We start from the raw sequence: 56874 nt of genomic DNA, 5'->3' as shown, positions 1-56874 counted from the left end.
CCGGCGCAGCGCAACAGGATGGCGCGCACGCCGTAGCCATGCAGGGATTCCAGCACGGGCGCGTCGAGCACGTCGTTGACGAAGACGCAGACGGCGTCGGCGCCTTGCGCCAGGACCACGGTTTCCTGGCTCAGCAAGGCGCTGTGGTAGACCAGTTCAATGCCGGCAGCGTCGGGCTGGGACGGCAAGGCTTCATCGAAGAAACGGCGGTCGTAGGGCTGGCTGGCAAAGAAGGCGATTTTCATGGGGAGTCCTGGAACTTGCTGGATGGCAAAACATCATCATAGCGCATGCGCCCTGCCCCACGCTGCACGCCTGGCGCCTGGCACCTGCCGCAGGCTATTTGGGTTCGCGGGGCAAGGTCAGCACATGGCGCAGGTAGGCCGTTTCCTTGGCGTGCACCGCGTGGTAGCGCTCGCGCGCGGCGCGCGTGGCCGCCTGGTGGGCCGCGATGCCGGTTTCCGTCAACTCCGCGCCGAAGTCCGCCGGCGGCTGCAGCGGGCCGCCAAACAGGCGCGCCAGGATGAAGCGGCCCACATTCTCGCGATAGTGCGACGCTTCCCAGTAATAGCGCATCTCGCGCGCGCCCGTCACTTGCGGGATCGGTTCGCTGGTGATGCTGTTGAAACCGGAAAAATCAAGCAGGCGCACGTCGCAGCCCAGGCGCCGGTGGCGTCCGACCATTTGCGCCAGGTCGCGCTGCCATGTTTCCATGGCATCCCATTTGCCGCGCCAGTACAGGGCGTCGAGCGTGAGCGCGTGCGTGGGATTGATGTACAGGCGCAAGCGCGTGCCGCCACGGCACAGTTTCCCCACGCTCGTATCGAAGGCCTGCAGGGCCGCTTCGGTCGGCCCCAGGCCGTCGCCGAATTCCTGCAGGCGCGGCGTGAAGGCGCGCGCCGTACCGACCCAGCCATGGTTGCGGGCGGTGATGCAGGACTGGTCGCGCTGGCCATGCAGGGCCAGGCTGGAGAGGCAGGCGCCGTCATAGCTGCCGCTGAGGATGCGCCAGGTGTCGCGCGTCATGTCCACTGTCAGGCCGCGCTTGATGTTGAGCAAGGCGCGCCGCGCGAAAAAGGCGGGGCCGCCGTCCGTCAAGCCCGGCTCCACGCCAGCCGAGCCCAGCTCCAGCGAAAACGAAGGAGCGTCGATGCCCCACACGAGAGTGTCGACATGGCTGACCCTGGCCGCGTGTTCGGCCAGGCGGATGGCGTCGCCGATCGAGGCGCCCGAGACGGCGCTGTTGAAGACGCTCTTGCCATCGAACAAAGTACGCATACTGCTGGCCGGCAAGCCCATTTCCGTGCGCGAATTGCCGATATACACGACGGCGGGCCGGTAGCGCGCCACGGCATACGTCTTGCCCCACACTGCGAGCTTTTCATACGTGGGACGCAGGCGCTGCACCAGGGGGCTGTCCCACTGGTGCAGCAGATACGGGTCAACGCGGTAATTGACGGCGGAAACGAGTGCCAGCGCGGCCAGGGCGCAGGCAAAGAAGATGGCGAGGTAGCGGCGGGCGGCGGTATCCATGGTCAGCACGGGAAATAGGGAAACTCGGCGACCCGCCGCATGGCGCAGCTGCCGGCGATGAACAGGGACAGGAATGGGAACGAATGAAACGGCATGACTCCTCCTTGCCTCAACGCCGGATCAGCGGCCCGTCCAGCACCCGCTGCGCATAGGCCGCCTCGCGCGCATGTTCCACGCGATAGCGGTCGCGCGCCGCGCGCGCGGCCGCATGGTGGGCGTCGACGTTGGCCTGCGTCAGCTCCACGCCGAAGTCGGCCGGCGGCGGCGTATCGCCGCCAAACAGGCGGGCCAGGATCAAGCGGCCCACATTGTCCCGGTAGTGCGACACTTCCCAGTAATAATGCATGTCGGGCTTGCCGCTGACGAGCGGGGTCGCCTCCGTCGTGATGCTGTTAAAGCCGGAAAAATCATACAGGCGCACGTCGCAGCCCTGCTGGCGGTGGCGCCCGGCGAGCTGCACCAGGCCCCGCTGCCAGGCCTGCATGGCATCCCACTTGCCGCGCCAGTGCAGCGCATACAAGGTCAGCGCGTGCGTGGGGTTGATGTACAGGCGCAGGCGCAGGCCACTGCGGCACAGCTTGCCGATGCTGGCGTCCAGCGCCAGTGTCGATGGCGGCGTCGGCCCCAGTCCATCGCCGAACTCCTGCAGCCGCACGGGAATGGCGTCCTTCGTGCCGAGCCAGTGCCGCATGCCCTTGCGGGTGCACGTCTCGTCGCGCTGTCCATACAAGGCCAGGTTGGAGCGGCAGACATCGCCAGCCTTGCCGGTGAGGATGCGCACACTGTCCTCCGTCATATCCAGGGTCAGGCCGCGCTTCAGGTTGACCAGGGCGCGCCGGGCGAAAAAGCCATGCTCGGCACCCGTCAGGCTGTCTTCCACCCGCGCCGCGCCCATGTCCAGGGAAAAAGTGGGCGCGTCGATGCCCCACACCATGGTCTCGACGCGGCTGACCCTGGCCGCATGCTCGGCCAGGCGGATGGCGTCGCCGATCGAGGCGCCCGACACGGCGCTGTTGAAGACGCTCTTGCCGCCAAACAAAGCGCGCACGCCCGTCGGCAAGCCCAGTTCCGTGCGCGAATTGCCGATGTAGATGATGGCCGGCCGGTAGCGCGCCACGGCATAGGTCTTGGCCCAGGCGCCGAGCTTTTCATTCAACTGGCGCGGACGCTGCAGCAAGGGGCTGTCCCACTGGTGCAGCAGGTAGGGGTCGACCTGGTAGTTCAGGAGCGAGACGGAACCGAGCACCAGGCAGATGCAGGCGAGGAAGCCGGTCAGGTAGCGGCGGGCGGCGGTATCCATGGTCAGAACTGGAAATAGAGAAATTCGGTGACCCGGTTCATGCCGAAGATGCAGGCGACGAACAGCGCGGCCAAACCTACGCTCCAGCGGCGCGTGGGCCGCCAGCTGAACGCCCAGCGTCCTGCCGGTTGAAAGATTCTTTCAATGGCGGGCTCGTAAAGAAAGAATATTTCTTGCGTATTCGGCGCCTTGAAAGCCAGCAGCATGGCGCCCAGCAGCACGGGCAAGCCGGGGCCGGCCAGTTCGATCCAGCGGATGCCGTCAAAGGCCGGATGCAGCCCCCATTGCGCCAGGCTGGCCGCGTTGCTGGCCAGGCCGCGCGGCAGGCTCACGCCATTGCTTCCCACCAGCGCGCCCGTGATGTCCCAGGCCGTGGCCACGTCGGGCGCGCGGAAGAAAATCCAGGCCAGCATGACGGCAAAAAAGGTCAGCAAGGTGGGCCACCAAGCGGGCCACCAGCGCGCCCGGAGCGAACCGAACGCGTGCTGCCACGCCTGCTGCAGCACCAGGTACAGGCCGTGCAAGCCGCCCCAGATGACAAAGGTCCAGCCGGCGCCATGCCACAGGCCGCCGAGCAGCATGGTCAGCATCAGGTTGCGGTAGCGCATGGCTTCGCCGCGCCGGCTGCCGCCCAGGGGAATATACAGATAGTCGCGCAGGAAGCGCGACAAGGTCATGTGCCAGCGGCGCCAGAAGTCCGCGATATTGGCCGCCTTGTACGGCGAATTGAAGTTCAGCGGCAATTTCACGCCGAACAGGCGCGACAGGCCGATGGCCATGTCCGAATAGCCGGAAAAGTCGAAATACAGCTGGAAGGTATAGGCCAGCACGCCGATCCACGCTTCGATCAGGGTCGGTTCGGCGCCGGCCGCGAACACGGGCATGGCCAGCGGCGACAGGTTGTCGGCAATCAGCACCTTTTTTGCCAGACCAATGGTAAAGATCGACAGGCCGATGGCGAAATTGGCGGCGCGCGGATGGGCGTTGGCCGGATCGGCGAACTGCGGCATCATGTCGCGGTGGTGCAGCACGGGGCCGGCGATCAGGTGCGGGAAATAGCTGACGAACAGCACATAGTGGATAAAGCGGTATTCGCGCACCTCGCCCCGGTAGCAATCGACGAGGAAGGCGATCTGCGTAAAGGTAAAGAAAGAGATGCCGATCGGCAGGATGATATCGAGGCCGGACAAAGGCAGGCTTGCAGCGCCAGCACCGGCGACAATGGCATTCACGCTGTCGATGAAGAAATTCGCATATTTGTAGTAGGCGAGCAGCCCCAGGTTCAGCGCCAGCGCCGCGACCAGCACGCGCTTGCGGGCCGCGCCCGCGCTGGCGCCGATCAGGCGGCCGGCGCCGTAATTGACGCAGATCGAGGCCAGCAGCAGCGGCAGGTAACGCACGTCCCACCAGGCATAGAAGAACAGCGAGGCGAGCGCCAGCCAAATTGCGGGCGCCAGGCGGCGCCAGCTGGCGGATGCAGCGGCGGTGGCCAGGCGGTCCAGCAAAAAATAGCCGGCCAGCACGATGGGCAGATAGCCGAACAGGAAAGCGAAGGAATTAAACAGCATGCTGCCTCCTGGCCGGCGAGGCCTGCGCCTGGTAGTAACACTCGGCAATCTGCGCCGCCACCCGTTCCCACGTAAAACGTTCCACCAGGGCTTGCACGCGGGCGCGCTCGGGCGGCAGCGCCAGCAATGCGAGGATGGCCTGGCGCTGCGCGGCGCCATCGTCCCAGGCCACCTTGCGCAGCGCGAAGACGGAATCGGGCAAGTCCAGCGCGCTTTGCGCCGTCATGACGACAGGCGTGCCGGCCGCCAGCGCTTCAAGCACGCTCAAGGGAAACACTTCGCCCTGGCTGGGCAAGGCCGCCACGGACGCCGCATGGTAGGCGCTGGCCAGCAGCGGGTCGGCGTGGTCGAGCGCACCGAGCCAGCTGACGTGCGGCAAGTCCAGCAGCAGTTGCAGATACGCCTGCTGTTCGCGCGGCGCGGCGCCGATCAACACCAGGGGCAAGCCGGCGCCCGCCAGCGCCTGGGCCAGTCCCAGCTGGTTTTTATACGGTGAGATGCTGCCCACCATCAACACGAACGGTCCGGCGATGCCCGTTTCGCGCAGGAACAGATCGCCATTGGCCGTGAAGAAATGCGGGTTGATCCCATTCGGCAGGACGCGGACGGCGTCGGCCGGCATGCCGAAACCTTGCACCATGGCGTCGCGTTCGGCCTCGCCCAGGGCGATCACCACGTCGGCCAGCTGCAAGGCGCGCCGCGTCTGCGCATAGCTCGTCTGCACCATCCACTCCGTCAGGCGTCCCGCCAGCCGGTCGGCCAGCCGCGCGCGCCAGGCGCTGGCCCGGCCCCAGCCCGGCGACAGCAGCGGCGACAGCACCACGGGCACGCCTTGCTCGCTGGCCATTTCCATGATGCGGTAAGTGCCGTTGCTCGCCGAGAACACGTGCAGCACGTCGAAATCGGCCAGCCGCTCATGGTTGGCGTCCACCAGTTGCACTTCCAGGGGCCGCGCCGGCAGCTGGGGCAGCCGGTTCAGCGCGGCAATGGTTTCGCGTACCTGGATCTGCAAGCCGCCGTCGCGCTGGAACAGCATCGGGTAGGACAAGATACCGACACGCATGGTCATCCTTTCGTGCATTTGACTGCCAGCCAACGGCCAGCCAGCTTGCGTTGCAATAACAGAAACTCGCCAGCGAGCTCATGCTTCAACAGGAACAGGCCGGCCAGCCAGCACAGCAAGGTGGCCAGCGCCGTGCCCGTCAGCGCCAGCAGCGCCGGAGTCTCCACGGGCAGCCACAGCAGCGAAGTGACGGGCGCGACGGCACTGACGCCGCAGAGCAGCAGGCTCTTGCGCAATGCCCGGGCCAGGATGCGCCAGTCCAGCGCGCTCAAGCGCCGCAGGCAGCCGTAGTTCAGCCAGCTGCGCAGCACGTTGCTGAGCACCACGGCCCAAGCCACCACCACCAGGCCGAACGGCGCCGCCACCAGCAGAAGCGCCACTTTGATAACGCCCGCGCAGGCATCGAGCCGCACCTGCGCATGCAGCTGGCCCGTCGCCACGAACAGGTAGCGGGCCATGCTGAACATGCTATACACGGCCGAGGACAGGCACATGATGCGGATCAAGGGCACACAGGCCAGCCATTGCGAACCGTACAACACCTTGACCAGCGGCAAAGCCATACAGGCGAGGAAGAGAAAAAACGGCCAGGCCAGCGCCGTCATGTAGCTGATCGTGCGCAGATACACGAGTTCCGCCCCGCCCTGTCCCCCTTGGCCACTCCCCTCCCGCGCGCGGGCCGCGAACAGGGGAAACACGACGGGCGAAATCGCGCTGGTGATCGCCTGGTTGAAGATATTGAGCACGCTTTGCGCCTTGCCGAACAGGGCCAGGCTTTCAATGCCGATCAGCTTGCCGATGACGAGGTCCGGCGCCGCCACGCCCGCCTCGTCGACGAGGCCGCCCCCCGTCGCATACGCGCCAAAGCGGGCGATATCGCCTATGCCGCGCCGTCCCGGCAGCCACGGCAGCTCTGCGGGCCGCAGCAGCAGGCTCACCAGCAGCGAAGCGCAGGAGCCGGCCAGCGCCGCCCACACCATGCTCATGTAACTGTAGCCCTGCAGCGCCAGCAGCACGGCCACCAGCAGGTTGACGACACTATTGGCCGCGTTGATGGCGTAGATGGCGCGAAAGCGCAGTTGCCGGCGCAATATAGGCAAGGTCAAGGCGCTGAACGGTATCAGGAGGAAATTGATCGCCAGCAAGCGCAGCACGAGGGTCAGCCGGGGTTCGCCATAGAAATGCGCGAGCGGCGCGCTGGCCAGCAGCACCAGGCCCGCCAGCAGCCAGGCGACGAGCAGGCTGGTGGCCAGCGCGGCCCGCAATTTCACCGTGTCGAGCTGCTTTTCCTGGATCAGGTATTGCCCCACGCCAAAATCGCGCACCACTTGCGCCAAGGCCACCAGCACGGCGCCCAGCGAATACACGCCCACTTCGGCCGGCGGCAGCAGGCGCGACAGCACCATGGTGGCGACAATGCCCAGCAGCAGCACCGTGTACTTTTCGGCGAACGAGAAAAAGAACGAATGGCGGGTGGCGCTCATGCGGGCCGCCCGCGCCTACACCAGGCCCGCATAGAAATGGCGCAGCTGGCGTTCCAGGCGCGGCATCGAATAGCGCTGCACGGTCTCCTCGCGGGCCAGCCGTCCCATGCGGGCGCGCCGGGGCGCATCGAGCAACAGCGTTGCTACGGCCGCGCAGGCGGCGTGCTCATCGTCCAGCGGCAGCAGCAAGCCGCCGGCGCTGTCGTGCAGGATATCGTGGGTGCCCGGCACATCCGTGCCCACGGCCGGCACGCCGCAGGCCATCGCTTCGATGGTGGCGATGCCGAAACCCTCGTTTTTGCTCAGCAGCACATGCAGGTCGAAGGCCGGCATCAGCAATTCGACGCGCTGCTGGAAACCGGCAAACACGACGCGCTCCTGCAAGCCCGATTGCCGCACCTGCAACCGCAGCATGGCTTCCAGCGGCCCCGTGCCCACCAGCACCAAATATAAGTTGGGAAATTGCGCGGCCAGCCTGGCGAACAGGGCCAGCAGCGCTTGCGGGCGTTTCTGTGCGGAGAGTCTCGCCACGCAACCGAGCACGAGCGCGTCCGGCGGCAGCCCAAGTTGCTGCCGCGCCAGCATCCGGCGTTCGGGCGAAACGACAAAAGTGTCCGTATCGACGCCGTTGGGAATGACGGCCAGCCGCGTCTGCGGCGCCAGCATGTCGCGGTACAGGTCGAGGAAATGCCGCATGGCCGACGGCGACACGGCATACACGCCCTTGACGCTGCGGAACGCTTCCTGCAGCCGGGGCCGCTGCCAGTCGCTGAAAGCTTCCAGGGGAAACGCATTGTGCACGCTGATCACGGCCGGCAAGCGGCATTGCCGGGCCAGCCACAGGATGGAAGCGCCATAGCTGGTCCAGCAAAACGCCACGTGGACGAGATCGGGCCGCAGCCGCCGCAGCCGCCACGCGCCCGTCAGCCTGGCGCGCAGCCAATTCCAGCGGCGCCAGGCCCAGTGTTCGAGAAACAAGGGCGGTTCATACACTTGCACCTGCAGATGCCGCGCGCGCAAGCCGTGTGCCCAGGCAGTAAAACCGGGAAAGCGCCGCAGGGCCAGCACGCTGTCATAGCCGTTCGCGCCCAGCATGCTCGCCTCTTGCGCCATGCGCAGCTCCATGCCGCCCAGCTCGCCCGAATAACTGCTGATGACGACGCGCGGCAGGCGTTTGCGCCGTCCCCGCCACGCTTCATGGAAGAAACCGCGCAGCCAGGCCCGTTCCCACTGGCGCAGGAACAGCTCGGCGTGGTCGCGCCGCAGCCAGGCCCGCACGGCGCTGAGGGAGTCGCGCACGTATCTGCGCAGCATCCAGCGGGGCACGCCCAGCAACTCCACGCTGGGCGCGAGTGTCGCCAGCCGGCATTGGCCCCGGCCAAACAGCATGGCGCGGCGCAATATCCAGGCGCGCTGCACTTGCGGGGCGCGGATGATGTGCGCCACCCTCGCCCGCGGACAGAACCAGGATGGGTTGCCGGCCGCATGCATCTCCAGGTTGAGCCGGGTTTCGCTGCCCATGGCGTAGTTGGCGCCCTGCGGGCCGATGCTTTCGTCATAGCGGGCGCCCGCCTCGAAGATGCGGCGGCGTATCGCCATGTTGGCGCCCCATACGAGGCCCGGATACACGGGCGCGTCGCGCAGGTCGGGGCTGGTAATGCCCCACGTCAAGCCGACAGGGGTCAGGCGCAGCAGCCAGTCCTCCGGCTGTTCCCGCCAGGCGGGCACGATGGCGCCGCCGAACAGGGCGTAGCCAGGATGGCTACGCGCGCTGTCCTGCAGGCGGCACAGCCAGTCGGATGCGGGCATGGCGTCATCGTCGCCAAAGACGAACAGCTCGCCGCCGTCGCCGCCCTGGCGCAAGGCATATTCGACGGCGCCGTTCAGGGCCGGACTGCGTCCCCGTCGCGCCACGTAGACATAGCTCAAGGGCAAGCGCCCGCGGAAGGCGGCGATCACCTGGGCCGTGGCGTCGGTGCTGCCATTGTCGGCGATTACCAGGCGCCAGCCGCCCACGGGCGCGCGCAGTCCCATGTAGGCGCGCAATACCTGGGGCAAGGTGCCGGCGCCATTATAGGTCGCCATGAGAACGGTCAACAAGGACATGCCTCCTTGGTCTTACCATGACAAAACTGATTGGCAGTTTCAACAACGCCGAGCGGTATTGATCCAGTGTACTGAGCCTGCCCGCCAGCCCGTTGACAGGCATCAAGACCTTGCCAACCCAGGCAACACCAGGAGCGTCCCCCTTCATGCGCGACATACTGATCACAATCATCATCCTGGGTTCGCTGCCCTTCATCCTGAAGGCGCCGGCCATCGGCGGCCTGATGTGGGTCTGGGTCAGCGTCATGAACCCGCACACGCAGGGCTGGGGTTTCGCCACCCACATGCCGTTCGCCTTCATCATCGCCATCGCCACCCTGGTCAGCCTCGTGATGACGCGCGAGCCGAAAAACCTGCCCCTGACGCCCATCAGCGTGCTGCTGCTGCTGTTCGTCGCGTGGATGAACCTGACGGCGCCGTTCGCCTTGCTGCCCGAGTCGTCGTGGGTGCAGTGGAACAAGGTCATGAAGATCATGCTGATGAGCTTTGTGGTGATGATGGTGATACGCACGCGGCAGGACATCGTGCGCCTGGTCTGGGTGCTGGTGGTTTCGATCGGCTACTACGGCGTGAAAGGCGGCATCTTCACCATCCGCAGCGGCGGCACGGAGCGGGTCTGGGGGCCGGAAGAAACGTTTATTGGCGATAACAATGCGCTGGCCCTGGCCCTGATCATCACCATCCCCCTCATGTATTATCTGCAGCAAAACACGGACAAGCGCTGGCATCGCCACGGCCTGTCGGCGGCCATGCTGCTGTCCGCGCTATCCGCGCTGGGTTCGTATTCGCGCGGCGCGCTGCTGGCCATCGCCGCCATGGGCCTGTTCATGTGGCTGAAAAGCGAGCGCAAGATGGTGCTGGGCGCGCTGCTCGGCACGGTCACGCCGCTGTTGCTGGCCTTCATGCCCGAGCGCTGGGCCGAACGCATGGACACCATCAACACGTATCAGGACGATGTGTCCGCCATGGGCCGCCTGAATGCCTGGCGCATGGCCTGGAACCTGGCGCGCGACCGTTTTCTCGGCGGCGGCTTCGACGTCTCCGACGCCGCCATCTTTGCCCGCTATGCGCCCATTCCCACGGATGTGCATGCGGCGCACAGCATCTATTTCCAGGCGCTGGGCGAACACGGCTTCGTCGGCCTCTTCATTTACCTGGCGCTGGGCATCGCCACCTGGCGCACGGCGGCCGCCATCATCCGCCGCACGCGGGGCAAGCCGGAATTGCGCTGGGCGCACGGCCTGGCCACCATGAGCCAAGCCAGCCTGATCGGCTTTGCCGTGGGGGGCGCCTTCCTCAGCCTGCTGTACTTCGACATGCCGTATTACCTGATGGCCGCCCTGATCGCCACGCGCATCATCGTCGAACAGCAGGCGCCGGCCCTTGCATCCCGCCCGGCTAAGGCGCGGGCAACGGTGGCGGAGCAGCCATGACGGCGACGCTGTCCATCCTGATCTACCACCGCGTGCTGGCGCGGCCCGATCCGCTGTTTCCCGGCGAAGTGGATGCGGCCCTGTTCCAGCGCCAGCTGCGCCTGTTGCAACGTTTCTATACGCCGCTGCCGCTCAGCGATGCCGTGCGGCGCTTGCAGGATGGCCGCCTGCCGCCCCGCGCCGCCTGCATCACTTTTGACGATGGCTATGCGGACAATGCGCAAGTGGCCCTGCCATTGCTGCTGCGCCATGGCTTGCACGCCACATTCTTTATCGCCACGGGCTATCTGGACGGCGGACAGATGTGGAACGATACGGTGGTCGAGGCCGTGCGCCAGGCGGCCGGCCCCATGCTGGACTTGCGCGTACACGGCCTGGGAACGTTCCCCGTCGCCAGCCTGGCACAGCGGCAGGCGGCCGTCGCCACCTTGCTGGGCCAGCTCAAATACCAGCCATTTGCCCGGCGCCAGCAGCTGGCCATACAGATCCGCCGCCAGGCGGGCGCCACGGCGGGCCCGGCGGCGATGCTGAGCACGGCGCAGCTGCGCCAGCTGCAGGCGGGCGGCATGGAACTGGGCGCGCACACGGCCAGCCATCCGATCCTGTCCACCTTGGCGGAGCGGGCGGCGCAGCGCGACATCGCCCATGGCAAGCAGCAGCTGGAAGCGCTGATCCAGGCGCCCGTCTCCCTGTTTGCCTATCCGAATGGCAAGGCCGGACGCGACTACGGCGCGCCGCACGTCGCCATGGTCAAAGACCTCGGTTTCAAGGCGGCCGTCGCCACGGACTGGGGCGTGGCGCGCCCCGGCGCGGGACTCGACCTGCTGCAGTTGCCCCGCTTTACGCCGTGGGATCGAGGACGCCTGGCGTTTCTGTGGCGCATGCGGCAAAACCGCCGCCAAGCGCACCCAGCGCGCCCGGATGCTGGCTGAGCCACTGTTCCAGCATCAGCAGCAGCCACACCATGGTGCCGTGATAGGCAGGGTGTTCCGCCAGCAAGCGCCCTTGCAGATCGTCGATGAAGGCGGGCCGCACGATGCCGCGCCCGCGCAGCTGCGTCAGATTGTCGAAGGCAAACTCGCGCAGCGGCACGTGGCTGTGCAGCCACTGGCCGAAAGGCAAGCCGAAGCCGTGCTTTTTCTTGCGCACGATGGCCGGCGGCAGGATTTCCGCCAGCGCCCGCTTGAAGAAAGGCCGCAGGCGCATGCCGTCGAGCTTATCTTGCGGCGCCAGGCGTGCAGCGAACGCCACCATCGCATCGTGCAGGAAGGGAAACGCCGCTTCCACGCCGGCCAGTTCGCACGCCTTGCGCACCTTGAACAGGTCGTTGTCGGCCAAGGTAAACCGCATGTCCAGCGCCAGCAATTCATTGATCTGGCTCAAGCCCTGGCCTTGGCGTTCCCAATACGCGCCATTCACGCAGCCAGGCGCCATGCCCGGGTCGATGGTGTCGATAAAACCCGCTTCCAGCACCGTGCGGTAGCCATGGCGCAGCAGCAGGTTGTAGCTGTCGAGGCGGGCCGGCAGCGGCAGGCTGGCCTGCTCGATGTAGCGGCGCGCCTTGTCGCCCAGCCGCCACGGTTTGCCCGCGCGCTCGCGGAACAGCAGCGGCTCGATGATGGCCTGGCGCAACATGACGGGCAAGCGCTCGTACTGCGACAGCAAGGCCTGGTGCGCATAGCGCTCATTGCCGCCAAACAATTCATCGCCGCCGTCGCCGCCCAGCAGGCGCGTCACGCCATCCTCGCGCGCCATCTGCGCGCAATAGTAGGCGGGAATGGCCGAGGCATTGCCGAAAGGCTGGTCGAAAATGGCCGCCATGGCGGGAATCGCGGCCAGCACGTCGTTTGGCGTCACGTAGCGTTCGTGGTGGATGCTGCCCGCATGGCTGGCGGCCAGGCGCGCATACGCCATTTCATCATAGCCGGGCGCGTCAAAACCGATGGAATACGTGCGCGCGGGCCGGCCCGTCACCTGGCCCATGATGGTGGCCAGGGTGGAACTGTCCGTGCCGCCGCTGAGAAACGCGCCCGTGTCCGCCCCATCCGCACCCAGGCCGCTTTCCACGGCCTGGCGCAACAGGCGCAGGAATTCCTGCTTGTTGCTGGCAAAGCTGGCCCGCGTGCGCGTGCGTGCAGCCGGCTCCTGGAAGGCCAGTTGCCAGTAGCTGCCCTTGCATTGCTTGCCACCCCGCACATGCAGGTATTCACCGGGCAACAAGCGCTGCTGGCCAAGATAGGCCGTGGCCGGGCCAGGCACCATGTGGAAGAACAAATAGTGATACAGGGCTTGCGGATCGAGCGCCCCCCGCACGGACGGATGGGCCAGCAAGGCGTCATGCGAGGAAGCAAAGAACAAGCCTTGCGCATTGTTCGCGTAGCTGAGCGGGTGCATGCCGGCACGGTCCACGGCCAGCAGGGCCGAGCCGGAAAAGGCGTCGAGAATGGCCAGCGCAAATGGCCCCGACAGGCTGGCGCAAGCCGCCACGCCCCGGCTCAGCCACAGGGAAGCGAGGCGGCATGCCACGTCGTCCGCCGAGCCGTCGAGTTCGGGCCGGCCCCAGATGGCCACCTGCAAGCCATCTTGCTGGTACACATGACGACTGCCGTCGATGGCGGCCACGGCCACCCCGCCCACTTCGCTCAAGCTGGCGGCCAAGGGCGCGCTATCGAAGCGCGACAAGGGCGCCGCCATGCTGGCCAAGGCGGCCTGGGCTGCGCCATCGGCTGCGCTGCCGCCGGCATCCCCCCCGCCCGCCATCGCCAACCAACCGCACAGGCCGCTCATACGAGTACCTCGGCCGGCAGCGGATGGCCGAGAAAGGCCGTCGGACTGGCCGTCAAGCCATACGCGCCCGACTGGAACACCACCACCAGGTCGCCCTCTTCGGCGCGCGCCATCTCCATCTGGTCGGCCAGCAAGTCCAGCGGCGTGCACAACGGTCCCACGACGGACGCCACTTCGCGCGCCCCGCCCTGCAGCCGGTTGCCGATGGCGACCGGATAATTCTTGCGGATCAACTGGCCAAAATTGCCCGAGGCCGCCAAATGATGGTGCAAGCCGCCATCCGTCACCAGAAACACTTGTCCATGCGACACCTTGCGTTCGATCACCTTGCACACGTACACGCCCGCCTCGGCCACCAGATAGCGGCCCAGCTCCAGGTTCAAGCGCGCGCCCGGTGCCGCCTGGGCCAGGATGGCGAGCTGCCGCTGCAAGCCTGCGGCGACGGGCGCCAGGTCGAGCGCCTGGTCGCCGGGAAAATACGGTACGCCAAAGCCGCCGCCGATATTCAGGGTGCGCAAGGGCGATGGCGCGCTGTCGGCCAGTTGCAGGGCCAGTTGCACGCTCAGGGCCTGCGCTTCGGCCAGGGCAGTCGCCGACAGGCTTTGCGACCCCGCATACAGGTGAAAGCCGTGAAAATCCAGCCCCAGCTGGCCGATGCGGCCCAGCAATGCCGGCACCAGGGCCGCATCGACGCCAAACGGCTGCGCGCCGCCGCCCATGCGCATGCCCGTGCGGCGCAAGGCGAAATCGGGATTCACACGCACGGCCACCCTGGCCGTCACGCCCAGCCGTTCACTGGCCAGCGCCACCCTTTCCAGCTGGGCGCCAGACTCCACGTTGATCAGCACGCCAGCCGCCACGGCCCGCGCCAGTTCGCCATCGCTCTTGCCCGGTCCCGCAAAACTGATGCGCTCGGCCGGCATGGGCGTATCGAGCGCCGTGGCCAGTTCCCCGCCCGAGGCCACGTCGATGCCATCGACCAAGCCCGCCAGCCACTGCACCACGGCAGGCATGGGGTTGGCCTTCATGGCGTAATGCACGTGCACGCCAGTGGGCAAGGCGGCGCGCAGTTCCGCCACGCGGCGCGTGATGTGCGCCCGGTCATAGGCATAGAACGGCGTGCTGCCTACCCGCTGGGCCAGCCGGCGCAGGGGCATGCCGCCGACCAGCAGCATGTCGTTTTCCACGGCAAACTGGCGCAGCGGTGGGTGCGGCGGCAATTCCGTATTGTTCGAGTGGATCAAGTCCTTCATGCGGCATCTCCTGTTTGGACCGCATACGCGCGTGCCAGTTCCCTGGCCAGCAAGGGACGGTCGATCTTGCCGTTCGGATTGCGCGGCAGCACGCCGTTGCGGATTTCCACCCACAACGGCACCATATAGCTGGGCAAGCGGGCGCGGCAGGCGGCCAGCACGCTGTCGCGCAGCAATTCCACACCGGGCGCGGGCGTGACGAGCAAGGCGATGGCCTGGCCCAGCACGGCGTGGGGCAAGCCCAGCGCGGCCGCTTCGCCCACCAGCCCGCTTGCATACGCCACTTCCTCGATCTCGGCCGGGCTGACCCGGTAGCCGGACGTCTTGATCATGTCGTCGCTGCGGCCCACGAAATACAGATAGCCATCCGCATCGCGGCGCACCGTGTCGCCCGACCAGACGGCCAGTTCCGGCAGCACCAGGCCGCTGGCCTGCGGCGGCAGCGGTTTGAAGCGCTCGGCCGTGCGCGCCGCATCGTTCCAGTAGCCGAGCGCCACCAGCGCGCCGCGGTGCACGAGCTCGCCCGGCTCGTCCGCGTCGCACACGCTGCCATCCGGACGCAGCACCAGCACTTCCGCGTTGGGAATCGCTTGCCCGATGGAATCGGGGCGCCGCTCCAGCTGTTCCGGCGCCAAATAGGTCGAGCGGAACGCTTCCGTCAAGCCATACATCAGGTAGACCTGCGTGCGCGGCAACGACTGGCGCAGCTTGTCGAGCGTGGAGCGTTGCATCACGCCGCCCGAATTGGTGATGTAGCGCAAGGGCGTGGACAATGGCCAGCTCAGCTGCGACAGCTGCACCCACAGGGGCGGCACGGCGGCCAGGCCCGTGATGGCTTCCTGCTCCACGGCTTCGACGATATCGCGCAGCAGCAGATAATTCATCAGTACGGCGCAGGCGCCGCTGGCAAACGCCGTCGTCAGCTGGCTCAGGCCATAATCAAAACTGAGCGGCAGGACGCACAGGATGCGGTCCTCCGGCGCGTTGCGCAAATAGCCCGACACGCTGAGCGCGCCCGCCAGCATGTTGCGGTGCGACAGCACCACGCCTTTCGGCCGCCCCGTGCTGCCGGAGGTATATAAAATGGCGGCCATATCGATGTCGATCGCCGCATGCGGCTTGGGTACGGGCGCACCAAAGGCGGGCACATTGGCGGGCACCGCAGTCCACGGCAGCACGCGGACCTTGTCAAGGCGGGACTCCGCATGCCCTTCACCCGTCAGCAGCACCGTCCGCAAGTCCGGACAGGCAGCCAGCGCCGGACCCAGCTGCGCCAGGCGTTCGCGCGACGTGACGAGGATGGTCACATTGCAATCGGCCAGGATGTAGGCCACCTGGTCCGGCTTGAGCAGCGGATTGACGGGCACGAACACGCCGCCGGCGGCAGCCGTACCGAACATGGCGCTGACGTTTTCCGGGCGTTTTTCCAGGTACACGGCCACGCGCGCGCCACGCTGCAAGCCCAGGGTCAGCAGGGTGCCGGCCGCCTCGCGCACGGACTGCGCCAGCGCGGCATAGCCTATTTCCTCGCCCTGCCACGACAGGGCCGGCGCGTGGGGTGCGCGCTGCGCCGTTTCGAAGATCAGATCGTGTATCAGTGTCGCCATCGTTTCGCCCTCTGCTCGGCATGCCAGGTCATGCATCCCCTATGATTGGGACAAACGGGCGCGGCAGTGTTGATTTTTATCAAGTAAGCGCCTCTCGCGGCGGCCGGCCGCCGATCCGGCGCAATGCTTGAGGCCGCGCAACATCGGCCCCGGGCCGCTGCGCTCTAATGGACAGCGTTGGCTGCATAGCCGCCCCCCTCCTCGACCGCCATGGCCCTGTCCCCGGAATTTCCTTTGCTGCAACGGCTAGCCGACAGCCTTCGCCAGCTGGGCTGGCGCGACAGCGCCTGGCTGGCCGTGGCCCGGCTGCTGGCCCGCATGCCGGGCGGGCGCTGCGCGCTATATCGTTATCAATTCGTCGCGCAAGCCGTGGCGCCCGGTTCGCTGTGCCGCGGGCGCGGCCAGTCGATCACGGTGACGCCCTGCCTGGCGGAAGCGGACTTGCCCCCCGGTCCCGAGCGCCGGCCCGGCGCGCTGGGCGAACGCTATCGCCAGGGTGCGCAATGCCTGGTGGCGCGGAACAAGACCGGCATGGCCGGCTGGATCTGGCTGCTGCGCCACGGCTGCCAGGAAGACGAGGTGCGCGCCCGCTATGCACTGGCGTCGCAGCAGTCGTCCTGGGACCTGGACGTGTGGGTGCATCCGGAACAACGGGGCGGCCTGGTCTTCGCGCGCCTGTGGGAAGAAGCCAACGCCGTGCTGTACGCGCAGGGCGTGCGCTGGTCGTGCAGCCGCATTTCGCGCTTCAACCGCGCCTCGCTGGGCGCCCATGCGCGCCTGGGCACGCACGCGCTGGGCACGGCCACGTTTATCCGCTGCGGCCGCTGGCAAGCCATGGCCGCCAGCCTGCCGCCTTACCTGCACCTGTCGCGCCGCCCCGGCGATATCCCCTGCCTGGCCTTCGATACGTCGTCCCTGCCGCACTACCCTTCCCTGGAGCTGACATGCCGCATCTTGAAGCAGTAAAGCACATCCTCGACACCACCCTGGGCTTGAACGGGCGCGTGCTGGAGGCCCACACGCCGCTCCTGGGCAGCGTGCCGGAACTCGACTCGATGGCCGTGATCGGCGTGATCGCCGCGCTGGAAGACCATTTCGGCATCAGCGTCGCCGACGACGACATCCATGCGCGCCACTTTGCCACCGTGGGCACCCTGCACGATTTCGTGTTTGCAAAGCTGCGACCATGAACCGCGCCGCCCTCGATGCGCTGCCGCTGCTGCCCTTCTTCCTGCCCGCCAGCGGCGGCCAGCGCTACTGCCTGCTGCACCTGCCGCCGCCGGGCCAGGCCGCGCGCGGCGGCATCCTCTACGTCCATCCATTCGCCGAAGAGCTCAATAAAAGCCGCCACGTGGCCGCCGCGCAGGCGCGCGCCTTTGCCGCCGCCGGCTACAGCGTGCTGCAGATCGACCTGTTTGGCTGCGGCGACAGCAGCGGCGACTTTGGCGAAGCGCGCTGGGACATCTGGCACAACGACCTGCACCTGGCTTGCGCGTGGATGGCGCAGCGGGTCGACGGCCCCTTGACCGTGTGGGGCTTGCGCCTGGGCGCCCTGCTGGCCCTCGATTTCGCCAGCCGCCCGCCGCTGCCCCTGGCGCGCTTGCTGCTGTGGCAACCGGAACTCGACGGGCGGCGCAGCATCGACCGCTTCCTGCGCCTGCGCCTGGCGACCCGCATGCTGGCCGGGACTACACAGGAAGCGCCCGGCCAGGCGCGCGCCGCACTGGCGGAAAGTGAACCTGTGGAAGTGGCCGGCTACCTGCTGGCGCCCGAACTGGCGCAGGCCATCGACGGTGTCAACGCGTCGACGCTGCTGCCTTGCGTGCCCGTCTATTGGCTCGATTACCACGCGGCGGACCAAACGGGCCCGTGGTCGCCGCCGCTGCTGGCCCGGCAATGGCGCGAACGCGGCGCCGCCGTGCATGTGGCCAGCTTCGATGACGGCCCGTTCTGGCACAGCGGTGAACTGCTGGCATGTCCGCAACTGCTGTACGCCACGCGGAAACTGTGCCGCGACTGGCTCGACGAGGAAAGGCCCCCGCCATGAAGCGCGACGACGGCCTGCAGCACCCCGCGGCGCACGCCGTGCGCGAGCTGGCCCTGCGCTTTCGCAGCACAGCTGAAGACAGCGAGGCGCAGGCGCGCCTGGCCGGCATCCTCAGCCTGCCCGACGTGCCGGGCCGGCGCGGCGTATTGATCGTCACGGGCGGACCGCAGTACCGCGCCGGCAGCCACCGCCAGTTCGTCTTGCTGGCCCGCGCCCTGGCTGCGCAAGGCTGGCCCGTGCTGCGTTTCGACTTGCGCGGCATGGGCGACAGCGAGGGCAGCGCGCGCGATTACCGCGCCGCCGGTCCCGACATCGCGGGCGCGCTGGCGCAATTCTTCGATGCCGTGCCGGCCTTGCGCGAAGTGGCGCTGTGGGGCTTGTGCGACGGCGCCACGGCCGCCGCCTGCCATGCGCCGCATGACGCGCGCGTCAAAGCGCTGATCCTGCTCAACCCGTGGGTGCGCAGCAGCGCCGGCCTGGCGCGCGCCACCCTGCGCCACTATTATCTGCCACGCCTGCTGCAAGGCGGTTTCTGGCGCAAGCTGGCCAGCGGCGGATTGCGACTGGGCGCCAGCCTGGCCTCGCTGCGGCAGGTGGCGGCCGCCACGCAAGAACCGGCAACGCCGGAAGACGACGCGCCCGCGCCAGCCCTGCTGCGGGCGCTGGCGCAATTCCAGGGCAAGGTGCTGCTGGTCCTCAGCGGCGACGACCTGGGCGCGCGCGAGTGGCAAGCCCTGCTCGATGGCGATCCTGCCTGGCGCGCCGTGGCCGCCCGCCCGCAATGGACGCAGGCGCAGGTCGATGGCGCCAACCATACGTTCGCCAGCGCCGCCTGGCGCGGCGAAGTGGAGCAGCTGTGCGCGCGGTGGCTGCGGTCATGGTAAGGACCTCGCCGAACGCGGCCCGACCGAACGCGGGCCGACCAAAACGGGTGCTGATGGTCGCCTACCATTTTCCGCCGCTGGCCGGCGGCAGCGGCATCCTGCGCACCCTGGGCTTTGCCCGACATTTGCCCGACTGCGGCTGGCAGCCGCTCGTGCTCAGTCCCGCGCCGTTCGCATATGCGCAGCGGGGCGATACGCAGCTGGCGCAGATCGGCGCGCAAGCCACCGTGCGGCGCACCCTGGCGCTGGACGCGGCGCGCCACCTGGCCATCGCCGGGCGCTACCCGCGCTGCCTGGCGCTGCCCGACCGCTGGAGTTCCTGGTGGCTGAGCGCCGTGCCGGCCGGCCTGCGCATGATCCGGCAATACCGCCCCGACGCCATCTGGTCGACGTATCCGATCGCCACGGCGCACCTGATCGCGCTGACCCTGCAAAAACTCAGCGGCCTGCCATGGGTCGCCGACCAGCGCGACCCCATGCTCGATGACAGCGACCCGCTGGCGCCGTATCCGCCCGAGCCGCGCCTGCACCGCATGCATGCGTGGATCGAACAGCGCATCGCGGCGCGCAGCGCGGCCATCGTCTGCACCACGCCGGGCGCCATCGCGGCGCACCAGCGGCGCCTGGCGCAGGTGGGGCGCGAACGCTTCCGCCTGATCGAAAATGGCCACGACGATGACGAGGGCGCCGCGCCGCAGGACGGGCCGCGCGGCCAGCGCAGCCGCTTCCTGCTGCTGCACAGCGGCGTGATCTACCCGTCCGAGCGCGATCCGCAAGCGCTGTTCGAAGCCCTGGCGCGGCTGCGGCGCGACGGCGTGCTGCATGCCCGCAATTTCCAGCTGGTGCTGCGCGCCACGGGCCACGATGCGTGGCTGGCGCGATTGCTGGTGAAATACGGCATCCTCGACCTGGTGCGCCTGGAACCCTTGCAGCCGCACGGCGCGGCGCTGCAGGAAATGCAGGCCGCGGACGGCTTGCTGCTGCTGCAGGCGGCCAACTGCAACGGACAGATTCCCGCCAAGCTGTACGAATACCTGCGCTGCCGCCGGCCCATCCTCGCGCTGACCGACCTGGCGGGCGACAGCGCGGCCAAGCTGCGCCACTGCGGCATCGACACCATCGGCCAGCTGGCGTCGAGCAGCGACTGCGCGCGCGCCCTGCTGCGCTTCCTGGAACTGGCGCGCCAGGGGCGCGCACCGCTGGCCAGCCCCGCCGCCATCGCCCTGCAATCGCGGCAAGCCCGCAGCAACGCCCTGGCCGATTTGCTGGACCAGGTCAGTCACAGGAGCCCGACATGAAGCATCCCTTGTTAGCCTGCGCCCTCGCCGCCTGCTGCGCCGGCGCCAGCGCCGCCGATTGCCCGCCCTACGTCAAGCATACGCCGGGCGGCGACTATACGAGCGCGCAAGACCGCGAGGGCCTGTCCGTGGTCGAAAAGTTCCATTTTTCGCGGGCAGTGGAAACGCTCGCGCAGGGCCTGACGGGCAGCCTGGGCGCCGACATCAGCTACACATTGGAGCACTTCCCGAATCACCACCGGGCGCTGGCCTCGATGGCCAAGCTGGGCTTGCGCCTGAAAAGCGCGCAGCCGCCCGGCGCCCGCTACACGGTCAGCTGCTATTTTGAGCGGGCGATCGCCTTCGCGCCGCACGACGTGACGGCGCGCATGGTGTATGGCAGCTATTTGCTCTCCACGGGCCAGGACGCGACGGCGCTGGAACAGCTGGACGCGGCCAGCCGCCTGGCGCCCGAGCAGGCCACCATCCAGTACAACCTGGGCCTGATGTATGTGAAGAAGAAGGAATACGAGAAGGCCAGCGTGCACGCGCAAAAAGCCTATGCGCTGGGGTTTCCCCTGCCGGGGCTGAAGAACAAGCTGAAGGCGGCGGGCAAGTGGCGTGAGCCGCCGCCGGCCGTCATGGAAGCGAAGGAAACACCGCAAGAACCGGCCGTGCCGCCCGTCGAACAGCCTAGCGGGGAATGACGGCCGGCCGCCTGGCCACGCTCAGATGTCCCGTCGGCGACACGGCCAGCGCGGCGGCCAGGTCGCGCCGCGATCGGGCCTTGTCTTCGGCCTCGCTGATGTACGCCAGTTCGGCCGGCTGCAGCACGGTGACGGTGAGCAGCATCACGTCGCCATATGGCGTGGCGAAGGATGGGGGAATGGTGGCCACGCCCTGGGCCAGCAGCACAGCCACCTGTTCGTTTTCGTCTTCCAGTCCCTCCGGTGCCTGCTGCAAGTCCAGCGCCATCGACACGCTGCCATGGCGCTGCACCAGCAAATCGATGGAGCCATGGTCGGCCACGTTCTGGCTGACCTGGTAAATGACGTCGAAGAGCCAGGAATGCGCCACTTCCTTGCCGTCGAAGGCGGACAGCGGCGCCTCGATGCACACTTCCAGCAGATGGCCGCGCGGGACGAACACGTCGTCGTCATCCTCGAACGGATCGCTCAAGCCATCGCTGGCGATGAGGATGGAATCACTCCGTCGGATCACCCTCCAGGCCTGGCGCAACGATGGCCAGCGCGGGCCGCCCATGAAGGCCGGGTTGACCAGCGGCGCCAGCACGTCGGCGTCCATGGCGCCCAGGGTGGCATAAAAGGCGTCGCGCGCGGCGCAGGCCGTGGCCAGCATCTGCGCGCCCGCCTCCTTGCCGACGACGGCGTCGTCAGGTTGCGGTACTTGGGGGATAGCGTTTTCAGGCATGAGAATACTCTTTGAATTAGTCGGCGGGAGGAAAGTCGTCGTAGGAACGGGGCAAATAGCCCCAGATGCGCGCCACCCGGTCGCGCACTTCGAAATCGAAGCCGATGCGTTCCAGTTCCGGCACGATCCACACGCCGTGGTCGATGATCTTCTTGGGCAGCAGCATGGCCACGTGTTCTTCCGAATACAGGCTGATGTCCAGCCACTCCACGCCCATGAACGGGAACGGCGGGTGGTAATCCCATTCAGTATCCCAGCGCGACACATAGCCGGTGACGGAGCCGTAACGGTACGACGGCGCCCAATCGGGCTGCCCGCGCATGAAGGCCAGCAGTTCGTTCCACTTGCAGTCGTTGGCGGCGCCGGCCAGGTTGCGCCGCGCGATGTGGCCGCGCAGCTTGCGCTTGACGTCGTCGCCGCCGGCGTCGGCCTGCGGCAGGCTGGCCTCTGCCATCAGCGGGCGACCGGTTTCACTTTGGAAGCGGCCAGCACGGCGCGCGCGCGGGCCGTATCGATATCGTCGGCCGTGGCCAGCGCCACGCCCATGCGGCGGCGGGCGAACGATTCCGGCTTGCCGAACAGGCGCAAGTCCGCGCCCGGCACGCTCAAGGCATCGGCCACGCCTTCGAAGGCGATGCCTTTCGCTTCCAGCTGGCCATAGATGACGGCCGAGGCGCCAGGCGAGCGCAGCGCCACATTGACGGGCAAGCCGAGGATGGCTTTCGCGTGCAGCTCGAATTCGCTCTGCACCTGGCTGGCCATGGTAACCATGCCCGTGTCGTGCGGACGGGGGCTCACTTCCGAGAACCACACCATGTCGTCCTTGACGAACAGCTCCACGCCGAACAGGCCCAGGCCGCCCAGGTTGTCCGTCACCTTGCGGGCGATGTCGCGCGAACGCTCGAGGGCCAGCGGCGCCATGCGCGCCGGCTGCCACGATTCCACGTAGTCGCCATGCACCTGCAAATGGCCGATCGGCTCGCAGAACTGCGTCTCGACCTGTCCCGAAGCGCCGACGGCGCGCACCGTCAGCAGGGTGATCTCGTAATCGAAGTCGATGAAACCCTCGACGATGACACGGCCCGTATCGACACGGCTGCCGCTGGCCGCATACGCCCATGCCGTTTCCACGTCTTGCGCGCTATCGAGCTTGGACTGGCCCTTGCCCGACGAGGACATCACGGGTTTCACGACGCATGGGAAGCCGATTTCCTGGCAAGCGGCCTGCAACTCCTGCAGGCTGCTGGCGAAGCGGTACGGCGACGTCGCCACGCCCAGGGTTTCCGCCGCCAGGGTGCGGATGCCTTCGCGGTTCATCGTCAGCACTGCCGCCCGGGCATTCGGGATGCACGTGATTTGCCCCGCTGCTTCCAGCGCCGCCAGGGTGTCGGTGGCGATGGCTTCGATTTCCGGCACGATCAAGTCCGGCTTTTCCAGGGCTATCAGGGCTGCCAGCGCCACGCCGTCGCTCATGTCGATCACGTGCGAGCGGTGCGCCACCGGATGGCCCGGCGCGTTCGGATAGCGGTCGACGGCGATCACTTCCACGCCCAGTCGCTGCAGTGAAATGATCACTTCCTTGCCCAGTTCGCCGGAACCCAGCAGCATGACCTTGATGGCGGTGGAAGACAGGGGCGTGCCGAAGGTGCGGGGCGCGATGGTGCTGCTGGTGCTTGTGGTCATGGCAGGGTCTGTAAGCGGATGGAAAGATGGCTGGGACTATAGCAAATGCCGGCCATCTTGGACAGGGCGCGCCGCTGGCGTGCGCCCCGCTCCACCCGCCCGATCGGCCAGACTAGCCCGCGTAGGCCCGCTTGATCTCGTCAATGTTGATCTTTTTCATGCCCATCATGGCTTTCATCACGCGCTGGGCCTTGACGGGATCGGGGTCCGTCAACAGCTTGATCATGATGGTGGGCACGATTTGCCAGGACACGCCGAACTGGTCCTTGAGCCAGCTGCACTGCTGGGCTTCCGGCGGCCCGCCTTCGGACAGCTGGTTCCAGTAGTGGTCGACCTCGTCCTGGGTCTCGCAATTGACCTGGAACGAGATCGCTTCGGAAAACTGGAACAGGGGGCCGCCGTTCAGGCCCGTGAACGTCTGGCCGTCGAGTTCGAACGCCACCGTCAGCACGCTGCCAGGCTCCTGGCCGTGGACTTCCCTGCCCTCCTCGCCATAGCGCAGGATCTGGCCGATCTTCGAATTGGGGAAAATCCCCGTATAAAACAGGGCCGCCGCCTCGGCGTGGCCGTTGAACCATAAACACGGGGTAATCTTTTGTATGCTGTGCATGATGTCTCCCTTGGTCGATCGCAACACCTCCCCGCGCGGGAAGGCCAGCCTCCAATATAGTCATTATTGCGCCGTCGAGGCGCGCTGTTTGCCGCCGCTTTTAACGCCACCGTCCGGGATATCGTCCCGCCCCAGCACGCCGGCGCTGGCCAGAAGGCGCAGCCGGGCCGAACGCCATTCCGCCTGGCAACGGATGCGCTCCTGCTGCGCCTCGAGCAGCGCCGACTGGGTATTCAGCATTTCCAGGATATCCGCCGCGCCCAGGCCGAACTTGCGCTGCACGCTGGCCAGGGCATCGCGCGCCGCGTCCAGCCACGCCTGCGAGGCGGCCAGGTTGGACAGCGCCGTGCTGGCCTCCGCATGCGTTTTCACGAGTGCCATCAGGGTCTGCTGCCGCACTTCCTCGGCCTCGGCTTCCCTTTGTCCGGCCTGCGCCAATGCGCCGCGCACCTTGTATTGGCGCGCAAAACCGTCGAACAGGGGGATGTTCAATGAGATGCCCACCAGGGTTTCGCGCGTGGAAGCGGCGGACAAGCCCTGGTTGGGCCGGCCGTTCTGGTAGAGATTGGCCGTCAGGTCGATGCTGGGACGGCCCTCCGACCGGGTCACGTCCACCCTTTCGCGCGCCGCCGCCAGCTGCGCCTGCGCGGCCAGGATGGCCGGATGTTGCGCCTGGGCCAGCGCCAGCCAGGCTTGCAACTCATCTTGCATACCCTCGCGCAAGCCCGCCGCCGCGCCATCCGCATCGTCGTCCAGGATCACGCCAGCATCGGCCGGCAAGCCCAGGGTATATACCAGCACGGCGCGGGCCTTCTGGAACTCGCCGTCGGCGCGGCTGGCGCCCAGGGACGCCTTGGCCAGGGCGCTCGTCGCCTGCAGTGTGTCGCTGTGAGAGCCGAGTCCCCGCTGCGCGCGGCGCTGCGTGGCCAGCACCGTTTCATTGGCCAGCGCCTGGTATTCCTGCCGCATCCGCACGCTGGCACGCGCCGTCTGCGCCTCGAAATACGCGCTGACGGTGGCCGCCAGGGTCTTTTGCAGCACGGCGTCGCGGTTCGCCAGGGCCGCGTCAAGCAAGGCCTGTGCCGAACGCTGGCCCGCCGCGCGCCCGCCAAAGTCGAACAGGCGCCAGGACAGATTCAGCGAGGCCGTATTGCTGTTCAAGCTGCCGGAAGCAGTGCTGGAGCCCGGATAGGCCGTGCGGTCGTGCACCCGGCTCGCGCCCGCATTCAGGGTCGGCAGATAGGCGGCTTTGGCCTCGCCCAGCCCGGCCGCCTGCAGCCGGATGCCGGCCCAGGCGCCGTGCACTTGCGCGTTATGGCACAGGGCCAGGTCGACGGCCGCCGGCAGGGTCAAAGGCACGGTCAGCAGCACACCAGCATCATGCGTGGATGGGCATGGCGCGGCGTCCAGGGGCTGGGCCCCGACTGGCGCGGCGGCCACGCACAGGCACAGGCCAGCGGCGAGCCAGGCGGCGCGGCATCTAGCGTTCATGCAGCGCCTCCTTCTGGTGCTGCACCAGCGGCGAGAGCACGTATTCGATCACCCTTCTCGTCCCCGTGCGGATTTCCGCTCGCACCGCCATGCCGGCCGACAGCGGCACCAATCTGCCGTCGATGACCATGGCCGGCTGCTGCAGCGTGATTTTCACGGCATACACTAGACCCTTTTTCTCGTCTTCGATGGCGTCGCGCGAGACGCTGCGGACGACGGCGGGCACGGTGCCGTACTTTGTGTAGTCGAAGGCGTCGACCTTGACGGCCACCACCTGCCCTTCCTGGACGAAGCCGACGTCGCGGTTTTCCAGCACGGCGTCGATTTCCAGCCTGCCCTGGCGTGGCACGATCTGCATCAGCGCCTGCGCGGCCGGCACCACGCCGCCCACCGTATGCAGCTTCAGCTGCTGCACCGTGCCGTCGACGGGCGCCGTCAGGCGCAGCAGGCTGCCGCGGGCGCCGGCGCGGCGCGCATCCTGGCCGCTGGCCGCCGCCACTCTGGCCCCTTCCGTCAGCGCGTCGTAGGCGTCCTTGCGCGTCTGCGCCACCAGGGCCGCGCGCTCGCTGCGGGCCGACGCCAGCTGGCCAGCCAGGTCGATGCGCGCCTGCTCCTTTTCCAGCCACGCGTGTTCGGCCACGTCGCGCGTGGCCAGCAGGGCCCGGTAATCGCCGGCGCGCCGCGCCGCCAGCGGCAGCGCCTGGGCATAGCGGGCGATTTCCCCGTCGAGATGCGCCAGCCTGGCGCGGAAACTCGCGTACTGGCCATCGAGGTGGCCCTGCGCTTCCTCGCGCTGGGCGGCGGAAACGCCATCGGGCGCCGCCAGCTTTGGCGTATTCAAGGTGTCGATGGCGGCGATCAGCGCGCGCGAACGGGCCATCTGCAGCGCGGCCGCCACCGCGTCGCCGGCGGCCTTGTCGCGCTCGGCGTCCGGACCGCGGCTGTCGAGCTCCACCAGCAGCTGGCCCGCCTGCACGGCCTGCCCCTCGCGCACATGCAGGGCGCGCACGGCCGCCACGTCGACCGAGGCGATGGTCTTGGTGTTGCCTGACGGAATGATCTTGCCGGCCGCATTGACGATGATGTCGACCTGGCCAAAGACAGCCCACAGCACCACGCAGCCGACCAGCAGCATCAGCACCCTGGCCGTCAGGCGCAACGATGGCGACACGGGCCGCTCCTGCAGCGCCAGCGCGGCCGGCAGGAAGGCCGCCTCGTCTTCGCTGAGCACGGGACCGCGCAGTGCGGCGCGGTCGCGCCAGCTATGCCGCAGCACCTGGCCGTAGCGTTTGAACAGCTCGCCATACGCGGCCAGACGGTGGCCGGCGCTCATGCAGCGCTCCCGCTCGTGCCCTGCTGCAGACTGTACAGATGGGCGTAGATGCCGCCCGGGTTCGCCAGCAGCGCCGCATGCGTGCCCAGTTCGGCCACTTGCCCCCGCTCCATGACCACGATGCGGTTCGCTTCGCGCACGGCCGACAGGCGGTGGGCGATGATCAGCACGGTGCGACCCGCGCAAATGCCGCGCATATTGTCCTGGATGATTTTTTCCGATTCATAGTCGAGCGCGCTTGTCGCTTCATCGAAAATCAGGATGCGCGGATTGCCGATCAGGGCGCGGGCGATGGCGATGCGCTGGCGCTGGCCGCCCGACAAGCCCGTGCCATGCTCGCCCACCATGGTGTCGTAGCCTTCTGGCAACTCGCAAATGAAATCGTGGGCACCGGCCAGTTTCGCCACGGCGATAACGGCATCGATGGGCAGCGCCGGGTCGCTCAGGGCGATGTTGTCGCGCACGGAGCGGTTAAAGAGGATGTTTTCCTGCAGCACCACGCCGATCTGGCGCCGCAGCGAGGCCGTGTCGATGACGGCGATATCCTGCCCGTCGATCAGTACCTTGCCCCGCTCGGGAATATACAGGCGCTGCGCCAGCCGCGTCAGGGTGCTCTTGCCGGAACCGGAACGCCCGACGATGCCGATCACTTCGCCAGGTGCAATGGCAATCGACACATTGCGCAGCACCTCGGCCGCATCGGGCCGGTAGCGGAAGCCCACTTGCTGGAAATCGATGGCGCCGGCGATGCGCGGCAGGCGCGCCTTCTGGCTGCCTGCTTCCGTGCGGGCGTTGAGGATATCGCCCAGCCGGCTCATGGAAATGCCCACTTGCTGGAAATCGTTCCACAGCTGCGCCAGGCGCAGGATGGGCGAGGCCACCTGCCCTGCCAGCATGTTGAAGGCGACCAGTTCGCCCACCGTCATCTTGCCGTCGATGACGAGCGTGGCGCCCCACCACATGATGGCCGCCGTCACCAGCTTGCTGACCAGGGTGACGCCGCCGCTGGCCAGCATGCCGATGTTATTCGCCGACAAGCCCGCCGAGACATAGCCGGCCAGCTGCTTTTCCCATTGCTGCTGCCAGCGCGGTTCCACGGCCATGGCCTTGAGCGTATCGACGCCGCTGATGGTTTCAACCAGGAAGGACTGGTTTTCCGCACTGCGGTTGAATTTCTCGTTCAGGCGGCCCCGCAGCACGGACGTGAGCAGCATCGACAGGGCCGCGTAGACGGGAATGGAAACGAGCACGACCACGCTCAGCGCGACGCTGTACCACAGCATGGCGGTGATGAAGATGAAGGAAAACAGCAAGTCCAGCACCAGGGTCATCGCGTTGCCGGTAAGAAAAGAACGGATGTTTTCCAGTTCATGGATGCGCGCCACGGAATCGCCCACGCGGCGCGCCTGGAAGTAGGCGATCGGCAAGGCCAGCAAGTGGCGGAACAGGCGCGCGCCCAGTTCCACGTCGATCTTGCTGCTGGTGCGCGCGAAGACATAGGTACGGATGAGACTGAGCACGGCCTCGAAGACGATGGCGCAGACCAGGCCGATGGCCACCACGTTCAAGGTCTGCATGGCGTGGTTGACCAGCACCTTGTCCATCACCACCTGGAAAAACAGGGGCGTGGCCAGGCCGATCAGTTGCAGCACGAAGGAAATCAGCAGCACTTCGCCCAGCAACCTGCGGTATTTGACGATGGCGGGGATGAACCAGCTGAAGTCGAAGCGGGCCGTTTCGCCCGCAAAGCTGGCCTTGCTGGTGAAAAAGATCAGTTCCCCCGTCCAGGCGGCAAGGAACGCTTCGCGGCCAAGGATTTGCGGCGGCTGGCCCGGATGCTGGATCAGCACCTTGCTCACGCCGTCATCGCCCGTGTCGACCTTGCCAAGGATAAAAAAACGGCCATCGGTATCGATGGCGATGGCCGGCAGCGGCGATTGCGCCAGCCGTGTCGGCGCCTGGCGCACCAGCTTGGCCGTCAAGCCCAGCTGTTTCGCGGCCAGCAGGACGGTTTGCCGCGTGAACACGGCCTGGCCGAAGGCATGCTTGAGCTGGGCGCCGTCGGCGGCGATGCCGTGCAGGCTGGCCATCAGCAGCAGCGACAGCAAGCCCGTGTCGGGCGCAGGTTGTATGGGAGGCGGATCGTTGCGGTAGGAGAGGACTGTCATCGGGCAATATCGGAGATTCAATGGCGCAGCCAGGCCGTGGCGGGTCACCCCGGTCCGGCTGCGTGATGGTGAAGCTAACTAGCTAGCAACGCGGGCGATCAATGCGCTGCCGCCAGCTGGATCTGCGCCGACCCAGCGCCTGGCGCCGACCAGGGCGCCGATGCGGCCGCCGGCACGGCAAAGCCGGCCATGGCTTGCACCAGCTGCGCCGGATCCGCTGGCCAACCGCCGAAGCCGCCCTGGCTGGCGCCAGCCGCTGGTGGCGCTGCGCGCCAGTTCTGCGCCAGCACCGGCGCCAGGATGGCGGCCGTACCGGCCGGCAAGGTCAGCTGGCCCGCTGGCGGCGGCGTCAAGCCCGCCATCGCCTGCACGAGGTTTTGCACATCGCTGCCCAGCAAGACTTTGCCATCGGCCATGCGGAATTCCTCGATGCGCACGGGCGTGTCCGCGTACCAGTTATTGACGGTAATCTTGTCCGTGGTACCGATGGTGCTCACTTCCAGGTTTGCACCCGCCTGGCGGAACCACAGCTGCTCGGCGCTGACGCCGGCCAGGAAGGAAACGACATCGTGGCTGTCCGCCTCCACGCCCTCGGCGATGATGTCGGCGCCGTCGCCGCGGGCGAAGAGATAGGTATCGTTGCCCTGCGCGCCAGCCAGGGTATCGTCGCCCTTGCCGCCATGGAACGTGTCGTTGCCGAGGCCACCGAAGAGAATATTCTTGACCTCATTGCCGGTCAGCACGTCATCGAACTTGCTGCCGATGACAATGTTGAAATTGGCCAGCACGTCGGCGCCCGGACGCCCAATCATGGGGCCGCCGACCGGTGCGAAGGTGGCCGTCACGCCTGCCGTGGCGCTGGCGTAGTTGAGCGTGTTGCCGGTCCCGCCGCCGTCGAGCACGTTGCCGCCAGGCGTATCGACATAAAAGACATTGTTGTTGTAGGCGCTGCCCGTTACCGTCAGGCCCGAGCCGATGAGGCGCACATTCTCGACGTTGTCGGCCACCTTGTAGTCAACGCTGGTGTACACCGTATCGCTGCCGCCGTTGCCCCGTTCGACGATGAAATCGCCCCCGTGGTTGACGTAATAGGTGTCGTCGCCGCCCAGGCCTTCCAGCAGGTCGGCGCCGGCGCTGCCGTTGATGACATCGGCGCCCGCCGTGCCGACAAAGTGCTGCCCCGTGGGCTGCGTGGGACCGTTGAAATGCCAGGCCTGGGCCAGCACGGGCGCCAGGGCGGCGGCCGTGCCGGCCGGCAGGGTCAGCTGGCCCAGCGGCGGCGGCGTCAATCCCGCCATTGCCTGCACCAGCAGCTGCACGTCGGCACCGCGCATGACGTGGCCGGCGGCCGTGCGGAATTCCTCGATGTTCGGCTTGGCAATGCTCCAGCCGCGGATGGTGATCTTGTCCGTGGTGCCGATGGTGCTCACTTCCAGGTCCGCGCCCACCTGGCGGAACCACAGCTGGTCGATATTGACGCCAGCCAGGAAGGCGATGCTGTCGTATTTCGCATCGGCGGAAGGCTCGCCGATGATGTCGGCGCCGTCGCCACGCGCAAAGACATAGGTATCGTCACCCAGCCCGCCGACGAGGAAGTCGTCGCCCTTGCCGCCTTGCAAGGTATCGTTGCCGAGGCCGCCGGACAGGGTGTTGGCCAGTTCGTTGCCTGTCAACACGTCGTCATAAGCGCTGCCAGTCACGCTGGAAATATTGACCAGCACATCGCTGCCCGGGCGCGTCACGGGGGTGCCGCTGATGGAGGCGATGGCCGCCGTGGCGCCCGCCCTGGAACCCGCATAGGTGGCTGAATTGTTGCTGCCGATGCCTTGCACCAGGTGGCCGCCGGCTACATCGATGTGGAAGACGTTGCCGCTGCCATTGCCCCTTACGACCAGGCCGGCCGCGCTCAGATGCAGCTCTTCGACGTTGGCGCCCATGGTGTAGCTGACCGTCGTGTAGACGGTGTCGCGGCCGCCGCCAGGCTGTTCAATCACCACGTCGCTGCCATGGTTGACGTAATAAATGTCGTCGCCGGCCCCGCCGACCATCACGTCGGCACCCGCCGTGCCCTTGATGATGTCAGGGTTCACCGTGCCTGCTCCCTCGGTGCGCCAGTTCTGCGCCAGTGCCGGGGCCAGGATGCCGGCGATGTTCGGTGGCAGGGTCAGCTGGCCGGCCGGCGGCGGCGCCAGGCCCGCCATCGCCTGCACCAGGTTTTGCACGTCGCTGCCCAGCAGCACGCGGCCGTCGGCCGTGCGGAATTCCTGGATGCGGGGAACGATGCCCGCGCTGAACCAGCCATTGATGGTGATCTTGTCGGTCGTGCCGATGGTGCTCACTTCCAGGTTCACGCCCACCTGGCGGAACCACAGCTGGTCGGCGCTGACGCCGGCCAGGAAGGAAACGACATTGTGGCCGCCGCCCTCGACCACCTCGGCGATGATATCGGCGCCGTCACCGCGGGCAAAAATATAGGTGTCGTCGCCCACCGCGCCGAGCAGCGTATCGTCGCCCTTGCCACCCCGCAAGGTGTCGTTGCCGATGCCGCCAACCAGGAGGTTCTTGAGTTCATTGCCGGTCAGGACGTCGTCGAACTTGCTGCCCACGATGCTGGCGAAATTGACCAGCACATCGCTGCCCGGCGCTGCCGCCACCGGACCACTCGCCCCTGACAGGGTGGCCGTCACGCCCGCGCTGGAGCCAAGGTAATTGACCGAGTTGCCCGTGCCGCCACCGTCGAGCACATTCCCGCCGGCCACGCTGACATGAAAGATATTGTTGGTGTTGGCGCTCCCCGTCACCGTCAGGCCGCTGGCGGCGAGGCGCACGTTCTCGACGTTGTCGGCCACCGTGTAGTTGACGCTGGTATACACGGTATCGGTGCCGCCATTGGCCAGCTCGACGATCACGTCGCCGCTGTCGTTGACATAATACGTATCGTCGCCGGCCAGGCCTTCGAGCACGTCGGCGCCCGTGGTGCCGTTGAGCACATCGGCATCCGGCGTGCCGGTGAAGCGCTGCAGCGCCACGGCGGCGGCACTGTTCAGATATGCCTCGATGGCGGAAATGCCATCGTCAGCGGAGGTGGAAGTTTGCGATGCAAATTTTTCAGTCATGTTGCAGTTTCCTGTCGTTAAACGTCAAAACCAAGATTGAATATGTCGGCGCAAGCTGACATGCAAGGCAAAAGTCCCGGCCGCATCCACTTGCAGTTCAGCATGCACCTTCAACGGTCCGGCACTTTCGGTGCATGGACGGCGCGCGGTTGGTGGTCGCCACGCATGCACCCCCTACTGACGTTCAAGGGGGCGGAGCACTGTTGTTTGTCATGCAAATGTCACACTGCATGGAGGAGAGAAAAGGAAAAGCGGAATGGCGGAGTGGCGGAAAGGAGGAAAAAGCGCGCGGCTGGCGCAGGGCAGCACAATTTCTTTCACTGCTGCAGCCATTGTGCGAGAATGCCCCTCCCCCTTGGATGGATGGTGCGCATGATAAGCAAACTCGCCGCAAGCATCACTGTAATGACACTCGTGCTGGCAGCTTGCAAGCCTGCGGCCACGGCACCCGCGCATGACATTCCTGCGGCCATGCGCCAGACCGCGACCACCCTGCTGCAGTCAAAATTCCTGCACGCGACCTCGATTGCCGTCGTTTATCGGGGCAAGGAATTCATTCTGCATCAAGGCGAGCTGGAGACCGGCAAAGGCAATCCGCCGAACGATGCTACGCTGTATGAAATCGGCTCAATCAGCAAGACTTTTGCTGGCCTGCTGCTGGCAAACGCCGTGCTGGATGGGAAGGCGGCGCTCGACGATCCCATACAAAAGTACCTGCCGGCTGCCTACCCGAACTTGCAGTCGTACGGACAGCCAGTTCGCTTGCGCCATTTGATCACGCACACCAGCACCATGCCGGGCATGCTGCCATTGCAGGTGAACACCATATTGAAGGATTTCACCGCACACGCCACGCCGGCAAGGCTCAATGCAGCCTACGCCAGCTACGGCCAGCAGCAATTCTGGCAGGACTTGCACACGGTCAGCATCCAGGGTCCGCTTGGCAAGGACTACGCCTATTCAAGCGCCGGTACCGAACTCATTGCGCACACGCTTGAAACAATCTACGGACTGCCCTACGAAGTCCTGCTCACGCAATTCGTCGCGCGCGCAGCCGGCATGCACGATACCAGGCTGAGACTCACAGCCACGGATGCCGGCCGGCTGGCGCCCGGCTACCACAGCGACAATCCCGTCATGACGACACCGATGCCGCAACTGCCTTGGGGCGCAGCCGGCAACCTGAAGTCGAGCATGCCGGATATGACGAAATACCTGCGCCTGCAATTGGGTGCCGATCCCGCGGTCGTCGAATCGCACAAGCCGCTGGTACGCTTTCAGGACGACTTCAGCATTGGCTATTTCTGGAATATCGGCAGCAATCGCCAGTTGGGCACGCATTATGTACACCATGGCGGCGTGCCGCGTGCGCAAAGCTACGCCTACGTCATTCCAAAATACCAGCTCGGGGTCTTCATCATCACCAACCAGAGCGGCGACGCGACTGCCGGCGCCATGGAAGGTGCGCTGGCGCATCTTTTCGACACCGTCGAATCCATGGAAAGCGCGCGGTAGGCCGCCAACAATACCAACGGCGCCGAAGTTTGAGGGGGATCGCGCTTATTTGCCTGGCGCCGCGGCCTGCAAGGCGCGCAAGGTGGCCATGCGGCCAGTCCATGCTGCGAGCGCTTCATCCAGCGCCAGGCCCGGCCGGCTGGCGGTAAAATCGGCCCAGGCTGGCGCATGGCGCGCCGCCTCATCCCGGCCCTGCTGGCCATCCAGGTAGGCAATGGCCGCCATGGCTTGCTCCTGATCAAAGTGCAGCTGCGGCTGGCGCAAATAATGTTCAAGATAGCGGTGCAGATAGTCGCGGCTGCCGGGCGTGTCGAAGGCGGCCAGCGCCAGACAATATGCGCTGCCCGCGTAGCAGACTTCACTGGCCAGCAGCAGGCCGCCCAGCTGGTCCGTGAAGCCGGGACGATGCATCAATGCGGCCAGATAGGCGCCCGCCGTGCGGCTGCGCCAGTCGAATTGCCCCAGCAGGCGGGCGATGACGGTATCGTCGGCCTGCGCCAGCCGGGCCAGGCACGCCTGCGCCTGGGGCTGGTGCAAGCCCATATACAATGGCCGTACCCAGCCGTCGCGCAGGGCCGCCGTCAGCGGTTCCTGCGGGGTCAGCTGCGGCATGGGAAACGGATGCGCGTGGCGCACGGTGGCGCCAGCCACATGCAACTGCAAGGGCGTCAGGGAAACATCCTGCGTCATGGCAAAGCTCCAAAAGTTTGATCCTGTAACTGCTCCACCAGGAAATCGATGAAGACGCGCAAGCGCGGCGGCAGGTGGCGGCTGGCCGGCCACAGCAGCCAGAATGCCGTGCGCGCCTGCGTATGCTCGTCCAGCAGCGAGACCAGTTGCCCCGCCGCCAGTTCGCGCTGCACGGCAAATGCGGGCAGGTAGGCGATGCCCTGCCCCTGCACGGCCAGGAAGACGCGCATTTCCAGGCTGTTGCAGACCATGCCGGGCACCGGCTGGCTTGCCTCGTCCATCAGCGGCCACTGTTCCAGGCGGCCCGTGGCGGGAAAGCGGTAGTCCAGGCGCGCGTGCCGCAGCAGCCCGGCGCCATCGGCGGGCCGGCCATGGCGCGCCAGGTAGGCGGGCGACGCCACCAGCAGGCGGCGGAATGTACATAGTTTGCGCCGCATCAAGCCCGAATCGGCCAGCTCGCCCGTGCGCACGGCCGCGTCAAAACCATCGCTGACGATATTGACCATGGCGTCGGAAAAATCGAGGTCGAGGTCGATGGCCGGGTAGGCTTGCATGAAGGCGCCGATGGCCGGCTCGAACAGGCCGCTGTAGCGTGGCAGGCTGATGCGAAGGCGACCGCTCGGCGCGCCGCCCGATTCGCCCAGCTCACGCTCGGCCGCTTCCACCTCGGCCAGGATGCGCTTGCAGCGCTGCAGGAATTTCTCCCCTTCCGCCGTCAGCGCCAGATGCCGCGTGCTGCGCTGGAACAGGCGCGCGCCCAGCCGCGCCTCCATGCGCGCCACGCTCTTGCCCACGGCCGACGAAGATAGCCCCAGCAGCCGACCCGTGGCTGAAAAACTGCCGCTGTCGGCTACCTGCACGAACATGGCGATGCCGCCCAAGCCATCCATTCATCCCCCATTCAAGACATTTGTGTCCGCTATGTTGATCAGTTTAGCCCATTTTTCTTTAATGATGGGCGCGCCATACTCGCCCCTCTTTCTTTCCTATCCGACGTCCATGCCCCATTCCTCACGTCTTTCACTCCCGCTGCAAGTGCTGGCCGCTTGCCTGACGGGCTTGCTGATTCCCCTGTGTTTCACGGGTCCGGCAGTGGCCCTGCCCGCCCTCGGCGCCGAATTGCACGGCAGCGCCGCCGCCCTGAACTGGGTCATCAATGCATATATCCTCAGCTATGGCAGCGCCATGATGGTGGCCGGCAGCCTGACGGACGTGCTGGGACGGCGCCGCGTCTGGCTGGCGGGGCTGGCGCTGTTTTGCGTGGCGACCCTGGCCATTGCCCACGCGCCATCGGTGGCATGGATCGCCGCGCTGCGCTTCGTGCAAGGCCTCGGCGGCGCGGCCGCATTCGCCGCCGCCATGTCTTCGCTGGCGCCCCTGTTCCACGGCGCGGCGCGCAGCCGCGTGATGAGCGTGCTGGGCACGACATTCGGCCTGGGCCTGGCCTTCGGTCCGCTGGCGGCCGGCGCCATGCTGGCACTGGCCCGCTGGCCCGCCATCTTTTACGCCACGGCCGCGCTGGGTGCCATCGGCATGCTGCTGGTATGGAGCAGCGTGCCGGCCGATCCGGCGCGCGGCAAGGGCCGGCTGGACTGGCCCGGCGCCCTCAGCTTCACCGCCGCGCTGGGCCTGTTGACCCTGGGCATGCTGCTGGCGCCCGAACACGGCTGGCGCAACGGCGCCGTGCTGCTGTCCGTCGCCTCGTCCATGCTGTTGTTTCTCGCCTTTGGCGCGATCGAGCGCAGGACGGCGCGGCCCATGCTGGATTTGTCGCTGTTCCGCCAGCGCCGCTTTGTCGCCGTGCAAGTACTGGCCGCTTCGCCCGCCTTCCTGTTCATCGTGCTGATCGTCATGCTGCCGGGGCGCTTCATCGGCATCGACAACATGTCCGCGCTGGCCGCAGGCCGTTTGATGATCGCCCTGGCCGCGCCATTGCTGCTCGTGCCCATGCTGGCGGCGCTGCTGTCGCGCTGGGTGGGGACCGGCGCCCTGTGCGCGGCGGGATTGCTGCTGGCCGCGGCGGGCCTGGCCTGGCTGGCGCAGGTGCTGGGCGGCGGTGACGCTGGCACCTTGGCCGGCCCCCTGCTGCTGATCGGCGTGGGCATCGGCTTGCCGTGGGGCTTGATGGATGGCATGGCCCTGAGCGTGGTGGAAACGGAGCGGGCCGGCATGGCGACGGGGATCTTCAATACCGTGCGCATCAGCGCCGATGGCGTGGCGCTGGCCCTGGCGGGCGCCGTGCTGGCCGGCCTGATCGGTGCTGCGCTGGCGCGGCAACTGCCGGCAGGCCTGCCCGTGCTGGCCGCCGCCAGCCGCGCCGCGCTCGGCGATCTCCAACAGGCGACACAGCTGCTGGGCGGCCAGGAAACGCTGCTGCGCGCCAGCTATGACGCCGCCTTCCGTCAGCTGCTGAACGGCCTGGCGGTACTGGCAGTGGCGCTGGCGGCGCTGGTGCCGTATTTGCTCAGGAAGGAAGAAAAGCGCCTAACAAAACCGTAGCGAGCGGAAGGTAGAGGTGGTCGAGAAGCGTAACCGTACTTGAGTACGGGGGCGCCGAGCCGGTGAGCATCGCAGGCCGCCTATACCGACGCGCAGTAGGTTTTGGAAGGTGCTTTAGGCGTCGAGGCCGTAAAACACGGCCACCAGGATGGCGATATTGTTGCAGGCGCGCGCAAACGTCGTTGTCGCGTAGGCAACGGCGACACTGGGGCCGCGGTAGCGCAGGTAGACAAAGCTGAACATGGCGCCCGACCCCAGCGCGACGATGGCATGCAGCAAGCCGCCGCTGATGAAATGCACAATGGCCCACAGGATGGTGCCGATAAAAATACTCAGCTGGCGGCTGGCGCCCAGGCGCCGGAGGATTTCCAGCGGCAGCAGCTGGCCAAGGAAGGTTTCCAGGATGGGTGAATAGATGACGACCCAGAACACCAGCAGGGGCAGCGACATTTCGCGCTTGAACTTGGACAGCCCCGTGTGTGCGCCCCAGTATTCGGGCGGCAACAGCCATTTGGTCACAAACAGGATGGTAAAACACAGCATGCAGGTGAGCAAACCCCAGCCGAGGCCGGCAAGGGCCAGCTGCAGCACGGGCGGCGCCGGTTTGTCGTCGTCCGGGCTGGATAGATCATGGCTGCGGCGCACTTGCATGAGAAGTCCTGGCGTTGATCCAGCTCTCATTGTAGCGCGGAATACGACTATTGGCGCATGGCGCGCCGTGCTGCCGCGCTCTCGGCATCAAGCCGCCAGGCGCAGCGGTCCGTTGGCCGGCTTGGCCAGTTTGAAGATGCCCACTTCCTGTTCCAGCTGCGCCGCCTGCTGCTGCAATTCCTGTGCGGCGGCCGCCGCCTGCTCGACCAGGGCCGCGTTTTGCTGGGTCACGCGGTCCATGTCGACGATGGCGCGGTTGACTTGCTCGATGCCGGCGCCCTGCTCCTGCGTGGCGTGGCTGATCTCGGCCATGATGCCCGTCACCCTGCCGATGCCGGCCACCACGTCGTGCATGGTGACGCCGGCCTGCTCGACGAGCAACGTTCCGGTACCCACCTTGCTGACGGAATCGTCGATCAGGGCCTTAATTTCGCGCGCGGCGGCGCTAGAGCGTTGCGCCAGGCTGCGCACTTCCGTGGCGACGACGGCAAAACCGCGTCCCTGCTCGCCGGCGCGCGCCGCTTCCACTGCCGCGTTCAAGGCCAGGATATTCGTCTGGAAGGCGATGCCGTCGATCACGCCGATGATGTCGACGATCTTGTTCGACGAGGCATTGATCAGGCCCATCGTATGCACCACTTCGGCCACCGCCTTGCCGCCCTGCTCCGACACCTTCGACGCTTCGCGCGCCAGGCGGTTCGCCTGCTGGGCGTTGTCCGCATTCTGGCGCACGGTGGAAATCAGTTCCTCCATCGATGACGCCACTTCTTCCAGCGAGCCGGCCTGCTGCTCCGTGCGCTGCGACAGGTCGCGGTTGCCCGTAGCGATCTCGGTCGAGGCCATGGCGATGCTTTCCGTGCCGTGGCGCACCTTGCCGACGATGGCGGCCAGGTTGTCGCGCATGGTCTTGATGGCAAACAGCAGGCTGCTGTCGTCGCCGTGGCGCGTGTGCACGTCGATGGCCAGTTCACCGAGCGCGATGCGCCCGGCAATCGAGGCCGCATACGCCGGTTCGCCGCCCAGCTGGCGCAGCAGGCCGCGCGTGATGACGGTGGCCACGGCAATGCAAATGAGCACGCTGAGCGCGGCCAGCACGCCGATCCAGCGCAGCGACTGGCCGTAGATGGCGCGCGCGGCCACGCTGGCCTGCTCCGATTCGCGCTGCACGTTTTTCAGCACCGTATCGATATCGGCGACGATCTGGCGCCGCAAAGGGCTGCACTCCTCGACGAGGAAGGTGCCATACTGCTCCATCTGTCCCGTGGCGCGGAACTGGCGCGGACGCTGCAATTCCCGCGCCATGGTTTTGAGGCCCGTGCTGACCTTCTCGAATTGCGCATCGCCAGCGAACTGCGGCGCGAGGCGGGCCAGCGCTTCCAGGTACAGCGCCTTCTGGCTGTCGAGGATGGCCAGCTCTTTTTCGGCGGCCGCCTGGTCATGGAAGATATACGCATTGCGGGCAGCCAGGCCCGTCTGGTCGAGCGCTTCGCGCGCCACGTACAGGGGTTCGAGTTTTTCCAGTTGTACTTTTTCTTGCGCGTCCATGGCGCCGGAGATGGCGGCTATGCGCAGCAGTGCGAAGGCAGCCAGCACCAGCATGAGTAGCACCAGCAGCCCGAAGCCTGCGCTCAGGCGCGCGCCTATCGTCAAACGATTGAATGACATCATTGTTGTTATTGCCCTGTAATAAAGTTGATTGTTGCTGGTTATCTAAAAACCAGCGATCTGCTCGCCGTCGTGTTGCCGTTCCTGCATGGCGCAGGATGGGTCTCTAACTGGCGTTTTTTGGGCAGTCAGCTTCTAATTTCGGGCAATGCAGGCGCGCGGGACATACCCTCACGCCCTACAACAGCACACTGAATTATAAGCGAACAGCGTTATTTATGATTCCACGCGCTCGCTTTTAATGCCTTGACGCAAGTCAAGATGGGACGTATCAGCCCGCGCCCGGGGCGTCGATGACGGCCATGGTGATGCGCGAAATGCAGCACAGTTTGCCGTCATCATCGGTGATGCGGATTTCCCAGACCTGGCTGGTGCGGCCCCGGTGGATGGGCGTGGCGCGGCCCGTCACATGGCCGCCGCGCACGCCGCGCACGTGGTTGGCATTGATTTCCTGGCCCACGCTCACCTGCCGGCTGGAATCGAGGCAGGCATTCGCGGCCATGCTGCCCAGGGTTTCGGCCAGCAGCACGGAAGCGCCGCCATGCAGCAGCTTGAATGGCTGCATGGTGCGGTGGTCGACGGGCATGGTCGCTTCGATCCAGTCGGGGCCGAAGGCCGTGAATGCGATGCCCAGGTGGCGCATGGCCGTGCCCTCGCTGGCGGCGTTGAGGGCGGCCAGGTCGAGCGGTGCGTGCCAGATTTCCATTGTTACCTCGTGTCAGTGTGGAGAACAGCCATTGTAGGACAGAGCTCTCCCATGCGCCGCTTCATCTTTCCTTCACCGTGGCCCGGGGTGGCGATGGCATTAACTGGTTATAATTGCCCCATTCTTAAAAAACGAGGTTGTGTATGAAGTGGGCCTTGCTGGGCATTTTTGTGTTTTCCGTTTTACATATTCATTTTCGTGGCAAGGTGCGCCTGCCGTTTCGCCGCCAGATCTTCGATCATTCCTCGTTCATGGCGCCGCTGAACCTGTTCATGCACACCTTTTCCAAGGTGCCGGCCACGCCATACCTTTCCGTCGATCAATTCCCGGAACTGGCGCCGCTGCAGCAGAACTGGCAAGTCATCCGCGATGAAGCGCTGCGCATGCAGGAAATGAAAAAGATCAAGGCCGCGGAAAAGAACAATGACGTGGGTTTCAATTCCTTCTTCAAGTATGGCTGGAAGCGTTTCTACCTGAAATGGTATGACGCGAACCACCCGTCGGCGCAACAGATGTGCCCGCAAACCTATGCGCTGCTGCAATCGATTCCCTCGATCAAGGCGGCCATGTTCGCGGAACTGCCGCAAGGCGGCAAGCTCAACCCGCACCGCGACCCGTTCGCCGGCTCCCTGCGCTACCACCTGGGCTTGCAGACGCCGAACGACGACCGCTGCTTCATCGACGTCGATGGCGAACGCCACAGCTGGCGAGACGGCCAGGCCGTGATGTTCGATGAAACGTATATCCACTGGGCCCGCAACGACGCCGACAGCGACCGCATCATCCTGTTCTGCGACATCGAGCGCCCGATGCGCTACCGCTGGGCGCAAGGCTTGAACCGCTGGCTGGGCCGCACCCTGATGACGGCCGCCGCCTCGCCGAACGAACTGGGCGACCAGGTAGGCGGCGTGAGCAAGCTGTTCCAGATTTCCTGGACCATGGGCCAGTACCGCCGCCGCTTCAAGGCGTGGAACAAGACGGCCTACCAGGTCACCCGCGTGGCGCTGGTGGTCGGCATCATCGCGCTGATCTATTTCATTTAAGCACTGGCTTCACCAAAAAAAACCGCCTTCGGGCGGTTTTTGCATTTCCGGCCGCCTGGAAAAATGCATAGCCTGCTATGTTCATCAAAATTATGATAGCATGCTATATTCTTTTCACCGGGGATGTTCGTGATCGACTTCCAGAAAGAGCAGTCCGCAGGCCACATGACCAGCCGGGCTGCACGCCTGTTTGCCAGGGTCATCGAGCGCAAGCTCAAGCTGATCGGCATGGCGCCGGGCCAGTTGCCCGTGTTTTACGAACTGGCAAATGGCGCGCAGCTGACGCAGAAAGCACTGACCGTCGCTGCTGCCGTCGAGCAGCCGACCATGGCGGCCACGCTGGCGCGCATGGAACGGGACGGCCTGGTCAGCCGCCAACCCGATCCCAGCGATGGACGCAGCAGCCTATTCGGCCTTACCCCGGCCGCATTACAGCAGTCGCCCCTGATCAAGGAAGCGATTCATGCCAGCAACCGCGAAGCCCTCGCCGGTTTCAGCGCCGAGGAAGAACACGCCTTGCTGGACATGCTCAGCCGCATCATCGCCAATCTCGACAGCAAATCCACCACGCCAAACCCGGGCTGAGCATCCCGCCAGCGGGCGGACGCCCACCCCTCGTCCAACGGGGGAACCGAGTCTTGGTTATTCAGCATCACCTGGCGGCGCCTGGCCGCCCGGTCAACAATAAAAGGAATCATCGTGAACCCTTCCAGTTCATCCACACCCGCAACGCGGGGTCAAGCAGCGTCGCCGCTGCGCTACCTGCCAGCCGTGCTGCTCATCTTGTCCGGCCTCTTCCTCGCCATCGGCGGAGCCTACCTCGCGTACCTGGGCGGCAGCTGGTTTTACCTGCCGATGGGCATTGCCACGTTCGCCTCTGGCATACTCGTCTGGCGGAGCAAGCCGGCCGGCGCCCTGCTGTTCGGTGCCGCCTTTATCGTTGCCCTGATCTGGGCCCCCATCGACGCGGGCTGGAACTTCTGGCCCCTGGTGTCGCGCCTGTTCGTCTTCGGCGTGCTGGCATGCCTGGTAGCCCTCGCCTATCCCGGCTTGCGCCGCGCCACCGGCGTGCCGGCTGGCAAAGGCGCCTTCGCGCTGGCCGGCCTGATCGCCGTCTGCCTGGCCGTCACGGGCGTCAATTTCTTCTTGCCCAAGTCCGTCATCGAAGCCGATGTCGTGGCGGGCGTGACGCCGGTCGCTCCCGGCGCGCAGCAGAAAAACTGGCTGCACTGGGGTAACACCACGGCCGGCAACCGCTTCGCCGCGCTGGACCAGATCAACAAGGGCAACGTCGGCCAGCTGAAACTGGCCTGGACGGCGCACACGGGCGACATCCCGCAAAGCAATGGTTCTGGCGCGGAAGACCAGAACACGCCGCTGCAAGTGGGCGATACCCTGTACGTCTGCACGGCCTACGGCAAGGTCGTGGCGCTGGACGCCGATACAGGCGCCGAGCGCTGGAAATACGACCCGCAAGGTTCCGCGCCAAACTGGCAGCGCTGCCGCGGCCTGGGCTACCATGAAGCGCCCGCCGCGCAGCCGCTGCCGGCCAGCGCTTCCAGCGACGCCGCCCCGGCCGCCTGCCGCAAGCGCATCTTGCTGCCGACCATCGATGCGCGCCTGATCGCGCTCGACGCGGCTACCGGTGAGCCTTGCGCCGATTTTGGCGAACACGGCATCGTCGACTTGAAGGTGGGCATGGGTGAAGTCAAGCCCGGCTACTACCAGCAAACATCGACGCCGCTGATCGCGGGCGACCTGGTCGTCGTCGGCGGCCGCGTGGCCGACAATTTCTCCACCGGCGAGCCGCCCGGCGTGGTACGCGCGTTTGACGTGCGCAGCGGCGAACTGGCGTGGGCCTGGGACCCGGGCAACCCTGCCATCACGAAACTGCCGCCGCAAGGCCAGACCTACACGCGCGGCACGCCGAACGTCTGGTCGGCCATGTCGTATGACGCCCAGCTGGACACCATCTACCTGCCGACCGGCAATGCCACCCCCGACTTCTTCGGCGGTACGCGCACGGCGCTGGACGACAAGTACAGCTCGTCCATCGTTGCCGTCAACGCGAAAACGGGCAAGGTGCGCTGGACCTTCCAGACCACCCACCACGACCTGTGGGACTTCGACTTGCCGGCCCAGCCGCTGCTGTACGATATTCCCGACGGCAAAGGCGGCACCCTGCCCGCGCTGGCGCAAGTGACGAAACAAGGCGAAATCTTCCTCCTCAACCGCGTGACGGGCGAGCCCATCGCGGCCGTGGAAGAGCGTCCTGTACCGCAAGGCAAGGTGCCTGGCGAGCGCTATTCGCCCACGCAGCCGTTTTCCGTCGGCATGCCGTCGATCGGCAACGCCACCTTGCACGAGTCCGACATGTGGGGCGGCACCGTGTTTGACCAGTTGCTGTGCCGCATCGAATTCAAGGGCATGCGCCACGAAGGCGTCTACACGCCGCCAGGCCTCGACCGTTCGCTGCAGTTCCCAGGCTCGCTGGGCGGCATGAACTGGGGCAGCGTCTCCGTCGACCCTACCACCAACTACATGTTTGTCAACGACATGCGTTTGGGCCTGGCCAACTACATGATCCCGCGCGCCGCCATTCCGAAGGGTGCCAGCGGCATCGAGATGGGCGTCGTGCCGCAGGAAGGCACGCCGTTCGGCGCCATGCGCGAACGTTTCCTGTCGAAAGCGGGCATTCCCTGCCAGAAGCCGCCGTTCGGCACCATGTCGGCCATCGACCTGAAAACCCGCAAGCTCGTGTGGCAGGTACCGGTCGGCACGGTGCAGGATACGGGTCCGATGGGCATCCGCATGAAAATGCCGATTCCCATCGGCATGCCGACCCTGGGCGCGTCGATGTCGACGCAATCCGGCTTGCTGTTCTTTGCCGGCACGCAGGATTTCTACCTGCGCGCCTTTGACAGCGCCACCGGCAAGGAAATCTGGAAACAGCGCCTGCCCGTGGGCAGCCAGTCCGGCCCGATGACGTATGTCTCGCCGAAAACGGGCAAGCAATACATCGTCGTCAGCGCCGGCGGCGCGCGCCAGTCGCCGGACCGTGGCGACTACGTGCTGGCATACGCCTTGCCTGACAAGAAGTAAGCGGCAATACAGTGCACACACAAAACCGCCTTCGGGCGGTTTTTTCATGCCTTGCTGCATGGTGTGCCAACTGCCGCCGCGCTTGCGGTACGATGGCGCCTCTATCAGACAGTCACCGCGCATGCGGGAAAGCAAACATGAAGGAACGCGACCATCAATACGATATCCAGATTGCCGAAGACGCATGGATCGAGCACATCGACCTCGGGGAGCGCTATGCGCAAGCCGTCGGCATCGACGAGCACCTGGAGGGGCTTTGGCCGCTGATCTGCCGCCTGGAAACCTATTGCGCCGCCGGCTGTTGCGGCATCGATGCCTTCGATTTCACGCGTGCAGGCATCGCCGCGGCGCTGCTTGAGCTTGACCGCGCGCAACTGCATGCCGCCTGCGCACAAGCCCGCGGTGCCGTGGCAGCGGCCGCCAGCGACGTCTTCATGAGCAACACGATGAATCACATTGCCGATAAACGCGTGTTCCTGCAATTGATCGAGCATCTCGCTCGCTGCATTACGGGGCCTCAAACCGGCCAGCCGGCAAGCCAGCCGCGCTGACATCGGCGATAATACGGGCTCACACCACTCTCTTCTTTTATTTATGCGCGACATCATTGCCGGATTTCTACGTTTCCAGAAGGAAGTCTTTCCTGAACGCCGAGAGTTGTTCAAGACACTGGCCACGGGACAGACGCCCAAGGCCCTGTTCATTTCCTGTTCCGACAGCCGCATGGTGCCGGAACTGGTGACGCAGCGCGAACCTGGCGAACTGTTCGTGATTCGCAACGCGGGCAACATCGTGCCCTCGTTTGGCCCGGAACCGGGCGGCGTGAGCGCGTCCGTCGAATTTGCCGTTGCGGCCCTGAATGTGACGGACATCGTCATTTGCGGCCATTCCGATTGCGGCGCGATGAAGGCCATCGCCACCTGCACCTGTCTCGATCACATGCCGGCGGTCAAGAACTGGCTGCGGCACGCGGATGCGGCACGCATGATCAATGAATCGATCGAGCATGCCACGGAACAGGACCGCATCGACGGCATGGTACGGGCCAATGTCGTGGCGCAACTCAACAACATTCGCACGCACCCCTCGGTAGCGCTGGGCATCACGCAAAAGCGCCTGACCCTGCATGGCTGGGTGTATGACATCGAAAATGGCTCACTGGACGCGCTCGACGAGGCTACCGGCCAGTTTGTCCCGCTGGCGGAACATCCGGCATCGAAGATGTAAGCGCAGAAAGCCCCCGTTCAGGCGCAACATTGCGCTTGACCTTATCAAGGCGGGAAGGTTCAAGGTAGCGGTATTCAAGCGACATCAAGGAGAATCCCGCATGCCAAAAATTACCGTCCTGCCCCATCCCGAGCTGGCCCCCGACGGCGCCGTGTTTGACGCGCCGCAGAACATGAGCATTTGCGACGCATTGCTGCTCAACAAGATCGACATGGAACACGCGTGCGGCCAGGTCGGCGCCTGTTCCACCTGCCACGTGGTCGTGGTGCAGGGTTTCGATACGCTCAACGAACTGGGCGACAATGAGGAAGACATGCTCGACCAGGCCTGGGGTTTGCAGCCCCATTCGCGCCTGTCCTGCCAGGCCCGCCTCGCCCAGGAAGACCTGACGGTGGAGCTGCCCAGGTACACGCTCAACCACGCCAAGGAATAGTCCGCGGCGCGGTTGCCCAACTGCCCTACCTGCTTACCACATGATCACGCGCTGCTCGGGCGGCAGGTACATCGGGTCGCCTGGCTTGATGCCGAACGCTTCATAGAAACCGGGCTGGTTCTTGACCGTGCCCTTGGCGCGGAATTCGCCCGGCGAATGGGGGTCGCTCTTGATCTGCGCGATGGCCGCTTCGGGACGCAATTTCGCGCGCCATTTCTGCGCAAAGCCGATGTACAGGCGCTGCTCGCCCGTCAAGCCATCGATGACTGGCGAAGGCTTGCCGTTCAAAGAACGCTGGTACGCCTTGTAGGTGATCGACAGGCCGGAATTGTCGCCGATGTTTTCGCCCAGGGTCAGTTCGCCATTGATGTGGTAGCCAGGCACGGGGCTGTAGGCGCCATATTGCTTGACGAGGCCGGCGGCCAGGGCCTTGAACGCCGTGCGGTCCTCTGCCGTCCACCAGTTGCGCAGACGGCCCTTGGCGTCGTACTGGCTGCCGGAATCGTCGAAGGCATGGCTGATTTCATGGCCGAAGGTGATGCCCAGCAAGCCGTAGTTGACGGCATCTTCCGCTTTCACGTTGAAGAATGGCGGCTGCAAAATGGCGGCCGGAATCGTGATGGCGTTGAGCGAAGGGCTGTAGCTGGCGTTCACGGTTTGCGGCGTCATCGACCATTCGTCGCGGTCGACCGGTTTGCCCAGCTTGGCCAGGTTTTGCTGGCGGCTCCAGGCGCGCGCGGCGCGCACGTTGGCGATCAGGTCGTTTGGCTGCGTCTGCATGCTGCTGTAGTCGCGCCAGGTATCGGGATACGCGATCTTCGGCTTCAAGGCTGCCAGCTTGAGCTGGGCTTCCTTCTTGGTTTCCGGGCCCATCCAGTCGAGCTGCTCGATGCCATCCTTGAACGAGGCGACGAAATTGTCGAACATGGCCATGACGCGGGGCCGGGTTTCCGGCGGCAGATACATTTCCACGTAACGCTTGCCGACGGCGTCGCTGATCGCGCCATCCGTGAAGCGCAGCGCCAGTTGCCACTGCGGTTCGCTTTGCGGCACGCCGCGCAGCACCGTGCCGTCGAAGGCGAAACGCTCCTTGACCGTGGCGCTGTCCAGGAAGGAGGCATAGCTTTCGATGATGCGCCAGTTCAGATAGCTCTTCCAGGATTCCAGCGGCACGGCGGCCACGGTCTCGGAAAAGCCTGTCATGAAGCTGGGCTGGCGCACCACGGCCGAGGAGGCCTTCGGCGCCAGGCCGGCGGCAGTAAAGTAGGCGTTCCAGTCGAAGGCCGGCGCCAGTGCCGCGAATTTGTCGAAATCGACGCGGTTGTACGATTTGACGGGGTCGCGCATCTGCACGCGCGTCCACTGCACGGCCGCCAGGCGCGTTTCGAGGTCGAGGATTTGCGCCGCGTGTGCGGCAGCGGCCTTGTCGCCGCTCATGGCCAGCATGGTTTCGATATGCTTGAGGTATTTGGCGCGCACGGCTTGCAGCTTGGCGTCGTCCTCCTTCAGGTAGTAATCGCGGTCAGGCAAGCCCAGGCCGGACTGGCTGATGTTGACCGTGTAGCGCTCGGGGTCTTGCGCATCGGGTGCCACATAGGCGGAAAACGGCGTGGCAACGCCATTGCCTTGCAGGTAGGCCAGCAGCGCCGGCAAGTCTTTCTTGTCCTTGACGGCGGCGACGCGGGCCAGTTCGGCGCGCAGGGGCTTGAAACCGGCCGCATTGCGCGCCTTGTCGTTCATGAAGCTCGTGTACAGGTCGGCGATCTTGTGCGCTTCGCTGCCGGGCTTGCCGGGGTTCTTGACGGTGGCATCGATCAGGCCGCGCAACTGGCCCTGGGCGATTTCACGCAATTCGATATACGTGCCCCAAACGGATTTGTCGGCCGGGATTTCCGTAGTGCGCGTCCAGACGCCGTTGACGTAGCCGTAGAAATCATCCCTGGGGCTGACCGCAGGGTCCAGGGTTTTCAGGTCGATGCCGGAGACGGGCGCGGCGGCGGTAGTGCCTTGCTGGGCGTACAGCGCGGGCGAGGAGAAGGCGAACAAGGCGCAGCAGGCGGCGCTGATGAGTGAGCGTTTCACGAAGATTCCTTTAATTGTTTTAACTTCATGTTGGGGAACATGCTGTGTCCAGGCATGAGAGGCAGGATTATAGTCGGCCTGCTTGCGGGGCAACAATGGCGGTTGAACAACTCCTGTGATCCGATGTTCGCTGAAGCACGCCTCAAGCCCGCGCCGATGATCAGCAAATGTTACCATCTAGCAATAGCCATACCTGTCGCTCGCCACATCTTTTTGCCTGGCTCTTTAACTGGAGAAGTTTGATGCAGGAATTCAGATTCAATATTTTCGGCACGCTGATTGGCGTCCGGGAGAGTCAGGGCGCCTGGCGCGCCTGCTATCTCGGTGCGGAAGGCAAGCGCCGGCCGGCCGATTTCATCATTCCGGACGATATTCAAGCCGATGCGCTGTGCGAATACCTGGCCGACCTGTTCCATGAAGAGGCGACGCCGCGCAATAACACGGCCACGCAAATCGGCGCGCCCGCGTTCGAGGCCTAGCCTACTTCACCGGCTCGAACGTCACGGTCAGCCCATTGCCCGTGGTCCGGATCTGCGTGGGCACGAATTGCACCCCCGCATAGCGCAATTCGTCGGGTTTGAAGGTATAGATCGGCGTTTCGTGCATGAGCTGGTCGGCCACCAAGCTGGCCACCTTGGCGAACTGGCGCTGCTGCGACTCGTCCATGCCATCGATGGCGACCTTGTCCACGCTCGCTTCGCTCAGGTAGACGGCGTTGCGCTGGGCGTCGAGCACGAGGCGGCCCGACATGGCCAGGCTGCCGCGCCAGCTCTGGCGGATAAAGGGCGGCAAGACGCTGGCGTCCACGCTGAGGGCGACTCGTTCGCGCTCGGGCTGCAACGACAATTGCGGGTGGGTCAGCTTGACATCCAGCACGGACAGCACGCGCTTGTCGATGGGAAAGCGGCGCTCCAGGCCTTGCTGCATCTTGCTCAGCGACACATTCACGTCGCGCGGGCCGATCAGGGTGGAACACGAGGCCAGCACGGCGCAGGCAAAGGCAGCGATGGCGGCGGTTTTCAGCAAGGGACGCAGGGCGGTCACATTCATGGATAGTCTCGGTGGAAAGATCGCGCCATCTTACACATGGACCCGCTTCAACACAAACGGCGCCCGGCTTGCGGCGGGCGCCGTTTTTTTTACGTCAACGTCTTATTAATGTACGAACAGGGCGATCAGTATGACGATGGGCAATGGAATGCCCAGCAGCAGCAAGAGGATGGAACGCATGGCAGTCTCCTAGATTAAATCGGTGAATTAAATGGTCACATGGCGCAGCACGCGCTCATGGTCGCGCTGGCGGCCGCCAAACGTTGCCGCCAGGCTGGCCACGAAAGCGCCCAGCAACAAGGCGACGAACATCCACAGCGCCGTGTGGGCACCGGCCTTGCGGGCCGTTTCAGCCGCTTGCTGAGCGGCGGCCTTGGCATCGGCGGCAGCCTTGGCGGCGCGGGCGTAGACGGCGTCGACGCGCGCTTCCGCTTCCGCCTGCGTCAAGCCCGTACGGCTGGCCACGACCTGGCCCAGGTAGGCGCGGTCATCTGCAGCCAGGCTGCCCGTGGTCAGGCCGGTGGCGAAGATCTTGCCGATTTCCACGCGCTGCTCGGCGGTGCTGGCATTGGCCGCGGGCGCCGCCAGGGTGCCGGTGGCGGTGGCAGTGGTAGCCGGTGCAGCAGGCGCGGCGCGCAGCAGCATGTCCGAGAAATAGTCGAGCGGATTGGCGCCGCTGCCCTCGCCTTGCTTGGCGCTTGCAGCGCCAGCAGCACCTGCGCCCGCTGCCGCTGCGGGGGCTATGGCAGCCGCCACGCCGCTGCCCGCGTCGATGGCGCCGCTCAGCACGGCGCGCGTGCCGCCGGCCAGCACAGCCACGGTGATCAGGGTGGCCACGGCCCAGGCCAGCAAGCCGTGCGCCGTATCGCGGAAATGCACCTCATCCGTGTGGATGGAACTCCATTTCACGCGCAGCCGGCCCGCCATGTAGCCGCCGATGCCGGACGCGGCCAGTTGCATGAAGGCCAGCCAGGCGATGGTCGACACGCCGATGGCCGTCGCGTTGAACGACCACGGCGACACGGACGACAGGCCCAGGCCCACGCCGAGGATCAGCAAAATGAAGGACAAGGCGGCCGCGGCGGCTGCACCCGCCAGCACGGCACCCCAGGATACGCCCGGATTGTTCAGGTCCGACACGGACAATTGTGTAGCTTGCATGGAATACTCCCTTGGTTGTTGATTTTTTAAGCCGCTCAGGCGGCGACGCCCGTCAGCTGTTCCTTGCGCGCGGCCATTTCCTTGCCCAGCGCGTCGAGGTCGACGGCCGTATGGCGCACTTTGGGAAACATGTCGCCCTCTTCTTCCTTGACGTGGTGCTCGATCTGCTCCGACAGCACCTTGACCTTGGCGTCGTACAGGTCGTCGGCGGGATCCATCGCGGTAATTTGCGCGATGAGCTCCTTGGCGCTCGCATGCTCGACGACGGCTTCATCCATCAGGTCGCCGTCATGGATCGGGCGGCGCACGGCCGGGTAGAAGATTTCTTCTTCCAGCTGCGTGTGCACGGTCAATTCCTGGCAGATCTGGTCGGCCAGTTTTTTCTTGGTGGCAAAGGAGCGGTCGCTCAGGTTCTCATACTGCGCAAACAGGGCCTTGACGGCCTTGTGGTCCTTCATCAATAAATTGATCGCGTTCATAACCCCTCCTTGTTGTTGATGAGGCTAGGATGCGCCGTGACGGCGCCAGCGTATGTGCGACGCCATACACAATCTTGATATTCAATTCATATCAGTATCCCGCGGCTACTTGATGCCGTGATGGCCCATCAAGTCATACAGGGTGGGCCGGCTCACGCCCAGCAGTTCGGCCGCCTTGGCGATATTGCCGTCGGCGCGGGCCAGCGCGCGCACCATGACCTTGTACTCGGCCGCTTCGCGGGCCTGACGCAGATTGATGGATTCATCGGCGGGAGCGGCCTGGGCGCTGGCGGGCAAGCCCAGGTCGTCGACCGCGATCTGCGGCCCGTCGCTCATGATGACGGCCCGCTTGATGCAGTTTTCCACTTCGCGCACATTGCCGGGCCAGCCATACGCCTCGATGAGCTGCAGCGCGCCGGCGCTGAAATGCAGGTTGCTGCGGCCTTCGCTGGCGCAGAACTTGTTCTTGAAATGCTGCGCCAGCAAGGTGCAATCGCCGGTCCGCTCGCGCAGCGGCGGGATGCGCAGGACGATTTCGCTGAGTCGGTAAAACAGATCTTCGCGGAAACGCCCCTGTTCCGCCAGCACTTTCAGATCCTGGTGCGTGGCGCAGACGATGCGCACGTCGATGGCGATCTCGGCACGGCCGCCCACCCTTTCGATCACTCTTTCCTGCAAGAAGCGCAGCAATTTCGCCTGCAGCGCCATCGGCATGTCGCCAATTTCGTCGAGAAAGAAGGTGCCGCCATGGGCCAGTTCGATCTTGCCCAGGGTTTGCCGGGCCGCGCCCGTAAACGCGCCCCGCTCATAGCCGAACAGCTCGCTTTCCAGCAAGTTTTCCGGGATGGCCGCGCAATTGATGGCCACGAAACGTTGCGTATGGCGGCTCGACAGCGCATGCAAGCCCCGCGCAATCAGCTCCTTGCCGCTGCCCGAGTCGCCCAGCAGCATCACGCTGGCCGACGAGGGCGCCACTTTTTCCACGCTGCGGCACAGTTTCAGCATGCCCGGGTCGCGGCTGACGATGCCGGCCAGCGGAGAATCCGCCTGCGTCTGCAGCATGCGGCGGTTTTCCTGCTGCATCGCGTGCAGATAAAACGCGCGGGCGATGACCAGGCCCAGCATGTCGGCCTCGAACGGTTTCTGGTGGAAATCGTAGGCGCCCAGCGCGATGGCTTTCAAGGCATGCGCGCGCTCCTGGTTGCCCGACAGGATGATGACTTTCGTGTCCGGCGCCAGCGCGAGGATTTGCTGCAAGGTGGCGAGGCCTTCCGTGGCACCGTCCGGATCGGGCGGCAAGCCCAGGTCCATCGTCACGACGGCCGGCTGGTGGCGCCGCACCAGCGCCAGCGCCGCCTCGCGCTCGCCCGCCAGCAAGACATCGTAGCCGTCAAAACTCCAGTGCAGCTGCTTTTGCAGGCCGGGATCGTCTTCGATGACCAGCAGTTTTTGCTTGCCCATGGCACCCCACTCCTTTGCTATGCCGCATGCAGCGGCAGGATCACGCGAAACGTCGTGCCCACCTGCGGCTCGCTGCGCACTTCCAGGCTGCCGCCCACTTCGCGCAGGTATTCGCGGCTTTCGAACACGCCGATGCCCATGCCCGCCGTCTTGGTCGTGTCGAACGGTTTGAACAGGCGCTCGCGGATGAATTGCTCGCTCATGCCCTGCCCCGTATCGTCGAGCTCGACAACGGCCGTGTGCTGTACGCGCCGCAGCCGCACGGCCACCTTGCCATCGCTGGCCGTCGCCTCGATGGCGTTCTGGATCAAATGTCCCAGCACCCGCTCCAGCCGGGCGCGGTTGGCCAGCACCGTCAGTTCGCCATCGACGATTTCCAGCCGGGGCGCCGGCGCCAGGCTGGCCTTGGCCGCCACGGCCTGGCGCAGCAAGCCGTCGAGCTGCAGCGGCGCGGGTGCTTCCGGCGCCTCGCCGCGCGCCAGTTTTTGCAGCAAGGTCTTCATTTTCTGCACGGAATGGTCGAGGGTGCCCAGCATGTCTTCCTGGAAGGCGGGATTGGCGCGGTGCTTTTCCGCATTGCTCAGTAGCAGCGACAACTGGAACACCAAATTCTTGAGATCGTGCACGATGAAAGTGGACATGCGGTTGAACGAGTCGAACTGGCGCGCCACCGTCAGGGTATCGAGCGACTCGCGGTGCGCCAGGTAGCTGGCGGCCTGGCTGCCGGCAATTTTCAGCACGTCGCGGATTTCCCAGTTCAAGCCGATGCGCGTGCGGGGCCGCGCCAGTGCGACAAAGGCGAACAGCTGGCCATGCAGCATCAAGGGCACCAGCAGCCACACGTCGGGCAGCGCCAGCAGCGCGGGCGGCAAGCGCAAGCCGCCGTACTGGCGCGGATTTTGCTGGCAATCGGGCACGTCGATCACCCAGAGTCTTGCCTCCAGAAACTGGCACAGGGGACCGGACGCCGGCTCGCTCCACGTGCCCGGCGGCCAGTTCCAGCTGGCGGCCGGGGCAAATTGCCCTTGTTCGCGCAGGATCCACAGTGCGCCGGCGCGGCTTTCCACCAGCTGCGCCATGGCCTGTATCGTGCGTTCGCCCAGCGCCGGGCCATCCTCGGACAGCGCGCGCGTAAATCGCAGCCATTCCTCACGGTAATCGAAGATGGCATTGTAAAAATGTTTATTGATCGTCACCTTGAGCTTGGCGCGCAGGCTGCCGGAAAACAGCACGCCCGCCAGCAGCAGGGCCGCGCCGCCCAGGTAAGCCATCTGCATCAGGGAACCCCAGGTGCCGCCGAAATAGCGCAAGTAATAGGCGCTGGCCGCCATGGCCAGCAGGTAGATGGCCGAGCCCAGCAAGGCAGCCGAACGGTACAGCATCTGGCGCGAGACGGACAGGCCCAGTGCCCAGCCCGGATTGCGCGCGGCAGAGACGGCCAGCAGCGGCGCGCACAGGGCGTCGACGATGCCGCGCGCCGCCCAGATATCATCGTTGACCGTGCGAAACAGCAAGGCGTCGCTGTACAGATAGAAATCGTAGGCGAACAGCCCGCCCACGCCCAGGCAGGCAAACTTGATGCCCCAGCGCTTCAACGGTGGCGTGTTGCGGTACCACTGTTCCACCAGCAACATGCCCAGCACGGCCAGCAGCAAACGGCAGACACTGGCAATGATGCGCGCAGGCAATGGCAAGGCCAGCCAGGATGAAGCCAGGGAGAACAGCCAGGGCGCCAGCGCCGTGAGGGCGATGCCGGCCAGCACGAGGCGCAGGCGGGGCCGCGACGGTTCGATCAGCAGCAGCAAAAACACCAGCCAGGCCAGGGTGCGCAGCAGTTCCAGCGCGTCGCCGGCCAAGGCGGTGCGCTGTCCCAGCAGCACCAGCACCACCGCGCCCGTGGCCCAGCCGCCCGTCGCCAGGCAAGCGACCAGCAAGGCGCGCACATTCTGCCGCGCGCGCCAGTTGCTGATGAGCAGCAGCGCCAGCACGAAGAAAGCCAGCGACGCCAGGCCATGGCTGAGGGCCGCCGCGTCGGCCGCTGCCAGCCAGTCCGACTGCGCCCGTATCATCGGCTGCCTTTGCCAAACAGCACTACCTGCACCGTGTCGAGCAGGATCAGCAAGTCGAGGAACAGGCTATTGTTCTTCACATAATACAAGTCGTATTGCAGTTTGTTCACCGCATCGTCGACGGAAGCGCCATATTGATAGCGCACCTGCGCCAGCCCCGTGATGCCTGGCTTGATGCTGTGACGAATGTTGTAGTACGGCACCTGCTCCTTCAGTTGCTCGACAAAGTAGGCGCGCTCTGGGCGCGGTCCCACGAAACTCATCTCGCCGCGAAACACATTGAGCATTTGCGGCAGCTCGTCGATCCGCAGCTTGCGGATCAGCTTGCCCACACGCGTGATGCGCGCATCGTTGTCCAGCGCCCAGATGGGCTTGCCATCGCGCTCCGCGTCGCAGCGCATGCTGCGAAATTTCAGCACATTGAAGGGCAAGCCGTCACGCCCTACCCGCTCTTGCTGGTAAAACACGGGGCCGCCATCTTCCAGGCGGATGCACAGGGCCGTCGCCAGCATCACGGGCAGCGCGGCCAGGCAGATGCCCCCGCTGGCAGCCAGGTCGAACAAGCGCTTCGAAGCGGCGCGGAAAAAGCTCTGGTCGAATCCGCCGCCATAGATCAGATAGCTCGGTTGCAGGGAATCGATGCGGATCTGGCACGCTTCGCGCTCGAAAAACGTGGCAGCATCGATCACCTTGACGCCGCCCAGCGCGCATTCCAGCAGTTGCTTGGCAGGAAACGCCCCATTGCGCCGGTCGCTGACGGATACGACGATCTCATGCGCGTCATGGCGCTGGGCCATGGCCAGCAGCGACGGTTCGGCCGGCAGCAAGGCCGAGGCCGGTACGCAGCAGCGCTCGCCCGCCACATCGATGCAGCCGACCACCGTAAACTGGTGGAAACCGATCTTGCTCGCCGCCAGCTCCATGCATTCGCGCGCCAGCGCCCCGCCGCCCACCAGGATCAGCCGGCCTTCCATCAGCGCCGATTGCGAGGATTTGAACACCACCAGGCGCGCCAGCAGCACGCCGATGGCGCCCAGGCCGAAGATCAGCACGCTGCCGCGTCCGAAATGCAAGGAAGGAATAAAACGGATCAGCACGCTCAGCACGGCAAAACCCAAGGCGAACGACGGCAGGATGCGCAATAAGGTGTTGCGGATATCTTCGCGCGAGCGGTGCTGGTACATGCCCAGCGCGCTCATGCTGAAAACGATGACCAGGGCAAAGATCGAGGAAGACAGGTAAACCTCGCTCACCCGCAGCACGCGGCTGCCATCCGCCAGCCACAGCAGCGACGTCAGGGTGGCCGACAGCAGCAGGATCATGATTTCCAGCAACAGCAAGATAAACGCTGTTTTCGAGACGTAATGGCTGAAGATGCGGATCATGGGGCCTCCTGCGGCAAAGGCAGCACGCCGCGCACAGGGCGGCTTGCCACCGGTCTTGCCATCATGGCGAACTGTTCCACGAAGACATTGATACGCCACAAGCTACGGTCCCAGCTATCTTTCACTGGCAGAATTTATCTCAACACATTACCGATTGATGTGAAATGGACTATAGTATGCTTCCCCTGAAAAAAGATAAATGTCATGAAATTTGATGTAGCGATTGTCGGCAGTGGCCTGGCGGGTTTATCGGTTGCACTGCATTTAGCTGAGACGCGCACCGTCGCGATCATTTCCAAACGCGCGCTGCTCGATGGCGCCAGCAACTGGGCGCAAGGCGGGATCGCGGCCGTGCTGGACTCGGGCGACAGCCACCAGCAGCACATCGAAGACACCCTGATCGCCGGCGGCGGCCTGTGCGACGAGAGCGCCACGCGCTACATCGTCGAGCACGGCCGCGAAGCCATCGAATGGCTGATCGAGCAAGGCGTGCCGTTTACGCGCGACGCCACGGCCGAGCTGGGTTTCCACCTGACCCGCGAAGGCGGACACAGCCAGCGCCGCATCATCCACGCGGCCGACGCCACCGGGCATGCCGTGCAAGTAACCCTGGAAGAAAAGGTGCGCGCCCACCCGAACATCAGCCTGTTCGAACACCATTGCGCGATCGACCTGATCACCTCCGACAAGCTGGGCATGAAGCCCACGCAGCGCAATGCCCAGCCCCATTGCCATGGCCTGTACGTGCAGGATGAGCAAACGGGTAAAGTGCTGACGTTTGCCGCCGAGCACACCGTGCTGGCCACGGGCGGCGCCGGCAAGGTGTATTTATATACAACGAATCCCGACACGGCCAGCGGCGACGGCATCGCCATGGCCTGGCGCGCCGGCTGCCGCGTGTCAAACATGGAATTCATCCAGTTCCACCCCACGTGCTTGTACCACCCGTACGCGAAATCGTTTTTGATCACCGAAGCCATCCGTGGCGAAGGCGGCTTGCTGAAACTGCCGCCCGAAGCGGGCGCTGCAGCCGGCCAGCGCTTCATGCTGGCCCACGACGAACGGGCCGAACTGGCGCCGCGCGACGTGGTGGCGCGCGCCATCGACTTCGAGATCAAGAAACGGGGCCTCGATTACGTGCACCTGGACATCAGCCACAAGCCGGCCGAATTCCTCATCGAACACTTCCCCACCATCTACGCGCGCTGCCTGGAACTGGGCATCGACATCACCAAGCAGCCTATCCCCATCGTGCCCGCCGCCCACTATACGTGCGGCGGCGTCGTGACGGATCTGGCGGGCCGGGCCGACTTGCCGGGCCTGTATGCGGTCGGCGAGACAGCCTGCACGGGCTTGCATGGGGCGAACCGCCTGGCGTCGAATTCCTTGCTGGAATGCATCGTCATCGGCCGCGCCTGCGCGCAGGATATCGAAAGCAAGGAAAAGCTGGGCACGCCATACCTGCCCGACTGGGATGAAAGC

Annotated in this window: 48 protein-coding genes (2 of these 48 cut by a window edge); 18 read left to right on the top strand and 30 right to left on the bottom strand. The window is 65.7% G+C overall.

Annotated features, from left to right (window positions below; genetic code table 11):
- From CSQ92_RS06505 to CSQ92_RS06475, 7 genes are all read right to left on the bottom strand, one after another.
- On the bottom strand, positions 1–245 hold the 5' end (the start) of the coding sequence (locus CSQ92_RS06505) for a 2-hydroxyacid dehydrogenase (RefSeq protein WP_099393587.1). Its footprint begins 760 nt before the window's first position; the window shows 245 of its 1005 coding nt (coding positions 1–245); its start codon is at positions 243–245; its stop codon lies beyond the left edge, outside the window.
- A gap of 94 nt (positions 246–339) precedes the next feature.
- Positions 340–1533, bottom strand: a complete 1194-nt coding sequence (locus tag CSQ92_RS06500) for a hypothetical protein (protein WP_099394602.1) — start codon at positions 1531–1533, stop codon at positions 340–342.
- 109 nt (positions 1534–1642) lie between these two features.
- Positions 1643–2833, bottom strand: a complete 1191-nt coding sequence (locus CSQ92_RS06495) for a hypothetical protein (protein WP_099393586.1) — start codon at positions 2831–2833, stop codon at positions 1643–1645.
- A 2-nt stretch (positions 2834–2835) separates the two neighbouring features.
- The gene (locus CSQ92_RS06490; protein ID WP_099393585.1) at positions 2836–4401 is read right to left on the bottom strand and encodes an MBOAT family O-acyltransferase; all 1566 of its coding nucleotides are present in this window, start codon (positions 4399–4401) and stop codon (positions 2836–2838) included.
- The gene (locus tag CSQ92_RS06485) at positions 4391–5464 is read right to left on the bottom strand and encodes a glycosyltransferase family 4 protein (RefSeq protein ID WP_257219136.1); all 1074 of its coding nucleotides are present in this window, start codon (positions 5462–5464) and stop codon (positions 4391–4393) included. Before CSQ92_RS06485 ends, CSQ92_RS06490 begins: the two co-directional genes overlap by 11 nt.
- 2 nt (positions 5465–5466) lie before the next feature.
- Entirely contained in the window at positions 5467–6948 is a 1482-nt protein-coding gene (locus CSQ92_RS06480) for a lipopolysaccharide biosynthesis protein (RefSeq protein ID WP_099393583.1), read from the bottom strand.
- 15 nt (positions 6949–6963) lie between these two features.
- Positions 6964–9048, bottom strand: a complete 2085-nt coding sequence (locus CSQ92_RS06475; protein WP_257219135.1) for a glycosyltransferase — start codon at positions 9046–9048, stop codon at positions 6964–6966.
- A 152-nt stretch (positions 9049–9200) separates the two neighbouring features.
- On the opposite strand from CSQ92_RS06475, the gene CSQ92_RS06470 reads away from it, so the two are divergent.
- Both CSQ92_RS06470 and CSQ92_RS06465 read left to right on the top strand, forming a co-directional pair.
- Positions 9201–10487 carry a putative O-glycosylation ligase, exosortase A system-associated gene (locus tag CSQ92_RS06470; RefSeq protein ID WP_099393581.1) on the top strand — a complete coding sequence of 429 codons (1287 nt, stop codon included), beginning with the start codon at positions 9201–9203 and terminating at the stop codon, positions 10485–10487.
- Complete coding sequence (locus CSQ92_RS06465; RefSeq protein WP_099393580.1) at positions 10484–11419, top strand: polysaccharide deacetylase family protein; 936 nt, start codon at positions 10484–10486, stop codon at positions 11417–11419. The genes CSQ92_RS06470 and CSQ92_RS06465 overlap by 4 nt, the downstream gene beginning before the upstream one ends.
- On the opposite strand, the gene CSQ92_RS06460 is transcribed toward CSQ92_RS06465, so the two are convergent.
- The 3 genes from CSQ92_RS06460 to CSQ92_RS06450 are packed head-to-tail and all read right to left on the bottom strand — an operon-like array spanning position 11328 to position 16134.
- A complete protein-coding gene (locus CSQ92_RS06460) occupies positions 11328–13274 on the bottom strand; it encodes an asparagine synthetase B family protein (protein WP_099393579.1) in 1947 nt (648 codons plus the stop codon). The genes CSQ92_RS06465 and CSQ92_RS06460 overlap by 92 nt on opposite strands.
- Positions 13271–14527: a pyridoxal-dependent decarboxylase, exosortase A system-associated gene (locus CSQ92_RS06455; protein WP_099393578.1), complete on the bottom strand. Its 1257-nt coding sequence runs from the start codon at positions 14525–14527 to the stop codon at positions 13271–13273. Before CSQ92_RS06455 ends, CSQ92_RS06460 begins: the two co-directional genes overlap by 4 nt.
- Complete coding sequence (locus CSQ92_RS06450; protein WP_099393577.1) at positions 14524–16134, bottom strand: acyl-CoA ligase (AMP-forming), exosortase A system-associated; 1611 nt, start codon at positions 16132–16134, stop codon at positions 14524–14526. Before CSQ92_RS06450 ends, CSQ92_RS06455 begins: the two co-directional genes overlap by 4 nt.
- A gap of 210 nt (positions 16135–16344) precedes the next feature.
- Here CSQ92_RS06450 and CSQ92_RS06445 point away from each other — a divergent pair, with 210 nt between their 5' ends.
- The 6 genes from CSQ92_RS06445 to CSQ92_RS06420 are packed head-to-tail and all read left to right on the top strand — an operon-like array spanning position 16345 to position 21049.
- Positions 16345–17100 carry a hypothetical protein gene (locus CSQ92_RS06445; RefSeq protein ID WP_099387701.1) on the top strand — a complete coding sequence of 252 codons (756 nt, stop codon included), beginning with the start codon at positions 16345–16347 and terminating at the stop codon, positions 17098–17100.
- On the top strand, positions 17079–17324 hold the full coding sequence (locus tag CSQ92_RS06440; RefSeq protein ID WP_070254372.1) for an acyl carrier protein: 246 nt from the start codon (positions 17079–17081) through the stop codon (positions 17322–17324). The genes CSQ92_RS06445 and CSQ92_RS06440 overlap by 22 nt, the downstream gene beginning before the upstream one ends.
- Positions 17321–18181, top strand: a complete 861-nt coding sequence (locus CSQ92_RS06435; protein WP_092604829.1) for a hydrolase 2, exosortase A system-associated — start codon at positions 17321–17323, stop codon at positions 18179–18181. The genes CSQ92_RS06440 and CSQ92_RS06435 overlap by 4 nt, the downstream gene beginning before the upstream one ends.
- Positions 18178–19065, top strand: a complete 888-nt coding sequence (locus CSQ92_RS06430; protein ID WP_099393576.1) for a hydrolase 1, exosortase A system-associated — start codon at positions 18178–18180, stop codon at positions 19063–19065. The genes CSQ92_RS06435 and CSQ92_RS06430 overlap by 4 nt, the downstream gene beginning before the upstream one ends.
- A 53-nt stretch (positions 19066–19118) precedes the next feature.
- On the top strand, positions 19119–20363 hold the full coding sequence (locus CSQ92_RS06425) for a glycosyltransferase (RefSeq protein ID WP_099393575.1): 1245 nt from the start codon (positions 19119–19121) through the stop codon (positions 20361–20363).
- Positions 20360–21049 (top strand): ABC transporter permease, encoded by a 690-nt coding sequence (locus CSQ92_RS06420; RefSeq protein ID WP_180276952.1) that lies wholly within the window; start codon positions 20360–20362, stop codon positions 21047–21049. Before CSQ92_RS06425 ends, CSQ92_RS06420 begins: the two co-directional genes overlap by 4 nt.
- Here the strand turns inward: CSQ92_RS06420 and CSQ92_RS06415 are convergent.
- The 8 genes from CSQ92_RS06415 to CSQ92_RS06380 all read right to left on the bottom strand — a co-directional run bounded on the left by CSQ92_RS06415 (position 21036) and on the right by CSQ92_RS06380 (position 32174).
- The gene (locus tag CSQ92_RS06415) at positions 21036–21773 is read right to left on the bottom strand and encodes a hypothetical protein (RefSeq protein WP_099393574.1); all 738 of its coding nucleotides are present in this window, start codon (positions 21771–21773) and stop codon (positions 21036–21038) included. The genes CSQ92_RS06420 and CSQ92_RS06415 overlap by 14 nt on opposite strands.
- A 16-nt stretch (positions 21774–21789) precedes the next feature.
- The gene (locus CSQ92_RS06410) at positions 21790–22227 is read right to left on the bottom strand and encodes a DUF6678 family protein (RefSeq protein ID WP_099393573.1); all 438 of its coding nucleotides are present in this window, start codon (positions 22225–22227) and stop codon (positions 21790–21792) included.
- Entirely contained in the window at positions 22227–23456 is a 1230-nt protein-coding gene (gene purT / locus CSQ92_RS06405) for a formate-dependent phosphoribosylglycinamide formyltransferase (RefSeq protein ID WP_071653317.1), read from the bottom strand. Before purT ends, CSQ92_RS06410 begins: the two co-directional genes overlap by 1 nt.
- Before the next feature lie 112 nt (positions 23457–23568).
- Positions 23569–24066 carry a VOC family protein gene (locus CSQ92_RS06400; RefSeq protein ID WP_099393572.1) on the bottom strand — a complete coding sequence of 166 codons (498 nt, stop codon included), beginning with the start codon at positions 24064–24066 and terminating at the stop codon, positions 23569–23571.
- Between the two features lie 63 nt (positions 24067–24129).
- Positions 24130–25557 (bottom strand): TolC family protein, encoded by a 1428-nt coding sequence (locus CSQ92_RS06395; RefSeq protein ID WP_099393571.1) that lies wholly within the window; start codon positions 25555–25557, stop codon positions 24130–24132.
- Positions 25547–26890, bottom strand: coding sequence for an HlyD family type I secretion periplasmic adaptor subunit (locus CSQ92_RS06390; protein WP_099393570.1), 1344 nt, complete (start codon positions 26888–26890; stop codon positions 25547–25549). Before CSQ92_RS06390 ends, CSQ92_RS06395 begins: the two co-directional genes overlap by 11 nt.
- Positions 26887–29058 carry a type I secretion system permease/ATPase gene (locus CSQ92_RS06385; RefSeq protein WP_099393569.1) on the bottom strand — a complete coding sequence of 724 codons (2172 nt, stop codon included), beginning with the start codon at positions 29056–29058 and terminating at the stop codon, positions 26887–26889. Before CSQ92_RS06385 ends, CSQ92_RS06390 begins: the two co-directional genes overlap by 4 nt.
- Positions 29059–29156: 98 nt before the next feature.
- Entirely contained in the window at positions 29157–32174 is a 3018-nt protein-coding gene (locus CSQ92_RS06380) for a calcium-binding protein (RefSeq protein WP_099393568.1), read from the bottom strand.
- A gap of 372 nt (positions 32175–32546) precedes the next feature.
- Between CSQ92_RS06380 and CSQ92_RS06375 the strand changes: the two genes are divergently transcribed.
- Positions 32547–33689: a serine hydrolase domain-containing protein gene (locus CSQ92_RS06375; RefSeq protein ID WP_218964040.1), complete on the top strand. Its 1143-nt coding sequence runs from the start codon at positions 32547–32549 to the stop codon at positions 33687–33689.
- A gap of 45 nt (positions 33690–33734) precedes the next feature.
- Here the strand turns inward: CSQ92_RS06375 and CSQ92_RS06370 are convergent, their stop codons facing one another.
- A complete protein-coding gene (locus CSQ92_RS06370) occupies positions 33735–34379 on the bottom strand; it encodes a DUF6000 family protein (protein ID WP_099393566.1) in 645 nt (214 codons plus the stop codon).
- Complete coding sequence (locus CSQ92_RS06365) at positions 34376–35269, bottom strand: LysR family transcriptional regulator (protein ID WP_099393565.1); 894 nt, start codon at positions 35267–35269, stop codon at positions 34376–34378. Before CSQ92_RS06365 ends, CSQ92_RS06370 begins: the two co-directional genes overlap by 4 nt.
- A gap of 109 nt (positions 35270–35378) precedes the next feature.
- On the opposite strand from CSQ92_RS06365, the gene CSQ92_RS06360 reads away from it, so the two are divergent.
- Positions 35379–36878 (top strand): MFS transporter, encoded by a 1500-nt coding sequence (locus tag CSQ92_RS06360; protein ID WP_099393564.1) that lies wholly within the window; start codon positions 35379–35381, stop codon positions 36876–36878.
- A gap of 114 nt (positions 36879–36992) precedes the next feature.
- Here CSQ92_RS06360 and CSQ92_RS06355 read toward each other — a convergent pair whose 3' ends face one another.
- The 3 genes from CSQ92_RS06355 to CSQ92_RS06345 form a co-directional block, all read right to left on the bottom strand.
- Positions 36993–37529: a CPBP family intramembrane metalloprotease gene (locus CSQ92_RS06355; RefSeq protein WP_099393563.1), complete on the bottom strand. Its 537-nt coding sequence runs from the start codon at positions 37527–37529 to the stop codon at positions 36993–36995.
- 87 nt (positions 37530–37616) lie between these two features.
- The gene (locus CSQ92_RS06350; RefSeq protein WP_099393562.1) at positions 37617–39197 is read right to left on the bottom strand and encodes a methyl-accepting chemotaxis protein; all 1581 of its coding nucleotides are present in this window, start codon (positions 39195–39197) and stop codon (positions 37617–37619) included.
- A gap of 268 nt (positions 39198–39465) precedes the next feature.
- Positions 39466–39900, bottom strand: coding sequence for a hotdog fold thioesterase (locus CSQ92_RS06345; RefSeq protein WP_099393561.1), 435 nt, complete (start codon positions 39898–39900; stop codon positions 39466–39468).
- Positions 39901–40043: 143 nt separating this feature from the next.
- Between CSQ92_RS06345 and lpxO the strand changes: the two genes are divergently transcribed.
- From lpxO to fdx, 6 genes are all read left to right on the top strand, one after another.
- Positions 40044–40943: a lipid A hydroxylase LpxO gene (lpxO, locus tag CSQ92_RS06340; RefSeq protein ID WP_099393560.1), complete on the top strand. Its 900-nt coding sequence runs from the start codon at positions 40044–40046 to the stop codon at positions 40941–40943.
- A gap of 165 nt (positions 40944–41108) precedes the next feature.
- Positions 41109–41528, top strand: a complete 420-nt coding sequence (locus tag CSQ92_RS06335; protein ID WP_205412602.1) for a MarR family winged helix-turn-helix transcriptional regulator — start codon at positions 41109–41111, stop codon at positions 41526–41528.
- 186 nt (positions 41529–41714) lie between these two features.
- Positions 41715–44045, top strand: coding sequence for a glucose/quinate/shikimate family membrane-bound PQQ-dependent dehydrogenase (locus tag CSQ92_RS06330; protein ID WP_257219238.1), 2331 nt, complete (start codon positions 41715–41717; stop codon positions 44043–44045).
- Between the two features lie 137 nt (positions 44046–44182).
- The gene (locus tag CSQ92_RS06325) at positions 44183–44596 is read left to right on the top strand and encodes a DUF6331 family protein (protein ID WP_099393559.1); all 414 of its coding nucleotides are present in this window, start codon (positions 44183–44185) and stop codon (positions 44594–44596) included.
- 43 nt (positions 44597–44639) lie between these two features.
- A complete protein-coding gene (locus tag CSQ92_RS06320) occupies positions 44640–45272 on the top strand; it encodes a carbonic anhydrase (RefSeq protein WP_034787358.1) in 633 nt (210 codons plus the stop codon).
- 100 nt (positions 45273–45372) lie between these two features.
- Positions 45373–45705 (top strand): ISC system 2Fe-2S type ferredoxin, encoded by a 333-nt coding sequence (gene fdx, locus CSQ92_RS06315; RefSeq protein WP_034787357.1) that lies wholly within the window; start codon positions 45373–45375, stop codon positions 45703–45705.
- 33 nt (positions 45706–45738) lie between these two features.
- On the opposite strand, the gene CSQ92_RS06310 is transcribed toward fdx, so the two are convergent.
- Positions 45739–47787, bottom strand: coding sequence for a M13 family metallopeptidase (locus CSQ92_RS06310; protein ID WP_070279527.1), 2049 nt, complete (start codon positions 47785–47787; stop codon positions 45739–45741).
- A gap of 242 nt (positions 47788–48029) precedes the next feature.
- Here CSQ92_RS06310 and CSQ92_RS06305 point away from each other — a divergent pair, with 242 nt between their 5' ends.
- On the top strand, positions 48030–48266 hold the full coding sequence (locus tag CSQ92_RS06305; RefSeq protein WP_099393558.1) for a DUF7661 family protein: 237 nt from the start codon (positions 48030–48032) through the stop codon (positions 48264–48266).
- Position 48267: 1 nt separating this feature from the next.
- On the opposite strand, the gene CSQ92_RS06300 is transcribed toward CSQ92_RS06305, so the two are convergent.
- From CSQ92_RS06300 to CSQ92_RS06275, 6 genes are all read right to left on the bottom strand, one after another.
- The gene (locus CSQ92_RS06300; protein WP_099393557.1) at positions 48268–48837 is read right to left on the bottom strand and encodes a DUF1439 domain-containing protein; all 570 of its coding nucleotides are present in this window, start codon (positions 48835–48837) and stop codon (positions 48268–48270) included.
- A 207-nt stretch (positions 48838–49044) separates the two neighbouring features.
- Positions 49045–49998 carry a hypothetical protein gene (locus CSQ92_RS06295; RefSeq protein WP_099393556.1) on the bottom strand — a complete coding sequence of 318 codons (954 nt, stop codon included), beginning with the start codon at positions 49996–49998 and terminating at the stop codon, positions 49045–49047.
- Positions 49999–50033: 35 nt separating this feature from the next.
- A complete protein-coding gene (locus tag CSQ92_RS06290) occupies positions 50034–50477 on the bottom strand; it encodes a hemerythrin domain-containing protein (RefSeq protein WP_034787351.1) in 444 nt (147 codons plus the stop codon).
- A gap of 105 nt (positions 50478–50582) precedes the next feature.
- Entirely contained in the window at positions 50583–51938 is a 1356-nt protein-coding gene (gene prsR / locus CSQ92_RS06285) for a PEP-CTERM-box response regulator transcription factor (protein ID WP_099393555.1), read from the bottom strand.
- A 17-nt stretch (positions 51939–51955) separates the two neighbouring features.
- Positions 51956–54007 carry an XrtA/PEP-CTERM system histidine kinase PrsK gene (gene prsK / locus CSQ92_RS06280; protein WP_099393554.1) on the bottom strand — a complete coding sequence of 684 codons (2052 nt, stop codon included), beginning with the start codon at positions 54005–54007 and terminating at the stop codon, positions 51956–51958.
- The gene (locus tag CSQ92_RS06275; protein WP_099393553.1) at positions 54004–55392 is read right to left on the bottom strand and encodes a TIGR03013 family XrtA/PEP-CTERM system glycosyltransferase; all 1389 of its coding nucleotides are present in this window, start codon (positions 55390–55392) and stop codon (positions 54004–54006) included. The genes prsK and CSQ92_RS06275 overlap by 4 nt, the downstream gene beginning before the upstream one ends.
- 204 nt (positions 55393–55596) lie before the next feature.
- Here CSQ92_RS06275 and nadB point away from each other — a divergent pair, with 204 nt between their 5' ends.
- A protein-coding gene (gene nadB, locus CSQ92_RS06270; protein WP_034787348.1) for an L-aspartate oxidase crosses the window boundary here: on the top strand, positions 55597–56874 show its 5' portion. It continues 336 nt past the right edge of the window; 1278 of the gene's 1614 nt are visible here — the first part of the coding sequence; it begins with the start codon at positions 55597–55599; its stop codon lies off the right edge, out of view.

Origin of the sequence: Janthinobacterium sp. BJB446, assembly GCF_002735655.1 — a bacterium.
Taxonomy (GTDB): domain Bacteria; phylum Pseudomonadota; class Gammaproteobacteria; order Burkholderiales; family Burkholderiaceae_D; genus Janthinobacterium; species Janthinobacterium lividum.
The sequence above is the reverse complement of the archived record's forward strand: the minus strand, read 5'-3'. Positions and strand labels throughout refer to the sequence as shown.

Excerpts from the sequence above, each read along its gene's own strand:
- CSQ92_RS06445 (WP_099387701.1), top strand. The coding sequence starts at position 16,345 with ATGGCCCTGTCCCCGGAATTTCCTTTGCTGCAACGGCTAGCCGACAGC.
- CSQ92_RS06355 (WP_099393563.1), bottom strand. The coding sequence starts at position 37,529 with ATGCAAGTGCGCCGCAGCCATGATCTATCCAGCCCGGACGACGACAAA.
- CSQ92_RS06455 (WP_099393578.1), bottom strand. The coding sequence starts at position 14,527 with ATGAAGGACTTGATCCACTCGAACAATACGGAATTGCCGCCGCACCCA.
- lpxO (WP_099393560.1), top strand. The coding sequence starts at position 40,044 with ATGAAGTGGGCCTTGCTGGGCATTTTTGTGTTTTCCGTTTTACATATT.
- prsK (WP_099393554.1), bottom strand. The coding sequence starts at position 54,007 with ATGATACGGGCGCAGTCGGACTGGCTGGCAGCGGCCGACGCGGCGGCC.
- CSQ92_RS06365 (WP_099393565.1), bottom strand. The coding sequence starts at position 35,269 with ATGGATGGCTTGGGCGGCATCGCCATGTTCGTGCAGGTAGCCGACAGC.
- CSQ92_RS06360 (WP_099393564.1), top strand. The coding sequence starts at position 35,379 with ATGCCCCATTCCTCACGTCTTTCACTCCCGCTGCAAGTGCTGGCCGCT.
- fdx (WP_034787357.1), top strand. The coding sequence starts at position 45,373 with ATGCCAAAAATTACCGTCCTGCCCCATCCCGAGCTGGCCCCCGACGGC.
- CSQ92_RS06420 (WP_180276952.1), top strand. The coding sequence starts at position 20,360 with ATGAAGCATCCCTTGTTAGCCTGCGCCCTCGCCGCCTGCTGCGCCGGC.
- CSQ92_RS06410 (WP_099393573.1), bottom strand. The coding sequence starts at position 22,227 with ATGGCAGAGGCCAGCCTGCCGCAGGCCGACGCCGGCGGCGACGACGTC.
- CSQ92_RS06295 (WP_099393556.1), bottom strand. The coding sequence starts at position 49,998 with ATGCAAGCTACACAATTGTCCGTGTCGGACCTGAACAATCCGGGCGTA.
- CSQ92_RS06350 (WP_099393562.1), bottom strand. The coding sequence starts at position 39,197 with ATGATGTCATTCAATCGTTTGACGATAGGCGCGCGCCTGAGCGCAGGC.
- CSQ92_RS06470 (WP_099393581.1), top strand. The coding sequence starts at position 9,201 with ATGCGCGACATACTGATCACAATCATCATCCTGGGTTCGCTGCCCTTC.
- CSQ92_RS06415 (WP_099393574.1), bottom strand. The coding sequence starts at position 21,773 with ATGCCTGAAAACGCTATCCCCCAAGTACCGCAACCTGACGACGCCGTC.
- CSQ92_RS06440 (WP_070254372.1), top strand. The coding sequence starts at position 17,079 with ATGCCGCATCTTGAAGCAGTAAAGCACATCCTCGACACCACCCTGGGC.
- CSQ92_RS06290 (WP_034787351.1), bottom strand. The coding sequence starts at position 50,477 with ATGAACGCGATCAATTTATTGATGAAGGACCACAAGGCCGTCAAGGCC.
- CSQ92_RS06400 (WP_099393572.1), bottom strand. The coding sequence starts at position 24,066 with ATGCACAGCATACAAAAGATTACCCCGTGTTTATGGTTCAACGGCCAC.
- CSQ92_RS06380 (WP_099393568.1), bottom strand. The coding sequence starts at position 32,174 with ATGACTGAAAAATTTGCATCGCAAACTTCCACCTCCGCTGACGATGGC.
- CSQ92_RS06390 (WP_099393570.1), bottom strand. The coding sequence starts at position 26,890 with ATGAGCGCCGGCCACCGTCTGGCCGCGTATGGCGAGCTGTTCAAACGC.
- CSQ92_RS06370 (WP_099393566.1), bottom strand. The coding sequence starts at position 34,379 with ATGACGCAGGATGTTTCCCTGACGCCCTTGCAGTTGCATGTGGCTGGC.
- CSQ92_RS06300 (WP_099393557.1), bottom strand. The coding sequence starts at position 48,837 with ATGAATGTGACCGCCCTGCGTCCCTTGCTGAAAACCGCCGCCATCGCT.
- CSQ92_RS06395 (WP_099393571.1), bottom strand. The coding sequence starts at position 25,557 with ATGAACGCTAGATGCCGCGCCGCCTGGCTCGCCGCTGGCCTGTGCCTG.
- CSQ92_RS06430 (WP_099393576.1), top strand. The coding sequence starts at position 18,178 with ATGAAGCGCGACGACGGCCTGCAGCACCCCGCGGCGCACGCCGTGCGC.
- CSQ92_RS06335 (WP_205412602.1), top strand. The coding sequence starts at position 41,109 with ATGACCAGCCGGGCTGCACGCCTGTTTGCCAGGGTCATCGAGCGCAAG.
- CSQ92_RS06325 (WP_099393559.1), top strand. The coding sequence starts at position 44,183 with ATGAAGGAACGCGACCATCAATACGATATCCAGATTGCCGAAGACGCA.
- CSQ92_RS06485 (WP_257219136.1), bottom strand. The coding sequence starts at position 5,464 with ATGCGTGTCGGTATCTTGTCCTACCCGATGCTGTTCCAGCGCGACGGC.
- CSQ92_RS06275 (WP_099393553.1), bottom strand. The coding sequence starts at position 55,392 with ATGATCCGCATCTTCAGCCATTACGTCTCGAAAACAGCGTTTATCTTG.
- CSQ92_RS06345 (WP_099393561.1), bottom strand. The coding sequence starts at position 39,900 with ATGGAAATCTGGCACGCACCGCTCGACCTGGCCGCCCTCAACGCCGCC.
- CSQ92_RS06495 (WP_099393586.1), bottom strand. The coding sequence starts at position 2,833 with ATGGATACCGCCGCCCGCCGCTACCTGACCGGCTTCCTCGCCTGCATC.
- CSQ92_RS06500 (WP_099394602.1), bottom strand. The coding sequence starts at position 1,533 with ATGGATACCGCCGCCCGCCGCTACCTCGCCATCTTCTTTGCCTGCGCC.
- CSQ92_RS06375 (WP_218964040.1), top strand. The coding sequence starts at position 32,547 with ATGATAAGCAAACTCGCCGCAAGCATCACTGTAATGACACTCGTGCTG.
- CSQ92_RS06460 (WP_099393579.1), bottom strand. The coding sequence starts at position 13,274 with ATGAGCGGCCTGTGCGGTTGGTTGGCGATGGCGGGCGGGGGGGATGCC.
- prsR (WP_099393555.1), bottom strand. The coding sequence starts at position 51,938 with ATGGGCAAGCAAAAACTGCTGGTCATCGAAGACGATCCCGGCCTGCAA.
- CSQ92_RS06320 (WP_034787358.1), top strand. The coding sequence starts at position 44,640 with ATGCGCGACATCATTGCCGGATTTCTACGTTTCCAGAAGGAAGTCTTT.
- CSQ92_RS06490 (WP_099393585.1), bottom strand. The coding sequence starts at position 4,401 with ATGCTGTTTAATTCCTTCGCTTTCCTGTTCGGCTATCTGCCCATCGTG.
- CSQ92_RS06465 (WP_099393580.1), top strand. The coding sequence starts at position 10,484 with ATGACGGCGACGCTGTCCATCCTGATCTACCACCGCGTGCTGGCGCGG.
- CSQ92_RS06305 (WP_099393558.1), top strand. The coding sequence starts at position 48,030 with ATGCAGGAATTCAGATTCAATATTTTCGGCACGCTGATTGGCGTCCGG.
- CSQ92_RS06480 (WP_099393583.1), bottom strand. The coding sequence starts at position 6,948 with ATGAGCGCCACCCGCCATTCGTTCTTTTTCTCGTTCGCCGAAAAGTAC.
- CSQ92_RS06425 (WP_099393575.1), top strand. The coding sequence starts at position 19,119 with ATGGTCGCCTACCATTTTCCGCCGCTGGCCGGCGGCAGCGGCATCCTG.
- CSQ92_RS06435 (WP_092604829.1), top strand. The coding sequence starts at position 17,321 with ATGAACCGCGCCGCCCTCGATGCGCTGCCGCTGCTGCCCTTCTTCCTG.
- CSQ92_RS06450 (WP_099393577.1), bottom strand. The coding sequence starts at position 16,134 with ATGGCGACACTGATACACGATCTGATCTTCGAAACGGCGCAGCGCGCA.
- CSQ92_RS06385 (WP_099393569.1), bottom strand. The coding sequence starts at position 29,058 with ATGACAGTCCTCTCCTACCGCAACGATCCGCCTCCCATACAACCTGCG.
- purT (WP_071653317.1), bottom strand. The coding sequence starts at position 23,456 with ATGACCACAAGCACCAGCAGCACCATCGCGCCCCGCACCTTCGGCACG.